We start from the raw sequence: 50,133 nt of genomic DNA on the forward strand, positions 1-50,133 counted from the left end.
GAAACACAAAAAAAGTAAGGGACTTTTTTTCTTTTTTTAACTTCAATGTGGGTCATTGCAATTTTTGTTTTGGGGATCTTTGCATTTTTGTTTGCCGAAAGTTATACATGGTTATTTATGAATACTGAACTAATATTTCCATTTGAGTATGTAAAAAAAGCAGGCAATCTAGCATTGATGCTAGGCCCAATGCTAGGTGTAATAACCTACTTTATGTATACTAAAAAAGATAGCTAACCTCACTCCTCAGCCAACTGAAAGTTACAGGTAACTTATTAAATAATGGGTATGGACCTGTCAAATCAGAAATTATAGGTGAAGTTATCGGTGGAGGAGTTGGTTCTACAGCTGAAAATGCCACAGAGAAAACGATAAAAGATTTAAAAGGAAATAAATAAAATGAAAAGAAAACTATTTATTTCCTTTATCCAAGCTGTAATTGTTCTGCCTGTTTTTTCAATTTTATTATGTATGCTTGGGGTTCCTATAGGAATCCTAATAGCTTTTTTAAAGAGAGTACATTTTCATTTGATTCTCTGAATATAAAATCTATTTATGAATCATTGATTTATGCAGTAAAAGTAGGAGGTGCAATAGGTTTGGTTTTAGGGGCTGGACTTTTGATCGCTAATGTCATCATTCCTATTGTCACAGGTAAATTTGATAATAAAAATAATAGCTCTGAAGACTAGCTATGAAAAAGTAATTTTAGTTTGAGTTGTTGTTGAGAATAACTATTTGAGTGCCAAACAAATCACATCTTGGGTTGATAAGTATGATAATGCAGCCACCGATGAGGACAAAAAGAAACTAATCGTAATGGCTGAAAACTTGGATAAAGAACAGTTACAAAAAGCGTTAGATACAAAAATTTCTAAAGATTACTTAGAGCAACAAAAGAATGAACTCACTGAGTTATTAAACTCAGATAATTGTAATTTGAATTGTCGCTATATAGCACAAACAAGCATCAATCAATTGACACCAATCATCGATAACTATAGTGATTTAGAAAGAACAAATAAAATACCAAGAGCTGCAATAGCGACAATTACATTAGGTTTGCCAATGATGAGTAAAGCGGTTAGTCCTTATGTATCGAGTTGGTTAGGAAGCGCTTCTGTCGCTAACCGTGTGATAGGTGTTACAACCACAGGTACAGCGAACTTAGGGATGCAGGGATATAATATTTATAAAGACCCCGATAAGACTGATTTTAGTTACACAAATTTCGGAACATCATTATTAACTGGGGGGATCACACCTGGAATGGGGTATTGGGGAACAGTAACAACCAATACAACAGGTGCTGGAGTATCAAGTTTAATTGATGGGAAGTCACCTTGGGCTTCGATGGGCGGAGCATTCATTGGTTCATCGGTAGGTTATGGTGTTGGTCTAGGGACTACAAACGTTTTAAATAACAAAATGAACCCATGGTCAAGTGGTCTCAAAGAAAAGTACCTAGTAGAAATGCCGTCTATATCCGCTCCTCCTGCCATATCACCGACACCAGCTATTGCGGGAAGCACATTCGGATCGGCTGGATCAGAATTTATAGGCAATGAAATAACTGAAATATTAAAACCATTGACGACAAAGGATGAAAATGAAAGCAATTAATTATTTTTTAATTATATCAATATGCTATTCATTTGGCGCTTTTGTTATGTTTTTATTACTTAAGCTTATTGTTGAAGTAATTAGATATATAAAATTAAATGTTTTTGTTATAGATATTTCTGTTATTAAGGAGTTGCTAATTTTAGGTGTAACTTTAGGAGTGTTTACTAGCTGCGTACACCTATTTATTGGTTACTGGCATCATAAGCGATCTAAGTGATGTTTAAACGTGCCCTTATAAAAAATCGTTCAATAGATCCCTATTGTATGTAGGGATCCATTTAGTTGCTTTAACTCTTTAACTCCCTCTCAGCCAACCGGATAGTCAACTGTCCGGTTTGGCGAGTGAGGGTGAAGTGACTGCCCACCTCAAACCCCAGTTCCTTCAGCCACTTACCGCTAATGGTCAGTTGGGGGCTGGGGTTAGGGTTACCGCGGTTCGGCAAGTAACCCACTGCATACTGTCTGGTTTTGACCACTTCGCTTTTGGTTATCAACTCTCGCGATTCTATCTACTTTTGGTGGCAGTATTAGCCAAGCGGGCGGTTCACTGCGTCTCAATGCCAGCAAAACCGAAATGCACAGTGATTATCAATCGGTGGATAAACAAACGGGCATTAATGCGGGCAAAGGCGGCTTTGATATCAAAGTGGGCAAGCATACGCAACTCGATGGTACCGTGATTAGCAGCACAGCAGACGCGAATAAAAATACATTGGATACGGGCACTCTGGGTTTTGGGGATATCAAAAACAAAGCCGATTATCAGGTGGATAGTCAAAGTGGTGGCTTTAGCACCGGTGGTGCGTCAGTGGGTGACCAATTTGTCACCAACGCGGCAGGCTCCTTGCTGACGAATGTAAACAACAAGGGCAAAGACAGCAACACCATGTGTACGGAAAGCGAGATAACCGTAATTACACCCTTACTACTATTATAAGCTTGATATAGGGAGAATTAAGTTGGATTAGGCAATTAGGAACTAGGTTGACTTATCTTGAATAAAAACTGGTGTCCCCTGCAGGAATCGAACCTGCAACTAGCCCTTAGGAGGGGCTCGTTATATCCATTTAACTAAGGGGACATTGAGATGGCGCGGGTGAGCGTTTGGCATTTTACTGTCCACCTCCCATCGAATCAAGCTGTTACAACCAATTTCTCTATTTTTATCTTTCTTCGACATTTCTTTGTTGGGTTTTTAATCATTTCCGTCGTAATGAAAAAATAATTTCAGATAAGTCTATCTCTATGTTAATTCGCTAATTAATGCCATATACCGTTGTAATCGTTGTTTTCAAGGCGATCAAGTTATACTTCTTATGATAAGTTGATAATTAAATAGGTTATAATTATGCGAATAAGGTAATTAAACCACTCAAAACGTTTAACACGTTTTTCTATTTGCTTCTATGATAAGGCGATTAGCAATAACGATAAAAACACCATGGCAAGGTGGACTAAAGGATGGAGAGAATGATGAAGTTTCGCATGAGTAGCGTTCTTCTCGCGGGAGTTTTAATGGTTGGGTGCGCTAGCGTTGACCCAGAAACGCAGCAGCGTTCAGACCCGTTAGAAGGCTTTAACCGAGCAATGTTTAACTTTAACTATAATGTCTTAGACCCCTATGTCTTAAGACCTGTAGCGGTTGCTTGGAATGATTATGTGCCAATGCCTGCCCGAAACGGACTCAGTAACTTTCTTGGCAATCTAGAAGAACCCGCTAGCATGCTAAACAGTTTTTTGCGTGGGGAAGTGGAGCAAGGGTTCAAACACTTTAACCGCTTCTTCTTAAACTCCGTATTTGGTATCGGTGGTTTAATCGATGTTGCCGGTATGGCAAATCCTCAATTGGTGAAAGAGGAACCTAAACGTTTTGGTAATACATTAGGCTACTATGATGTCGGTTATGGTCCTTATGTTGTATTACCGGGTTATGGTAGTGCGACATTGCGTGAACAGGGCGGTGACCTTGCTGACGATCTCTACCCAATGCTGAGTTATTTAACGTTCTGGATGTCGGCAGGTAAATGGGCATTAGAAGGTATTGAAACTCGTGCAAGATTGCTCGATTCTGATGGATTGCTGAAAAGCTCTTCCGATCCTTACTTAATGTTCCGCGAAGCTTACTTCCAACGTAATGATTTCTTATCTAAAGGGGGAACGCTGCAACCAGCAGATAACCCAAATGCGGCGGTCATTGAAGGGGAGTTGGATTCGATTGACTAATTGGTTGATCGATTGATTCGGTGGGGTTTATCACTCTCTATGTTTTTTGGACATCAGAGAGTGATAAAGATACTGCTAGTCATTGTCCTGTTTTCCTCGTTGGATGACTGTGTCAATCACGGCACTGACGACTAACACGCTAACAAAGCTGATAGTAAATAATGTTCCCATAACTTCCTCCTACGTTTTCTTCATGGTTTTCCTCAAACGATCGCTTAGTGAGCAATTTTACTGTTTCTTCATGTCAAAAAAATGAAGGTCAGCATCGCATTTAAAAATGAATGGGTGAATAAATATGACTGGAATCAGTACATGAATAAGCCGCAGGAATGTTTTTAACAATAAAATAACATCGGGCTATAATTAATATATAAATCTGTACAAAAAAAAGTCAAGAAAAATTTGGTTTGAGGATGATTTTTCTGCGAAGGGCAGAAAAAGAAAGTCGAGCAGAGGAAGAAATAGAAGAGGGAGATATCAGGGGAGCGAGCTCCCCTGATAGGAGAAAACTGATTAGAAGGTATAGTTAAAGTTAACGCCGTATAACCATGCAGAGCCTTCAGATTTGAAACGAACTTCGGAAGTAGGATCTTTTTCGATCAATCTTTCATTAATATTGACCTTTTTACCGTACATATAAGCAATACCTAAGTCCACAGAGGCATCTTTGTTAAATGCATAAGTGGTACCTGCGGTGAGCCAGTAACGGTCTTGGTCAGGAATAGAAATTGAACGGTATTTAGATGGCACTGGGCTTTCATCGTAAGCAATACCGGTACGGAATGTCCAGTTATCATCGTAGAAGTAGGTGGTACCTAATGCTAAGCGCCATGCATCATCAAAGTTTTCTGGTTTATGGAATAGCTCTTTGCCATCACTTTTTCTATAGGCAGTTAAGTCTTTGAAAGTACTCCAACCTGTATAAGAAACACTGTAGTGCAGTGCCCATTTCGGATCGACTTTATGGTAACCGGAGAATTCCCAAACATCAGGTAGGTTTAAATCTAAAGTTCCCTTAACAGTCTTACCCCCCGTAGGGTTAAGCGCTTGAATTTGTGATGGTTTAAGGTTTGGGATCCCGTTAGAATATTTACCATCTTCAAATTTCACTTTCACTTTTGAACGGTAGGTAAAACTTAAACGGTTATCTTGATTGATTTCATACAGAAGCCCCGCGTTCCATCCGTAACCCCAATCATCACCTTTTAATTTAGCGGCATCTGTGCTTGGTGTAATTCCCAAACCAACAAAATCTATAGCTTTCTCGCCCATGTGACGTGTAATTTCAGCATCGGCATAAACGGCATTCGCACCTAAACCAAAACTGAAGTTGTCGTTGATACGATAGGCGCCGCTTAAATTTAAGTTAACGGTTTTTAAATCTGTTTTACCGCCAACTAAGCCCGCTGCATAATCTTTATGGAAGTCAGTCGCGAGGCCAAAGTTAGTGGTCATGGAAGTACCAACTGCCCATTTATCATTGATTGGAAAGATAAAGTGAGCGTTAGGTACTACGGCATTAGGGGCGATGTTATTGGCAGTATACTTATCGTCATCACGCCCTTTGATATCTACGGTTGGGTCAATATAAACCGCACCAATTGACATGGTTGGTCGATCAAATAACATCATTGCAGCTGGGTTGCGGCTGCCTTCACTTGCGTTGTCGCCGACGGCTCCTGCGCCTGAAAATGCACGTCCTAAGGCTGAGGTTGAATATTCATTCAGCAAAAAACCAGCTGCGCTTGCATTGGAAGAGATAACAGCCACTGCGATTGCTAAAGCTGATCGAGCAAATAGGTTTTTCTGGTTCATGACCAAAACCCTCTAGTAGTTTTATTTAAATAAGCGACTTCTATCGCAAGAAGCGCTGAATTGTAGGGTCGCTTGCCGCAATGACAAATCAGACCAGTTCACTGAGTATAGGTCTGACCACTGGGTATGTTGCAAGGTTGTTTTGTTTTTGTGCGATTTTTATTTTCGAAAATGCGATGCAATTAACAAAATGGCAACATTCGAATGAGCTTAACGAGTAAGAAATGCTCATATAAGGAACTAGATCAAACTTATGTTGGATTATTAGCAATTAAATTTGATATCACTAGTGTTTGGCACTTTTTCAGCGTTATGATACTTACTTAACAGTTTGTTCATTGGGAGAATAAAATGACTGATGCAATTAAACGTTGTAGCGCGGATGAAACGGCTGCATGCTGCTGTGTAGATGTCGGTACTGTACTGGAAAATAAGGATTGCACCGCATCGTATCAGCAAGTTTTCGCCACTCAGCAAGACGCTGAAGCGATGTTGAAAACACTCACTGAAAAAGCGAAATCAGTAGAGTCAGAACCGTGCGAAATTACTCACTCAATCATCCCTGTTGCAGGTGGTGTGGAGTTATCCGCGAACTTTACATTTAGCTGTGAAGCAGAAAGCTTGATTTTCCAATTAGGCTTGCGTTAATCAAACGTTTGAATTCCTTCTCAAAGCCCATTGACTCTATTATTTCGCGTATGCGTCATTTTTAGAAGTGAATGGGTTTTTTCTGACTAAAAACCCACCAAATTTCCTGCCATTATGGTCAATTGATTGTAACTTGTGTGTGAGCTCGCATTTTTTATCGACACTGATTGATAAATGTGACGAATATGTTAACTATTTACACAGGTCAGACCTCTTATTTTAATCACAACAACTCTACTTTATTTTCCTTTTAGCAGGAGCGACCATGAATCAACTCTCTCACCATGGCGATAATCGGCATTCAGTAAAAGAAAGAATTGCCATTGTTAGCGGATTACGTTTGCCTTTTGCTAAGCAATCTACGGCTTATCTCAATATTCCCGCTGTGGATTTAGGCAAAACTGTCGTTGCAGAACTACTTCATCGTAGTGATATCGATCCATCGATTATTGAACAACTGGTGTTTGGTCAAGTTGTTCAAATGCCGGAAGCGCCCAATATTGCGAGAGAAATTGTCTTGGGCACAGGAATGAGTGTTTCGACAGATGCCTACAGTGTATCTCGCGCCTGCGCTACCAGCTTCCAAGCTATTGTGAATGTGGCACAAAGTATGATGGTGGGTGATATTTCTGTGGGTATTGCGGGGGGAGCAGACTCCTCTTCTGTTTTACCCATTGGTGTCTCGAAGAAGCTCGTTGCAACATTATTAGCATTAAGTAAAGCGAAGTCATTCGGGCAAAAATTATCGCTGATTAGCAAATTGCGCTTGAAAGATTTAGCGCCGGTCGCGCCGGGTGTAGCGGAATACTCAACGGGGTTGCGCATGGGGGATACTGCGGAACAGATGGCAAAAAGCTACCATATTAGCCGTGAGCAACAAGATGAATTAGCACATCGCTCTCATCTATTGGCGGCGAAAGCATGGAAAAGTGGCGTACTGGATGACGAAGTGATGACGGCGTATATGCCGCCTTATAAGCAAGCTTTCTCTCGCGATAATAACGTGCGTGAAAATTCGGTTCTGACGTCTTACGCGAAGCTCAGACCCGCCTTTGACAGAAAACACGGTAGTGTTACTGCTGCGAACAGTACACCACTTACGGATGGTGCGGCAGCCGTGTTGATGATGACTGAATCTCGTGCGAAAGCACTGGGTTACACTCCATTAGGTTATATTAAAAGCTACGCATTCTCGGCGATTGATGTCTGGGAAGATATGTTATTGGGACCGTCTTATGCGACGCCGATTGCGTTAAAAAAGGCGGGACTGACTTTGCAAGATCTTACCTTGATTGATATGCATGAAGCTTTTGCTGCTCAAACGCTCTCTAATATTCAAATGTTTGCGAGTCAACAATTTGCCCAAGAAAAACTCGGTCTATCGAAAGCGATAGGGGAAATTGATATGGACAAGTTTAATGTGTTAGGTGGTTCAATTGCGTATGGGCATCCGTTTGCTGCGACAGGGGCAAGAATGGTCACTCAAACATTGAACGAGCTACGTAGACGTGGCGGCGGTTTTGGGTTAACAACAGCCTGTGCGGCAGGTGGGCTCGGAGTGGCAATGATTTTGGAGGCAGAATAATGACGCAACATTCGACGGTAGTCACGGAGCCAGCATTTACGTTAAAGATAGTTAATGGCAATGTTGGTGTGATTTATATTGATGTTCCTAATGAAAAAGTGAATACCTTGAAAGCTGAATTTGCACAGCAATTTCATGCTATTTTACAGCAAGCTCAATCCACTTCAGGTCTGAAAGGCTTGGTGATTACGTCAGGAAAAAAAGACAATTTTATCGCCGGTGCAGACATCAGCATGATTGCCAATTGCACTAGCAAAGAGCAGGCGAGTGAATTGTCGAAACAAGGGCATACACTGTTCGACAAAATTGAAAATTATCCGCTGCCAATTATTGCCGCTATTCATGGCGCATGCCTTGGTGGCGGCTTGGAGCTAGCGCTGGCTTGCCATGCGCGTGTTTGCTCTGATGATGATAAAACCAAATTGGGTCTCCCTGAAGTACAGCTGGGTCTACTTCCTGGGTCGGGAGGAACACAGCGTTTACCTCGCTTAATTGGTATCCCTAATGCGCTGGATATTATGCTGACAGGGCGCCAACTGAAAGGCAAACAGGCATTAAAAATGCGGTTAGTGGATGATGTGGTTCCTTTGTCGATTTTATTGGATACCGCTGTGGAACTAGCGCAAAAAGGCGGTGTGAAACGTAAGCCTCTACCTTGGCAGCAGCGTTTACTCAGTAGTAAATTACTGCGCAATAAAGTATTTGCTAGCGCGAAAGAAAAAACGGTCAAGAAAACCCAAGGGCATTATCCTGCACCAGAGAAAATTATTCAGGTTGTTAAAGCGGGGATGAACCATGGATTAAAAGTCGGTTTTGCCGAAGAAGCCAAAGCTTTTGGTGAACTGGCAATGACACCAGAATCAGCCGCTTTACGTAGCCTATTTTTTGCCTCTACAGCACTTAAAAATGAAACAGGTGCAGAAGCTAAACCTAAAACGATTAAGCAAGTTGGCGTATTGGGTGGCGGCTTAATGGGGGGCGGGATTGCTTATGTGAGCGCTGTATTTGGTAAATACCCCGTGCGTATTAAAGACATTTCAGACAAAGGCATTTCTCAAGCGTTGCGTTACAGCTGGGATTTGCTCTCCCAGCGTGTCAGTAAAAGGCGCTTATCTGTGCGGGAGCGAGATGCCATTATGGCGAGAATCTCTGGTACGCTCACTTATCAAGGGTTAGAAACTGCAGATATCGTGGTGGAGGCGGTTTTTGAGGATCTGGCGCTGAAACGTAAAATGGTGCAAGAAACAGCAAAAATGTCGGAAGGGAAAGCGATATTTGCATCGAATACATCGTCGTTGCCTATTCATCGCATTGCAGAAGGTAGCCCACACCCCGAGAAGGTGATTGGACTGCACTATTTTAGCCCAGTTGATAAAATGCCGCTGGTGGAAGTGATCCCGCATCAGCAAACCGATGCAGCCACAGTAGCGACAACTATTGCGTTTGCTAAGCGCCAAGGCAAAACCGCGATAGTGGTCGGAGATGATGCTGGCTTCTATGTAAACCGAATTTTAGCGCCGTATTTATGTGAAGCTGCACAGTGCCTTGTTGAAGGAAATGCCATCGACCACATCGATAAAGCATTAGTGAAATTTGGTTTCCCAGTGGGACCTTTCCATCTGTTAGATGAAGTGGGTATTGATGTGGGAACTAAAATTCTCCCTATTTTGGTTGAGCGGTTTGGTCATCGTTTTAAAGCGCCAGATGTGCTTGATAAAGTGATTAATGACGATCGTAAAGGCAAGAAAAATGGACGTGGGTTTTATGTTTATGGGCAAACTGGGGGCAAGCTTACTTTCTGGAAAAAATCCACAAAACGCCAAGTTGACCACGGTATTTATTCACTGATTAGCATTCATCCCTCAACGACGACAAGCCAAACAGACATTGCCCAGCGCTGTGTCATGCTGATGCTGAATGAAGCCGCTCGTTGTTTAGAAGAAAACATTATTCGTAGTGCCCGTGATGGGGATATTGGCGCAGTATTCGGTATTGGCTTCCCGCCATTTTTTGGTGGACCTTTCCGTTATATGGATAGCCTTGGGGTCGGCAAAGTCGTCGAAATACTGCAACAGCTGACCGAAAAACACGGTGATAAATTTACGCCGTGTAAATTACTGGTGGATATGGCACAGTCTAATCGTCAGTTTTATCCCGCGGATGATCATGAAAAAAATGCATTATCATCGGAAGAGAATAGCAGCACTAATTAAATTATAATTGCCTTTTAATCAACCTGATACCGCATTTAAATGCTGTGGTTATCAGGTTTTTTTATGGCTGAATAACGAAAAATGTCAGTAAAAAACAATGTAAATCATTTTATTTGCAACGGGTTTGTTGCAGAATCTCTTCTCACCCCAACTGATGGTTATCTTTAACTATAATTATCTAAATGAAAAGACCCATATTCTCATGTGGAATAGCGGCACAGATGGTGGATTATGCAAGTTTATATTATGCGTCATGGTGATGCTGTGATACAGGCAGCGAGTGACTCGGCAAGACCATTAACCCAGAAAGGGAAAGATGATTCCATACTCATGGCGAAGTGGTTGCAAGCGCGTCATCCGTTAATTGATACGGTATTAGTGAGCCCATATTTACGGGCAGAGCAAACGTGGCAAGTGATGCGCGATGAACTGTCTTTACCCTCGCAAGTACAGGTTATGGATGGTTTAACGCCTGGCGGAAATGCAGAGTGGGTTGCTGCGCAAATTCGGGATTATGCATTTAGTGGCGCCAAAGCGGTTTTAGTCGTTTCTCATCTTCCACTCGTGGGTTATTTGGTGTCGGAATTGTGCCCTCAAGAAGCACCACCTATGTTTACAACCTCGACTATTGCGTGCGTTGAGGTGAATACTGAGCAGATGAAATGTCATTTAGAATGGATGCTCAGTCCATCGCAGATCTCATTGATCCAATCCTAAGTTTGAGCATCATGGTGATGAAACAGTCCGTAAATGAGTGCTTAACGGCGAGCACTCTCCGTTGTTTCAATTAATAATAACAGCGAGGCATTACCTCCCCACTCTTTAGGGGCTTGGTGAAAGGCAACAATATCAGGATGTTGGGCTAGCCATAAGGGTGTTTGCTGTTTCAAAATATGCTTACCATGCCCATGCATGATACAAGCACAATGCACATTTTCCCGTTTACATGCTGCTATCAATGCACCAATTTCTTGTTTTGCTTCCATTTGGGTGAGCCCGTGAAGGTCAAGAAATAGCTCTGGTACATAGTCCCCACGACGTAATTTTTTTAATTCATAGGGGTTGGAGTCCGGTCGTAAGAAGCGAGTCGGACCGTCATTATCTAGCTGTGGTTGAAATTCATCAGAAAAATAAAATGAAGCATCTACTTGTTCTTGTTGAACTTTTTTACGGGATGGCTGAGTGACTTTTTCACGAATAGGGGCATGCACTATTTGGTCTTGGTGAATTTTTTTGGCACCCCGAATCGCTTCTTTAAATAGATTAATGTCGCCGTCTTCTAAGGCAAATTTCTTTTTATTCATGGTTAATAAATCATTCTTTTGAGATGGGTAAAACTGCCAGTAGTGTAACCCATTTTTTGCATGAACGGTTATCATAGAATATTTTTAGCGCTACGTAACAAATTTATAACTTTTGCACGTCTATCCATTGACAATAGATAGATAAGTAGTCTAATTGTATATACATATATATACCTTTGTATCCCTACCTTTCATATGTGAAGCCTAATTGGGTTTCTGTTGCCATAGGATGATTTATGTTATTTAAAGCACATGCGAATGATGTGATCTGGCGTAACGGTCGGATTGCGACAATGAATACCGAATTGGGCACGGCATACGGCTTACTGGAAAATCACGATTTGATCATTCGTGGTGAACAAATTATCGCGATCCATCCTAGCGACCACGTGGAAGCTAATGGCTGCGATATTATTGATGTTAAAGGTCGTTTAATCACGCCTGGGTTAATTGATTGCCACACTCATTTAGTTTTTGGTGGTAACCGTGCGGCAGAATGGGAACAGCGGATGAATGGTGTTTCCTATGAAACAATTAGTGCGCAGGGTGGTGGGATCAATTCGACGGTACGCTCGACACGGGCAATGAGCGAAGAGGCATTATTTGATGTGTCTAAACCGCGCCTTGAAGCGCTGATCCGTGAAGGTGTCACGACAGTTGAGATGAAGTCGGGTTATGGACTCGATCTGGCAAGCGAAGAAAAGCAATTGTTAGTTGCAAAGCGATTATTTGCAGCTTATCCGATAGAGGTTAGCTCAACGTTACTTTCTGCTCATACCGTTCCGCCTGAATATAAGGGCAGAGCCGACGAGTATATTGACCTTATATGCAACGAAATCATGCCGCAATTATGGAAGAAAGGCTTATTTGATGCCGTAGACGTATTCTGTGAAAGTGTTGGCTTTTCTCTTAAGCAAAGTGAAAAACTATTTTTGGCTGCTCAAAAATTGGGAATTCCAGTGAAAGGGCACGTTGAGCAACTCTCTAATTTAGGGGGAAGTGAACTTGTCGCACAGTTTAAAGGTTTGTCCGTTGACCATATTGAATACTTAGATCTTAACGGTATACAGGCTCTGAAACGCAGTGGTACGGTCGCTGTGCTACTACCTGGCGCTTTCTATTTCTTGCGTGAAACCAAGTTACCCCCCATTGACTTATTAAGTGAACACCAAGTCCCTATCGCCATTTCCACTGACTTTAATCCGGGCACTAGCCCGTTTGCCTCACTGCGTATGGTGATGAATATGGCTGCGGTCTTGTTTAGATTAACACCGGAAGAGATTTGGGCAGGCGTGACGCGCCACGCCGCAAAAGCATTAGGTCGCGAGGATGCTATAGGGCAGCTAAGCGCCGGTTATCAGGCAAACTTTGTGGTATGGAATGCACACGATCCGGTTGAAATGATTTATGAGCAAGGGAGTAATCCATTACATCAGCGTGTTTACCAAGGAAAAGTGACCCATCAAAATTAACCGTTCAATTAATTTAAAATAGAAAAAGTGTTTTCGTTTTTCAGGTTATAATCATATTTATTCATAAAGTTCTGATTGCTGCCTCGGTTTGTTATCGCCACGATAGGCAGCGATTGTTTGATTAATTTTCAATGTTGACTACTCACACTCATTACTTATTTGGAAATAAACGTGACAGCCGAAAAAAAACCGAAGCTGAAAACTCCTGTTCCATTGTATTTGCAAGTTAAGCAGTCAATTATTGAAAAAATACAAGCAGGAGAATGGCAAGCGAACGACCGTGTACCGTCGGAAGCGGAGTTAGTCGTACAGTTTGATTGTAGCCGCATGACGGCGAACCGAGCCCTGCGGGAATTAACTGCGGAGGGCTTATTGGTGCGTCTTCAAGGTGTTGGCACGTTTGTTGCCGAGCCGAAAGGGCAATCTGCTTTGTTCGAAATTCATAGTATTGAGAATGAAATCCTCGCAAGGAATCATCAATACAGTTGTAAAATTACTAAATTAGAGCAAGTTCTTGCCTCCGTAACGCTGGCAAAAGAATTAAATATTCCCCCAGAAACCCCCGTCTATCATTCTGTGATGGTTCATTTGGAAAACGATATTCCGGTACAAATCGAAGACCGTTTTGTGAATGCTTTGGCTGCCCCTGATTACCTTGAACAAGATTTTATGACCATCACGCCTCATGATTATTTATCTCGTGTTGCGCCATTGACTCAAGGCGAGCACATCGTTGAGGCGGTAGAAGCCGATGACCGAAGTGCACGGCTTTTGCAGGTTCACGTGGGTGCATCATGCTTGCAAATTACCCGCCGAACATGGTCACAAAGTCATATCGTGACCAGTACCAAGCTATTATTCCCTGGTCACCGATATAAACTTAAAGGCAGCTTTTCTTCCTAATGGTAGGCACAAAATGCATCGTGCTGCCATGTCGACATTCGCACAGCCACAAGTAGCTGTGCGAACCTCAAACTCCCGCCACAAATGTAAAATAACTGTGAAATAAATGTGATCTGGTAGGCAGATTTAGAATGAAAAAACACCAGTAAAATCAAAGGGTGTTTTTCTATATAATTGTTATTAATAAATTATTTTCATCTTCGATGTTCGTTATCGCCATCTCAATTGTTAAAAAATAAATTGATTGTACATGTATATACAACTATATCTATAGGGAGACGCTATAAGTCAAACACGCATCTAAGTGAGGGTATATTCGTGATAAAGTTAAATAACAAATATCGTAATATTGAAATTCGAGCACCTCGTGGAACCACCTTGACGGCTAAAAATTGGCTGACAGAAGCACCACTGCGCATGTTGATGAACAACCTCGATCCTGACGTGGCAGAAAATCCCCCAGAATTAGTGGTTTATGGTGGGATTGGTCGCGCAGCCCGTAACTGGCAATGTTATGACCAAATTGTTGAATCCCTAAAGCAGCTAGAGAGCGATGAAACTTTACTCGTGCAATCGGGTAAACCCGTTGGCGTATTTAAAACTCACGAAAATGCGCCTCGCGTACTCATTGCTAACTCTAACCTTGTACCTCATTGGGCGAATTGGGAACATTTTAATGAACTCGATGCGAAAGGTTTAGCAATGTACGGTCAAATGACGGCGGGAAGCTGGATTTATATTGGCAGCCAAGGGATTGTCCAAGGCACATATGAAACCTTCGTTGAAGCTGGCCGCCAACATTATAACGGTGATTTAACCGGGCGTTGGGTGTTAACGGCAGGTTTAGGTGGAATGGGTGGCGCACAACCATTAGCGGCAACATTAGCCGGTGCTTGTTCGTTAAATATTGAGTGCCAGCAAAGCCGCATCGATTTCCGCTTAAGAACCCACTATGTGGATGAACAAGCGACAGATTTAGATGATGCGTTAGCACGCATCAAGAAATACACCTCAGAAGGCAAAGCCGTTTCTATCGCATTATGTGCCAATGCCGCCGAGGTCTTGCCTGAGCTTGTCCGTCGTGGTGTTAAGCCCGATATGGTGACTGACCAAACGAGTGCCCATGATCCACTTAATGGCTATCTACCCATTGGCATGAGCTGGGAACAATATCGCGAGAAGAGCATACAAGACCCTCAAGGCACCGCGTTGGCAGCGAAGAAATCCATGGCAGAACATGTGAAAGCGATGCTGGCATTTCAAGCACAAGGTATTCCGACATTCGACTACGGTAATAATATTCGCCAAATGGCATTAGAAATGGGCGTTGAAAATGCGTTCGATTTCCCTGGGTTTGTGCCTGCGTATATTCGACCTCTATTTTGCCGTGGTGTGGGTCCCTTCCGTTGGGTTGCACTCTCAGGTGACCCTGAAGATATCTATAAAACCGATGCAAAAGTGAAAGAGTTACTGCCTGATGATAAACATCTGCATCGCTGGCTGGACATGGCTCGTGAGCGTATTAGTTTCCAAGGTTTGCCAGCGCGTATTTGCTGGGTTGGCTTAGGAGATCGTGCCAAATTAGGTTTAGCGTTCAATGAAATGGTGAGAAGTGGTGAGGTATCTGCTCCGATTGTCATTGGGCGCGATCACTTGGATTCGGGGTCGGTAGCAAGCCCGAACCGAGAAACAGAAGCGATGAAAGATGGTTCAGATGCCGTGTCTGATTGGCCATTACTTAATGCATTACTCAATACTGCCAGCGGAGCAACGTGGGTGTCATTACACCACGGTGGCGGCGTTGGAATGGGCTTCTCTCAACATTCTGGTGTGGTGATTGTGTGTGATGGTACCGATGCTGCCGCAGAGCGAATTGCGCGTGTATTACATAATGATCCTGCAACTGGCGTGATGCGCCATGCGGATGCAGGTTATGACATCGCTATCGAATGTGCGAAAGAGAAAAACTTAAACTTACCTATGCTAAAAACACGTTAGGAGTGCCATTGATGACTAAATTAACGATCCATCCAGGGAAAATGACACTCGATGAATTACGCGTTGTCTTCCAAAAATCCGTTACCGTAGCATTAGATAAACATGCACACAGCGCCATTGAAAAAAGTGTCGCGACGGTCAATAAAATTATTGCTGAAGATAAAACAGCATACGGTATTAATACTGGGTTTGGTTTACTCGCTAACACCCGTATTGCCAGCAAAGATCTGCAATCTTTACAACGCTCTATTGTAATGTCCCATGCGGCGGGAGTGGGCGAACCACTGGATGATGATCTGGTTCGCTTGATTATGGTGCTCAAAATCAACAGTCTTGCTCGCGGTTTTTCAGGTATTCGCTTGGAAGTGATTGAGGCATTAATTGCGTTAGTTAACGCGCAAGTGTATCCGTTCATTCCTGCAAAAGGTTCTGTAGGTGCATCTGGCGACTTAGCACCATTGGCACATATGAGCTTAATTCTGATTGGTGAAGGTAAAGCACGTGTTGATGGACAATGGTTACCGGCGAAAAAAGCGTTAGAAAAAGCGGGCTTGAAGCCATTAACACTGGAAGCTAAAGAAGGTTTAGCACTCCTGAACGGAACTCAAACCTCGACAGCATTTGCATTAAAAGGTCTATTTGCTGCTGAAAATTTATTGTTATCGGGTATTGTGTGTGGCGCATTAAGTGTCGAAGCCACATTAGGTTCACGTAAGCCATTTGATGCACGAGTCCAAGAAGTTCGTGGTCAAAAAGGTCAAATTGATGTGGCAGCATTATTCCGTGATGTTCTGTCGCCAACCAGTGAGCTGTCACAATCCCATGCGAACTGCTCGAAAGTTCAAGACCCCTATTCATTACGTTGCCAACCGCAGGTGATGGGCGCATGTTTAACGCAAATTCGCCAAGCCGCTGAGGTGATTTTAATTGAATCAAACGCAGTTTCCGATAACCCTCTGGTATTTACGGATAACGGCGACATCATTTCTGGCGGTAACTTCCATGCTGAACCAGTCGCGATGGCAGCGGATAATATCGCGTTGGCGTTAGCGGAAATTGGTGCGTTGTCAGAGCGTCGTATTGCTATGTTGATGGACACGCATATGTCCCAACTCCCGCCATTCTTGGTCAACAATGGGGGGGTAAACTCCGGCTTTATGATTGCGCAGGTAACGGCAGCCGCATTAGCAAGTGAAAACAAAGCGTTAGCACATCCATCTAGTGTGGATAGCTTACCAACTTCTGCAAACCAAGAAGATCACGTTTCGATGGCACCAGCAGCCGGTCGTCGTTTGTGGGAAATGGCGAAAAACGTTACGGGAATTTTAGCCATCGAGTGGCTATCTGCGTGTCAGGGAATGGATTTCCGCGATGGCTTAAAATCGAGTGAAAAACTGGAGAAAGCCCGTAAAACCTTGCGTGATAAAGTCGCGTATTACGATAAAGACCGTTATTTCGCGCCGGATATCGAGGCAGCTATCTCGCTTATTGATCAACATAAACTTGCCACGTTGTTTGCAGCAAACTCGGTTTTTCATTCATAAAAACCTGTAGTTCATATACCGATAGTTCCTATAAGTAAGTGTTTTAAAAGCAGCCGACTATGTATCGGCTGCGAATTCTCTTCGAAACGACTGATAAAAACGAAGGACACAACATGCAAAGCACATCACAACTTGCGCGTGGACTTTCTGCGCGCCACATCCGATTTATGGCCCTCGGTTCAGCAATAGGAACGGGGTTGTTTTATGGTTCAGCAAAAGCGATACAAACAGCGGGTCCGGCGGTCCTGCTTGCCTATATTATCGGCGGTGCCGCTGTTTTTATGGTTATGCGCGCCCTTGGTGAAATGGCAGTACGTAGCCCACTTGCGGGGTCATTTTCTCAATATGCGAGCCACTATTTAGGTGCGAGAGCTGGTTTTTTCACGGGGTGGACATATGTATTTGAAATGCTGATCGTCTGCTTGGCGGATGTGACCGCATTTGGGGTTTATATGAAGTTATGGTTCCCCGATGTCGCACAGTGGATTTGGGTACTGAGTATTATCTGTTTTATTGGTGCGATTAACTTATGTCACGTTAAAACCTTCGGTGAAATGGAATTTTGGCTATCGATTGTCAAGGTTGCGGCGATTGTCGCCATGATTGTCGGTGGCGCTGCCATTATGATGTTTGGTTTTGGTCAAGCTTCTGAACATGCCGTTGGGGTATCAAACCTGTTTGATAATGGCGGGTTTATGCCAAATGGAATAGGCGGGGTCATCGCCTCATTTGCGGTAGTAATGTTTGCCTTTGGCGGGATTGAAGTGATTGGAATTACGGCTAGCGAAGCCAAAAATCCTGATGTGACGATCCCAAGAGCGATTAATGCGGTGCCTGTACGTATTTTACTTTTTTATGTACTGACATTGTTTGTCCTCATGTGTATCTACCCGTGGAATCAAATTGGTCAAAACGGTAGCCCGTTTGTTCAAATATTTGATAGCTTAGGCATTTCAGCGGCGGCGAATATTTTGAACGTGGTGGTGATCACTGCTGCAATTTCCGCGATTAACAGTGATATTTTTGGTGCAGGTCGAATGATGTATGGTATGGCTCATGAAGGGCAGGCACCAAAATCATTTACTAAGTTAACGAAAAATGGGGTGCCTTGGATGACCGTATTGGTCATGGTGTTGGTACTGTTTATCGGCGTGGTACTGAATTACATGATCCCTGAAGATGTATTCTTAGTTATCGCATCGATTGCGACCTTTGCAACGATTTGGGTTTGGTTGATGATTTTGTTGGCTCAGTTTGCGATGCGTCGTAAGATGACGCCGGAACAAGTCCAGCAATTGAAATTCCCTGTGCCAATGTGGCCTGTTGCGCCCATCCTCGCGATCGCCTTTATGTTATTTATTTTTGGTGTCTTAGGGTATTTCGAAAGTACTCGAATTGCGCTGTATGTCGGTATTGGTTGGTTAATATTGTTGACGATTGCCTACGCTGTTTGGGTAAAAAAACCAGAAAAAGAAGTAAAAGAAGTCGAAGAGTTAGCGTAAAACATACAATATAGTGCATCGTACAGTGCCCTTGATGAAAGTCAGGGGCACAGCTATTTGGGCACCTAAATAGGCAAACAAGTGCTCATCTGTGTATTTTCTTACATTAATCTGCTGATTTGTCTCTCACTTCATGGCAAACTTTAGCCATTCAAATTTTCCTTTTTAATAGACAGGTAGGAGAAACCCTTCTTGGAAAAGATCTTCGTTGATGAAGCCGTCGCAGAACTTCATACCATTCAAGACATTTTACGTTGGACCATGAGCCGCTTTAACGCTGCAAATATTTACTATGGTCACGGCACAGATAACCCATGGGATGAAGCCTTACAGTTAGTATTGCCAAGCCTGTATTTACCGATGGATTTACCGGATGAGCTACTGACTTCGCGCCTGACGCCAACGGAGCGCCATCGTATTATTGAGCGCGTATTACGTCGCATCAATGAGCGTATTCCAGTTGCCTACTTGACTAACAGCTCATGGTTCTGTGGTCATGAATTTTATGTGGATGAGCGTGTGTTGATCCCGCGTTCGCCAATTGGTGAACTGATTAACAATCATTTTGTGGGTTTATTATCTGACGAACCGCAAACGATCCTCGATTTGTGTACAGGAAGTGGTTGTATTGCTATTGCTTGCGCGTACGAATTCCCTGAAGCAGAAGTGGATGCAGTGGACATCTCAACGGATGTATTGGCGGTGACTGAGCAAAATATTGCGAATCATGGCTTAGAGCATCGAGTGATCCCAATTCGTTCAGATTTGTTCAGAGATATGCCTGAAGTTAAATATGATTTGATTGTCACGAATCCACCGTATGTGGATGCAGAAGACATGGACGATCTACCACAAGAGTTCCGTGTCGAACCTGAGTTAGCACTGGCTGCGGGTAGTGATGGTCTGAAATTAGTCCGTCGTATCCTAGCGAATGCACCTCGCTTCTTAAATGAAGACGGAATTTTAGTGTGTGAAGTGGGTAACAGTATGGTGCATCTGATTGAACAATATCCAGATATTCCATTTATCTGGTTAGATTTCGAATTTGGTGGTGATGGCGTGTTTATGTTAACCCGTGAGCAGTTGGTTGAACATCACGAATACTTCGCATTATACATTGATTAATAAAGAGTTGCGTTACTCGAGATAATCAAATAAAACATAATAATTACGCACAACATCATATTTTTTAACAAAATAAGAATCGCAAGCAAATAGGAAACAGGGAATGGCTGGAAATTCAATTGGGCAACTGTTTCGTGTGACCACGTTTGGAGAGTCGCACGGACTCGCGTTAGGCTGTATCGTTGACGGTGTTCCACCGGGATTGGCACTAACTGAAGCGGATTTACAAATCGATTTAGATCGCCGCCGTCCAGGCACTTCTCGCTATACCACGGCGCGACGTGAACCTGACCAAGTAAAAATTCTGTCTGGGGTTTTCAATGGTGTGACAACGGGCACAAGCATTGGACTATTAATTGAAAACACGGATCAACGCTCTCAAGATTACGGCGCGATTAAAGATGTGTTTCGTCCAGGACATGCTGATTACACCTACGAGCAAAAGTATGGCATGCGCGATTACCGAGGTGGTGGACGTTCATCTGCACGTGAAACTGCGATGCGCGTTGCGGCTGGGGCAATTGCTAAAAAATATCTGCAAGAAAAATTTGGTATACAAATTCGCGCTTGTCTAACGCAAATGGGCAGCGTGGAGTGTGAAATTAAAGATTGGTCGATTGTCGAAGAAAACCCATTTTTCTGCCCAGATCCAAGTAAATTAGATGCCCTTGATGAGCTGCTTCGTGGCTTGAAAAAAGAAGGGGACTCTATTGGTGCGAAAGTCACCGTTGTCGCTGAAAATGTGCCTGCGGGGTTAGGTGAGCCAGTTTTTGATCGTTTAGATGCTGATATTGCCCATGCCTTGATGAGTATTAATGCGGTAAAAGGGGTGGAAATTGGTGATGGTTTTGGCGTTGTCAGTTTAAAAGGCAGCGAAAACCGTGATGAGATCACGCGCCATGGTTTTACATCTAATCATGCGGGTGGCATTTTAGGTGGGATCAGTAGCAGCCAACCTATTATTGCGCATATCGCCATGAAACCAACCTCAAGCATTACGGTTTCAGGGAAAACCTTGGATCGCCATGGTGAAGAAGTCGAGATGATCACGAAAGGTCGCCATGATCCATGCGTCGGTATTCGTGCAGTGCCAATTGCGGAAGCCATGATGGCGATTGTGCTAATGGATCACTTCTTGCGCCACCGTGGACAGTGTGCGGATGTTGTGCCAACAATGGCGCCATTTGAGTAATTACCGGTATTTTTAGTGGATATCCGTCGGGGTATCCACTGTGTTTTAAAGGTTAGGATGAAACCTCGATTATAATCCATCCGGGCTGTGATATTTATTGTCTATCAATGAGGCAGTAAATAGATAACAAATCTACATCGTGATAGTTCACTTATCTGGAATGTAAAATGGATTGGCTTACCGCCGTTGCGCCTGAAGTTTACGCTCTGTTGTTCTTTGTCGCTCTACTTGCCGGTTTTATCGATTCTATTGCAGGAGGCGGTGGCTTACTGACTATCCCCGCGTTACTGTCTGTAGGAATTACCCCGGTTGAAACGTTGGCAACCAATAAGTTACAAGCGATTGGCGGCTCTTTCTCAGCCACGCTCTATTTTGCTCGGCGTAAAGCGATCAATTTACGAGAGCAAATTTTCCCAGTCATTATGACCATGATTGGGGCGATGATCGGGGCGATTTTAATCCAATCTATCGATACTGCTTTTTTGAAACAGCTTTTACCGGTGATGGTCATCTGTGTTGGGCTCTATTTTTTACTGACGCCTTCCTTAGGAGTACAAGATAGACCTCAGCGTGTCAGTATGCCGATTTTCGGTGTGGCGGCAGGGATGGGGATTGGTTTTTATGATGGCGCATTTGGTCCGGGTACGGGGTCATTTTTAGCGCTAGCCTATGTTCTGTTATTAGGGTATAACCTCGCCAAAGCAACAGCACATGCGAAATTGTTAAATTTTGCCTCCAATTTTGGATCTTTGATCTTTTTTATTATCGGAGGTCATGTTCTTTGGGTGCTTGGTTTTGTTATGCTTGCCGGTCAAATGGTTGGCGCGAGACTGGGTGCGCGTTTAGTGTTAACCAAAGGACAAAAACTTATCAGGCCGATGATCGTCGTGATTTCATTACTCATGAGCATCAAGCTGTTAAATGACAGCCACGGTGACGACATTAGAGCTTGGTTTCTCACATTATTTTAAGATGATTTAAGCGTTCCATGACCCAACATCACTATCAGCAACTTATTGATATTTTTGAACAATGTTTCGGCAAAGAGTACAACACCAAGTTGGTAAAAGGGGATGACGAGCCTATCTATTTACCCGCAGATGACACCACGCCATATCACCAAATCGTATTTGCTCACGGTTTTTTCACGAGCGCACTTCATGAGATTTCTCACTGGTGCATCGCTGGGGAAGCCCGTCGTCAGCAGGTAGATTATGGTTACTGGTATTGCCCAGATGGTCGCGATGAGAAAACCCAATGTGATTTTGAGGTTGTTGAAATCAAACCTCAGGCATTTGATTGGTTTTTCTGTGTTGCAGCAGGTATTCCTTTCAATGTGAGTTGTGACAACTTGGAAGGGGATTTTGAACCTGACCGTATCGCATTTATGCGTAAAGTCCATGGGCAAGTGATGGAGTACCTCGAAAAAGGTATCCCAGAAAGACCGCTACGCTTTATTAATGCGTTACAATCGTTTTACAATACACCTCCACTTTCTGCGGAACTGTTTCCTTATCCGGAAGATATTTTCGCCTAATAGAATCACCCACTACAGTAAGGATTAAGCATGCTTGCGGATTTTGAAACACGCATACTGACGAAAATTGATGATATGGTTGAACACGCCAGCGATGATGAGCTGTTTGCTGGTGGTTATTTGCGTGGTCACTTAACCCTTGCTGTCGCCGAGTTAGAAGAAGAGAATGAATCCAGTGTTGATGCGCTGTACCAGCGTGTTGAGCTGAGTATCCAAAATGCCATCAAAGCAGGTGAATTAACACCACCAGACCAAGTTTTAGTGCTGGGTATGTGGAAAACTCTGCTGGATACTGTGCGTTAGTTTTATGGATCCCATTGATTGCATGTATTCCATTCGATTAGCAACCCATGAAGATGCTCAATTTTTACCTGCGGTGGAAGAATCTGCAGGACAAACCTTCGCGGGGCATCCTAAGTTTGATTGGATAGCTCAAGGTGAGGTTCAGCCGGTAGAAAATCACGTTGAATGTATCCGTAAAGGCTTAGAATGGCTAGTCGTTGACAGCCATGATCAACCTGTTGGCTTTATTATGGTAGAACACTTAACAGGTAATCTGCATATTGTGGAGCTTTCGGTACAGCAATCAGCGCAAGGGAAAGGCTTAGGTAAACGGCTTATCACGCAGGTTATTGATTTCGCTAAATCCCAGCAAGTGAGTCATGTCACACTGACCACATTCCGAGATATTCCGTGGAATGCACCTTACTATCAGCGTTTAGGCTTTTCTATTATGGCGGCATCTCAGTTAACACCTGAGCTAGACGCGATTTTACAACAGGAAGTCGATGCAGGGTTTCAAGCAGCAGATCGCTGCGCTATGCAATTGAGCGTCAATTAAATATTAGGGCTTCCAAGTAGAAGCCCTCTTTTCGTTTATGCTTCTTTCGTGGTGATTGGACGTCCTGCCAGTAATTTTCTTACCCAGAAACGATTTGGATGCAGTGCTGCTAGCACGTCATCATCTGCGGGTATGGGCTCTCCAAACATGTGTGCCGCTAAAATTTCAGCGCAAAGAGGTGCAGTGGAAAGCCCTCGAGCACCTAACGCCCCAAATACAAACAGATTTGGATACGCTGGCGAGGATGAAATAGGTTGTTCCCGACGTACTTGGCTAGGTAAATCGGCATAAAGTTGTATCAATGCATTAAAGTCAGGCACATTTCCCAGAAGCGGCATATGGTCGCGGATCACACAGCGTATTCCTTGGCGTGATTGCTGGTCGGTGATATCCACTTGTGCCGTCCAATCGGCATCCGGAAGGCTAGTGAGTAATTTTTGCAGGTTTTCTTGCTGCTCTGCCTCTGAATATTCAAGATCCAAATTATCGCGTTGGTAGCTAGCGCCTAAACAGTGATGTTGATTTGTCACATCCTCGGGGGTCATATAGCCTTCAAAACACAATACAGTTTTTAATTGTCGCAGTGTTGGGTTAGTTGGAATGTGGCTGACTTGCCCACGAACAGGGGTGATAGGCAGATTTTTCGTTTGTTCAAATTGGCTTAATAAGTGACCGTTGGCAATGACGACAGTCTGATGATGTGTTTTTTGCTGGTTATCAAACGTGAGTTCCCAGCCATCCTCGGCATGCTGTAAGTCAGTAACTTGCTGCCCAAAATGAATATTCATGCCTTGCTGAGTTAGATTTTTCGCTAAGCTTTCACACAACTGAGCTGGGCATAGCCAACCGCCCGTTGGATAATAGATCCCGCGATGGTTTACATCTACACCGCTGAGTTCACTTAGCTGTTGCCGGTCTTTACCCACTGCAAACTCTTCTGGCCATTCAATTTGCAGCATATTATCGATTTTTTGGGTGGCTTTAGGGCTATACGCCATTTGGCTCACCCCGCACCATTGCCCATTGAAAGGCAGCCCTTGCGCGTGGAGTTGTTGATAAAAGCGGGTAGCAAATGGAAATCCACTCACAAAAAAACGCTCCAAGGCGTTATCGTTCCCTGTCAGTAAAGGGTAAACCGCACCTTGACGATTGCCAGAGGCATTTTGGGCAACCTGTTGATCTTTACAATAAATTGTTACGTTAGCGCCTCTGCTTTTGAGTGCACGAGCCAAGGTGAGGCTGGCGAGCCCACCCCCAATAATTGCAATATCATCGGTGCGGGTGGCGGGTTGACGAGCAAACCAAGGTGCCGTCAGGCTTGTCAGGTTGTTTTCTAAGAGGCCAGTCAACATTTCACGTTTCAGACCAAACCCTTTCACTTTTTTGATGGTAAAGCCCGCTTGCTGGAGTCCGCGTTTAACAAATCCGGCCACTGTAAAGGTAGCAAATGTCCCACCTTGACGAGCAAATTTTGCCATTGCAGCGAACAACTGTTCGCTCCACATTTGTGGATTTTTTGAGGGTGCAAAACCATCTAAAAACCATGCATCTATCTTATTGTTTAAATTATCATTAAGTACGGATATTTGCGTATTTACATCACCAATCCATAAATCGAGGGTGATTGCGCCATTTTCTAAAATAAGTCGATGATTACCAGGAAGGGCAGATGGCCACTGTTCACATAATTGTTGTGAAAGGCTAGCAAGCTCTGGCCAACAGCGATGTGCAGCAATTAAATCGGCTTTTGATAGCGGGTATTTCTCGAAGCTAATAAAGTGGAGCCGCTGTAATGTTGCATTGGAATTTTCACGTTTAAATTGATGAAAAGCTTGCCATAAAGCGAGAAAATTCAAGCCAGTACCAAATCCAGTCTCCGCAATCACACAAGTTTCATCTTGATGTGTTAGAAATCGTTGTGGGAAATGATTTCCCTGCAAAAACACATGGCGGCTTTCTTCCAACCCATTTTGGTTAGAAAAATAAATGTCTTCAAACTGTTCTGAGATCGGAGTGCCTTCCTCATTCCAACTGAGGTGAGCGGTTTGTACAGCTGTCTTTTTCACGTTTAGGTCCGTCATTGCAAAATCATGCCTGAATTCTAACGCCGATATGAATGTAAGGCTACCGTCACATAAAAGCCTTATTTGTGTCACAGAGAAAAAAATACAAATATTTACCCTGATCGGACTTGTTCAGCGTACAAGTGTAAGCTAAAGTGACACCTGTAATCCCGTAATCATATAATTATAGACATGAGGTAACGAATGAAGCGTGCAGTCATAACTGGCCTAGGTATTGTTTCCAGCATTGGTAATAACCAGGAAGAAGTACTGGCTTCTCTGAAGGAAGGTCGTTCCGGGATCACTTTCTCAGAAGAATTTAAAGAGGCAGGGCTACGTAGCCATGTCTGGGGTAATGTAAAGCTGGATACTGAAGGTTTGATTGACCGTAAAGTCCGCCGTTTCATGAGTGATTGCTCTGTCTATGCTTACCTGTCAATGGAACAGGCGATTAAAGATTCAGGCTTAGCGGAAGACCAAGTGTCTAACCTGCGTACGGGTGTTGTTGTCGGTTCTGGTGGCGGTTCCCCACGTAACCAAGTTGCGGGTTCTGACGGCATGCGTGCAAAAGGTCTGCGTGGTGTGGGTCCTTACATGGTAACCCGTGCGATGGCTTCCGGTATTTCTGCTTGCTTAGCAACACCATTCAAAATCAAAGGTGTTAACTACTCAATCAGCTCTGCATGTTCAACTTCTGCACACTGTATCGGTCACGCAGTTGAACTGATTCAACTGGGCAAACAAGATGTCGTATTTGCGGGTGGTGGTGAAGAGCTAAGCTGGGAAATGACCTGTGAATTCGATGCAATGGGCGCACTGTCTACCAAGTACAACGAAACGCCATCAAAAGCATCCAGAACGTATGACCAAGACCGTGATGGTTTCGTCATTGCTGGCGGCGGCGGTATTGTCGTTGTTGAAGAGTTAGAGCACGCATTAGCACGTGGCGCGCATATTTATGCGGAAGTGGTTGGCTATGGCGCAACCTCTGACGGTGCTGACATGGTGGCTCCATCTGGTGAAGGTGCAGTGCGTTGTATGCAAATGGCAATGCACGGTGTTGATAAAATCGATTATATCAACACACACGGGACTTCAACGCCAGTCGGTGATACTAAAGAGTTAGAAGCTATCCAAGAAGTGTTTGGTCATGATTGCCCTGCACTTTCTGCGACTAAAGCGATGACCGGTCACTCTTTAGGTGCAGCAGGTGTTCAAGAAGCCATTTATAGCTTGCTGATGTTAGAGCACGGCTTTATTGCACCAAGCATTAACGTTGAAAATTTAGATGAAAAAGCGAAAGGCTTGAACATCATCACTAAACCAACTGAGCAAGCACTGAACACAGTGATGTCTAACAGCTTCGGTTTCGGTGGTACCAACGCAACCTTAGTGATGAGCAAATACAAAGCGTAAGTTTCATTTACTGAAATGCACGAAATAGAAAGCGAGGGCTAAGGCTCTCGCTTTTTTTATGAATTTTGATAGATAGCGAAATAGGGTAACACGGATTAATCGGAGTTTTCGCCATAAAGCTCGCCTTCGTCTTTCAATTGTTCGACGATAATTCTTCTAAGCCACTCTAATGCCTTATTGGCATCACTGCGTTGATGCCAGACCATTTGAAAGTCCAAATCAGTGGAGGCGTAAATATTGTAAATTTGCCAGTAAGGTACGGTGACTGCAATACGGCGTTGTTGATGACTTAATTGCAGTTGATGATCAATTTCATTCGCATCAAAAGGCTTCATACTCACTAAAATATGGGGATGCGATAGCCAATTCGCGAAATCCATCTTACCTTGCGGGTGTTGTTGTACCAATCCAAGCGGCAAGTAATGCCCTATTAGCGCGGCAATTAGGTCATCCATTATGGGCGAGTGCAACATCTCTGGTCATCAGCTTAATTGTATTAATTCCACTCTTAATTATTTTTAAAGTACCTAAGCCTCATTTCAGTACTGAGCTATTTAATCAACCAATCTGGATTTGGTTTGGTGGTATTGCTGGGATGCTTTATTTCACTTCGGCTTTAATTTTAGTACCTAACATTGGCAGTACGACATTTTTTGTTTTGGTTATTGCGGGACAATTAATTATTTCTGCATTTATTGAGCAATTTGGCTGGTTTGGAATGAATCAAAGTTCGATTCCAATTGGAAAAGTGGTGGGGATTGGTTTAGTTATTCTTGGTGTTCTATGCGTGCAATTTTCACGGAAGTAATTGAGGTTAGCTTAAAAAACACCAGCACATCATCTATCCCAAAGCAGAGAACTATTGAGTTCGTTTTTATGATGATTTATCAGAGTTATTCGCGAGAATCAAATCATTAAAATGCGTATAAATACACGATAAATAATTCAATCATAAAGCTAGGTGGATAAAATGGCGTATTGGACGGCAAAAAGTGTTCCTGAATTAAAAGGACTAGAGCGAAAAGAACAGGGACGCCTGTTTCGTCAATGTTTGAAAGAAGGCAAAAAGCGTATGGGCGCTAAATATTGGAAGCTTACGGGACTCGCGGTTTTACTTTCTGCCGTATTAGCCTTTATGTTGTTTTTCTTTGGTTTCTTTTCAGGCGGTTTTCTTGGCGGAGCGCTGTTAGGGGCGATGATCGGTGCATTATTTGTGTTTATCGTGCAGACTCCTACCATTGATGTGGGGCGTGAATGGCTACGCGAGCAGGGTTATCCAAAGCCGGAAAATGAATGATTAGAAAAGAAAACCGCGAAAGCGGTTTTTTATTAATTATATATCAGTCAATTATGCTTAAGTAATTGACTGATAAAAACTGTGTTTACATGTACCAAAGAGCGTATTTGGACGAAATGAATGTAAGCATTATAAACTAAACTCTCTGATTAATTCATAAAGCTTTATCGCACCTTTGTTTGACTGTGTGAGCTCAATTTTGTGCATTTTCTTTTGCTGGCTAAGGATTGTGATCGTTTTATTAAAAGAACCTTTTATGCTGACATGTTTGATATCGGCATAGTTAATAATAAAGCTTTCATATAATCTACCTAGTGAACAACACACATACTCAGATGTTAAAATGACGCCATGATCACCACTGCCAAACAGTGTTTCATTGTAATAAAATAGAATGTCATTTTTATTAATATGTTGATTAGGAAATTTGGCGTTAGCACATTGAACAAAATTATTGATTTTTTTGTCATCAAAATCATCATAGCGATAAAAATTATGGTCAGTGTTAGTTTGGTAAGTATTATCTAGCAAAAATTCATGATCTTTAATAGGTAAGGCTTCCGCTATTAATTCTGATTCACTCTGATCAATTTTAGGTGCAACTTGTCCTAATACTGATGCCGCTACAGCGCCAGCACCGGGAAGAACATGTGTTGTAGTTGTTGCGATATTGCGAGTGACTTCTCGCGTATAAGCGCTAACCAACGTTTCGCCTCTCATATGTGCTGAGACGTTTTGTGTCACTGTCGTTGGCGTTAATGTTGTATTGACCGTAATTCTAAACGCGGCTTTTATCGACATTGCAATCATCATAATTAACAACATAATTAATGGACCAGAAATCCATAAAATCGAGAACCTAAAAAGGTAATCTTTTGTTGTCATTGGATAATTTTTCATTCTGAAATAATAAACCGCAGAAATAATAATATACGTGGCAGCGCAAGCTATTCTTTCAGGTAGATCATTATCATGGCGGTAAGGAGATCGGTTTACGTCTAAAATGAACGGTATGAGTAAACTTGCTACAAGTAAAATACTGATGATGGCATCTGGAACTAAACCTTTAATACTGCCAACAGCTTTAGCAATGTTATATATAATCCAAAGTACTAAGATTATTGGACCGACAATAGGAATGATCATGGCTACAGCTGTAATGATGATCCCTATCACAATCCCTGAAAGTATCTCGGAAAAATGCCCTTCAGAATATAAGTAATGAATAAAGAAACAAAAAGAACTGAAAATAACAAGAGGGATAATAAATAGGGTTAAAGCAGGAAAAAGAATACAAGGTATACCAATGATCATTAATAATATAAAAATGAAGTTTGGAGCTCCTTGATTTGGTTGTTCACATCTTAGTTCAGTTGACACTTTTTTTCCTTGTGAATAATAAATATGAAGGGCGCATTATATTGATTATTATTTTTAATAAAAGAAGTAATCAATATAGGTTTCGAGATTTAGAGTTAAATATACAGAATAGTGAGATAAGAAAGTTTAGTTTAAAAGAAAATAGCGCTAGAAATAGAGAAAGCAGATTTAATTGAACGATAAAGTTAATATTTAAAAAAAAGCCCCATGTTCATGGGGCGAAATCTGACAGTCATAACGTACAGTTGGAATTATGCTTGAGCAGTATGGTGACGGCGCTTGCGGATTAATTTAATGATAGGTGGTAGCACCAGAACCAGTATCGCTAAAATTAATAAACTTTTCGAAATAGTGCTGCTCCACAGAATATTGAAATCGCCATTACTGATAGACAGTGAGCGGCGCAAGTTTTGCTCGAGCATCTCACCTAAAACGAACCCGAGGATCAGCGGGGAAAGAGGGAAATTCATCTTCCGCAATATATACCCGAATACCCCAAGTCCCATCATCAGGAGTAGGTCAAATGTGGTGCTGTGTACGGCATAAACCCCGACCGCAGAGACACAGGCAATCGCCGGAACTAAAAACCACAATGGCACTGTGAGCATACGTGTAAACAAGCCGATCAGCGGAATGTTCATGACCAACAACACCACGTTGGCAATCAGCAGTGCAGCAATCAGCCCCCATACGATATGCGGTTGTTCAGTGAACATCCCCGGACCCGGTGTAATGTTGTACAGCGTTAGTGCACCCATCATGACAGCCGTCGTGCCGGAGCCTGGAACCCCAAGCGTTAGCATGGGAATAAACGAACCACAGGCTGAAGCATTGTTCGCTGCTTCAGGGGCCGCGACGCCACGAACATCCCCTTCACCGAACGTACCCTTATCACCGGCAATCTTTTTCTCTGTCATATAGGTAATGGCGCTGGCGATAGTTGCTCCTGCACCCGGCAAAATGCCCACAAAGAAGCCAATAAATGACGAGCGTAATGTCGGACCCGCACAAGCTTTTGCTTCTTTTTTACTGAATAGCATTCGACCGGTTTTGCGGATCAAGCCTTGCCCCGTAGCGGTTCCTTCGAGCATTAACAGAATTTCACTGACGGAGAACAGACCGATGACCACGACGATAAATTGGACGCCATCGGATAAGTTGACACTATCAAATGTAAAACGGTATTCCCCAGAGTTGGCATCGACACCCACCGTGGCTAGCGCCAATCCAATCAAGGCGGCGAGTAGCGACTTGACGGGGTTTTGGCTCATCATGCTGCCTAAACACGCGATAGCAAATACCATCAACGCGAAATATTCAGCGGGACCAAATGCGAGAGACCATTGTGCCAATAAAGGTGCAAATAAAATGATCCCAACAATCGCAATCGTGGAACCGATAAATGAACTGACGGCTGAAATAGACAGCGCAATGCCGCCTTTGCCTTCTTTTGCCATCGGGTAACCATCTAATGTGGTCATAATTGCCGCGGCATCACCGGGTACATTCAATAATATTGCAGAAATGCGCCCACCATATTCACAACCTAAATAGACGGTTGCCAATAAAATTAGCGCAGATTCTGCGGGGAGCTTTAGGGCAAACGCTAACGGTAATAGGATGGCAACACCATTGATAGGACCGAGACCCGGTAACATGCCGACAATCGTACCGATAAAACAGCCAATCAACCCAATCATAATATTTTGAGGGATCAGCGCCACCTCAAAGCCTTGAGATAAATACATCCACGTTTCCATACTTTTCTCCTTAGCTAAAAAGTTCGCCGATTGGCAATGTGACATCAAGTAACTTGTCGAAGGCATAGAAGAGCAAAATGCCAAGAATCGGACCTGAAATCAGGGCGGCAATCGGTGTTGCGCCAAATAACAAGGCGACACTGATGGTTAGTAATGTGGTTGCTAATGGGAAACCTAACCATTCAAATGCCCATGCATAAATCACTAATGAAATGATTAACAAGATTAAACGGCGTAAAACATACGGTTTTGGCCATTCAACCGCCTCTTGGCGACCGAATAAGAGTGCAAGAGCGCATAAGGTCATTAAGGACAGTATGGCTATCGGGAAAGGGCGGGGACCCAGTGGTTCGTAAGTAAACTCACTTTGGATACCCCAGCCGATATACAACCCGATCCCACACAGTATCAGCCAGACTATGGCAAATATGCGTTGGCTCATGGAATGACTCCGTTATTTCGCTAATCCGAAGGAACGGGCTTGCTCACGATAATTTTCAACTTCTTTTTTCACGTAAGCGTCCAATTCTGGTCCTGTTAAGTTGTATTCAAACAGACCGCGTAGGTCGCGTTGTTTTTTAAATTCGTCGGTTTGTTGGAGTTTTTGGAAGGCTTCAACCCATTGGTTGTAATCTGCATCAGAGACTTTAGGTCCCATGAAGAACCCACGAATAATCGGCCAAACGATGTCATAACCTTGCTCTTTGGCGGTTGGGATATTGGCTAAACCGTCAGGCAAGCGTTTATCCGCGTATACAGCCAGAATGCGAATTTTTCCATCACTGATATACGGGGTCATTTCACTGATATCTCCAGAGATGACCTGAACATGGTTGCCTAAGAGTGCCGTTAACGTTTCACCGCCACCTTCGAAGGCCACATAGCGCATTTTGCGAGGGTCGAGGTCGATAGCTTTAGCAAGCAGCGCCGTTTTCATCCAATCTTGGCTGCCAATTGAGCCACCTGCGCCGAAAACAATACTGTTGGGGTCTTTTTTGAAGGCGTCCATCAGCTCCCCGAGAGTTTTATAAGGGGAGTCAACGCGTACGGCAATCATGCCATAGTCACTGCCCACACTGGCTAGCCAGCGTACGTCATTCTCGTTGTAGCGACCAAATTTACCTTGGGCGAGGTTTAAGAGTGAGCCACCAGAGAATGCCACGATAGTTCCCGGTTCAGCAGGGCGCTGAGCGACGATAGCATTGTAGGCGACGGCACCGATCCCACCCGGCATATACGTGACTCGCATTGGTTTTTCGATCTCTTTAGTTTCTAGCATAGAGACTTGCACCAGCTTACATGTTAAATCAAAACCACCACCAGGTTTGGCAGGGGCAATACATTCTGTTCTTTCAGGCAAAGCCATTGCTTGGTTAATGCCAACTAAAAAAATCGTTGCTGCTAAGGTGCTGATTGTGAACTTCTTCATGCTTTATTCCTCACTAGACAATAATTAAGTTACTTGGTTGTTGTCAGTTATGTCGTTATTGGTGTGATTGTAGACAATGTGTGTTCGCCACTCATCATTGAACGGTGAACCTTTCATTTACCTTTCATTAACAAATAAAATTATTTTTATGTGATACATATCAGATTGTTTTATATTCTCGCTTCTTAATTATGTTAATTTAATGTTAATTTCTATTGGTGGCAGCAAGTTAACGAAGGATTGTTGTGATAGCTTCGGTAAAAATTGCGTTTAACACTTTTCATTCAATCGATAGAGTGCCAACTTATACGCATAAATAATCATAATGAGTGGGCGACTGATGAGAATGTTATTGGTTGAGGACCATGATGAATTGTCATTGTGGTTACAGAAAGCCCTAGCAGCATCTGGCTTTGCTGTGGATATTGCGAGTGATGGTTATATTGCGGATCAGCTATTACAGACTGAAAATTATTCGTTAGTCGTATTAGATGTTTCATTACCAAGAATGAATGGCTTAGACGTGTTAGCTCAGATGCGTAAGCGTCACCAAGAAACACCGGTGCTGCTACTGACAGCGAATTCTGATGTTGCTGATCGTGTAAAAGGGCTGAATGCGGGGGCGGATGATTATCTTACCAAACCTTTTGATATTGCTGAGTTAGAAGCCAGAATTCGTGCGTTATTACGCCGTAGCCATGGAAATATTAATGAATCCCAATGTTTTGGTGATCTTTGTTTTCACGAAGAAGGCTACTTTTCACTGAAAATGGAGCCATTAGGCTTAACACCGCGGGAATATGCGGTATTGAACACACTTTTTCATCGCAGAGGGCGACCTGTTTCAAAAACACAATTATTTGAGCAGGTATTTTCACTGTCAGATGAAGCCAATTTACAAAGTATTGAGCTCTATGTTCACCGAGTTCGCAAAAAGCTTGCGGGTTCAGATGTGAATATCAATACGTTACGCGGATTGGGATACCGATTAGAGCAGTGTAGTGTATGAAATTAGTCTCTCATCCACGCTCTCTCTTTCATCAGTTACTGCTTTTTTTCGGTATCCCCCTCATTTTATTGGGCAGTTTTTCGGTTTATACCCACTATTACAGTGCTAAGAATGCGGCAAATTTAGCCTATGACCGAACGTTGCTTGCATCAGCCAGAACGGTTGCGGAACGCTTACAGGTCGTTGATGAACATCTCTCAGTGAATGTTCCCTATGTAGTGCTTGATAGCTTTGAGCTTAACAACAATGACCGCCTGTTTTATCAAGTGATCGCTCCTCATGGGGAAACGATCTCGGGCTATGATGATTTACCGCCAATCCCGCCTTATTGGATGCGCTCCCAACATTACACCGCTCTTGTCTACTTTTACGATGCCGAATATCGGGGTCTACCCATTCGTGTCGCGACATTTTTCCAACCGATCAATGAAGGTGGAATACAAGGCATGGTGGAGATCCGCGTCGCCGAAACTGTTTATGCGCGGCAAGATTTCGCCAACCAACTGCTTATTTCTGCACTGATGAGCCAAGGTACTGTCGTTGTTGTGACACTGATATTGGCGTATTTACTCTTACGTAAATTATTAACTCCACTGAAGAAACTCTCTAATTTGATGTTAGGGCGCGCGGCGAATGATCTCACCCCGATTCCCAATGTACTGCCATGGTCTGAGTTATCGCCATTAGTGGATGCACTGAATCGCTATGTGGAACGGTTAAAGCGGATGTTAAAACGCCAAGAACGCTTTAGTGCGGATGCATCTCATCAATTAAAAACCCCATTAACGGTATTAAAAACCCAAGTTTCTGTGGCTCTTAATAGTGAGGATGAACACCAAAAGCAGCAAAGCTTGCAAGCCATTAACAAAACATTAGATAACACCATCGTTTTGACTGATCGGCTTTTGCAACTTTCTCGTTTGAAAGAGCATGAAAAAGAGGCTATTAGGCTCTATCGTGCCGTTAATTTGGTCGATATTGTCCAACAAGTCTGCTTTACTCGTTTAGGGAAATCAGAAAGCAAGAAGATTGATTTAGGTTATGAAGGATTAGAACATTGTTGGGTTAAAGGCGATGCGATATTACTGGCGGAAATGTGTGCGAACTTGATTGATAATGCGATTAAATATACGCCAGAGAAAGGGGTGGTAACGGTGCGTATTGTCACCGATGAGACTCAGCAATCGATGGTAACGCTGGAAGTGGAAGATTCGGGACCCGGTATTGAGAATAAATATATTCACCGTTCATTAAAAGCTTTCAGGCGCTTAAATAATGCAAAAGGGCTGGAAGGTTCAGGACTAGGCTTGGCTCTTGTGAAAGATATCGCTAGCTACCACGGTTCAGAATTGCAGTTATTAAAAAGTGACCAGCTTGGCGGCTTGCTAGTGCGTATTACTTTGAAAGTGAGTCGGGCACCGAGGAAGACGTGAAAATGCCTTAAGTCGTTCATCGGGGACAGGGCGATGAAAAAATGCAAATAAACAAAACCCTATTAATTTTTAGAATTAATAGGGTTTTTTACGGTACTTACTTAATTGATATCACTTACTGACAAGTATCTTCTGCCAACGCCTTTTTCTTACGCGTGAATACTTGAGTAAGCGGTGTACGTAGCTGTTGGGCTAACATCACACCGAGTAACACGATGCCACCGCCGATGAGGTGATAACTTTTTAGTTCTTCACCTAACGTGAAGACAGCAATAATGGCGGTAAAAACGGGCGCAAGGTTCATAAAGATAGAGGTTGTATTGGCCCCTAAACGCAGTACACCTTGAATCCACATGGCTGGAGCAAGAATGGATGCCGCAATCCCAGCGAACAGGACTAACCCGATATTATCGCGGTTAAGACTGACATCGTCTGCCATTAAGAAGTTAGGAATTAATAGCAATACCCCAAAGAACACTTGTACATAGAGTGAATCCCAGCTGGAGAGTTGAATCGCCCAGCGTTTGGTTAATACGCCATACAAGGCATAAGCGGCTGACGCGACGATCATCAGTAACTCACCTTGACCCAACCCATTATCAAGTAATGAACTCGGATGCCCTTGACTGACTAACCAAGCCAGACCAAACAATGATAAAACGGAACCGACAACAATCCCAACTGTTGGGATCACGCGCAAAACAAAAATACTAATGACGACGGTCAGCAGTGGAATAAATGAGTTCATCACGCCCATAAATGTTGCACTGACCGTGTGCGCGGCGTAATAAGCCAGACTTTGATACAGCATCATTCCCAAAGCACCTAAAATAGCCAATTGCCACCAATGTTGCTTAACAATTTTGGCATGGCGTAATACCGAGCGCAGAACAAATGGAGTCATGACTAAAAAGGCCAATGCCCAGCGATAGAATGAGATAGCTGCAGGGTCAATAGCACTTGCGGCTGCTTTATTGACGATAGCATTGACAGACCATAACAACACCGCGACGAGCGGAAACAGGAAATATTTCATTAACAACGTTCTCCCTAAATCAGTCAGAGGAGTATACATCTGTCCGAAATATTATATATACTGATATTCAGACAATCGATAACGTTTTTCAGACAGCCGATGAATAATTTAAAGAATGATGTACTGCAAATTAATGAATGCAATATTATTGAGCCTGAATTCATTGCGTTGCGCCATGAGCAGATTAACCAACAAACTGAGTACAAATCCCACTCCCATACATTTGGTCAGTTACTGTATGTGGTCTGCGGAATTATGGAAATGGAAGTTGAAGGGAAGCATTATATGGCGCCCCCAGAATTTTGCATCTGGATCCCTGCGAATACTCAGCATGCGAGCTTTAATAAACAGAGCGTAAAGTTTCGTATCATTGATTTTGCTAAAGCCTATACCCCTAGGCTCGCCAATAAGGCGTGTGTTGTCCGATTAAGCCCGATTTTTCACACAATCATGACAGATATGTATCAACGGGGAATTGTACAACCTGAAACAGCACAAGATATTCGTTTGGGGGAGGTTCTGATAGACCAATTTGCGATTTCGCCATGCCAAGATACCTACTTACCGACCAGTAAAGATAAATTTCTGGCTCCTATTTTAAACGAATTGCAACAAGATCCTGCGGATAACACAACGCTAGCACAGTGGGCTAAACGGTTTTATACCTCGGAGCGCACATTATCTCGTCGTTGTCAGCAAGAGTTAGGCATGTCATTCAGCGAGTGGCGTCAGCGACTACGTTACTTACATGCAGTTGCTGGATTGGACAAAGGCAAGAGTGTGCATGAAGTGGCGCTCGATGTAGGGTATAGCTCCGCATCCGCATTTATCGCCATGTTCCAGCAAATTTCAGGGGTCACTCCTGACCGGTTTCGGATGAAAGAGCTGGCCCCATAGCTGCGGAAAAATCAATATACATAATCGTATTTGATATTAGCGTGGTAGTTGTACACGCTATCTTTCCCTCCGTGCTCATCTTTAATTAACGTAGTTATAGTTTGTTCTGCATCAGTGCATCTTCCGAACTTATTCCAGCTTTTACAGGTCGTCACCGTTGTTTCGGTGGTAAAAAATTCTTCAATGGTTTTTTTGGTTAACGGTCTGTCATCATCACCATAGGTAAACTCTTCGACGGTTGAATCAGATTGCATGCGAATTAAGCGATTTTTCGTATCATAATAGAAGGTTGTTTTCACACTATCATTTTCGAGCGTACTGACTCGGTTGGATTCAGATAATCGTCCTTTATCATCAGTTAAAAAATGTGTTACTGCTCTTGTTAGCATGCGCTCTTTATCGAGAGTCGTCGTATAAGAAGAGTCTTTGGCTTCGGTTATTTTCCCATTCTGGTCAGTGAAAAACTTCCCATTCATTTTTTGCTGTAAAATGGTTTTTTCAACATTATCTTGATTAATAACAGACAGCTTAAATGCGGACTTGTAGTCCCAACCGTGACCATTTTTTTTCATGCTCATATCAATGGATTTGACGGATACACTGTCGTGGATGCTGAATTTGACAACTTCATGACCAGTTAGCTCGATTAAGGCTCCACAATCATCAAACTTCGTTTGAACCGTGTTGTTGATGTAATCGTCTTGGCTGGTGATAAGTACATTCATCTCTTTTAATGAGTCATTAAAAGGGCGTTCTTGGGCAAAGACAAAATTATTGAAGTTATTGGTGGCGATGGTGTCCGCCGAGCAGTTTTGCTCGCCAGCATAGGCATAAAACGAGCACATTAGGGGTAGCGATAATAATACTTTTTTCACAATCAATATGCCTTTCAAAATAAATGCCTTCCTGAAAAATGAATAACGTTTAATGTAGTGCTGCTGATTAAACATGAAATCTATTAGATTAGGTAGTCAGACTCGTCTGTAACGTTGTTAAATCAAAGAGAAAATTTAAATAATGCTACCTGCGAGACTCTGGATTTCATGTTAAAACGCATTATCATGTAAATGATTCAGCACATCGACGATTTGGAGTATAGTGTGGCTGCCAAATCGGGCATGACTAAACATTTTATTGGGACGAATTTCGTGAAAATTTTGGTTGATGAAAACATGCCATATGCTCAAGCCTTATTTAGTGAGCTAGGCGAAGTTAAAGCAGTGCCAGGGCGTCCAGTGCCAGAACAAGAACTTAACGATGCAGATGCATTGATGGTACGCTCAATTACCAAAGTGAATAAATCCTTGCTGAGCAATACGCCAGTAAAATTCGTCGGCACGGCAACTGCAGGGTTTGACCATGTGGATACCCAGTGGCTTGCAGAAGCCAATATTGGATTTTCCTCTGCGCCGGGATGTAATGCGATTGCCGTCGTTGAGTATGTTTTTTCAGCACTCTTGATGCTAGCGGAACGCGATAATTTTGATTTACGCGATAAAACCGTAGGGATTATCGGTGTGGGAAATGTGGGTGGACGTCTGTATAAACGCTTGCAAGCATGGGGAGTCAAAACGGTATTGTGTGATCCGCCTCGTGCAGACAATGGTGACCAAGAAGCCTTTGTCTCATTCGATACCGTGTTAGAGCAGGCAGATATCTTAACCTTCCATACGCCGCTTAATATGGATGAAAAGTATTCAACATTCCATTTGATGGGCGCTTCTCAACTCGCCAATTTACGTGATGGCACTATTTTAGTGAATGCCAGCCGTGGCGAAGTAGTGGATAACCAAGCGTTATTACACTTACTTGAGCAAGGTAAACCATTGAGTGTAGTATTGGATGTTTGGGAGCCTGAGCCAGATTTAGATACTGAATTATTAGCGTATGTGGATATCGGTACGCCACATATTGCGGGCTATACCTTAGAAGGTAAAGCGCGTGGAACAACACAAGTGTTTGAAGCCTATTGTGAATTTTTGGGTAAACCTACCCACATTTCACTCGCATCATTGTTACCGAAGCCAGATATCGATTGCATTAATTTCAATGGTAAATTAACGCAAAGCCAACTCAAAAGATTAGTTCATCTCGTGTATGATGTGCGTCGTGATGATTCATCACTGCGCGCAGTCGCAGGTATTCCCGGTGAATTCGATAAATTACGCAAACATTACCAAGAGCGTCGCGAATGGTCATCGCTTACCGTTCAGTGTGATAGCGAACAAACAGCGCAATTGCTGAATGAGTTAGGCTTTAACGCAAAAATTTAATCACAATTTTTTAGGTGAAATGAGTGGCTTATTGGCGCTTGTTTCACTTTGATTTTTTAGAGGAAAAACCATGACAGAAGGTTGGAATATCGCATTACTTGGGGCAACAGGTGCAGTGGGTGAAGGCATTCTTTCCCTACTTCAAGAAAGAGAGTTTCCCGTTGGTGAGCTTTATTTACTAGCCAGTGAGCGTAGTGCAGGAGAGAGCATTCGCTTCAACGGTAAAAGTTATCAAGTGCAAAACGTGGCTGACTTTGATTGGTCGCAGGCACAGATCGCCTTTTTTGCAGCAGGTGAAGCTGCCACGGTGCAGTATGCTGAAGTCGCGGCGCAAGAAGGCTGTATCGTTATCGATAACAGCGGCGTTTTTGCATTAGAGCCGGATGTACCTTTAGTGGTGCCAGGCGTTAACCCGCAAGTTTTAGCCGATTATCGCAATCGTAATATTATTTCTGTCGCAGATAGCTATGTTAGTCAGTTATTAACGTCAATTAAACCATTGGTTGAAGCGGCAGGATTAGGGCGTATCACCCTGACTAACATGCTGTCTATGTCAGCTTACGGCAAGGCTGCGGTGGATGAATTGGCTGGTCAGAGCGCGCGTTTACTCAATGGTATTCCCGCTGAAGAGGGACGCTTTAGTAAGCAGCTGGCATTTAACATGTTGCCATTATTAGCGGATGCTGAAGGCAGTGTTGTACATGAGCGCCGTTTAGTTGAGCAGGTACGTAAAGTGCTGCAAGACGACGGTTTACCTGTGGCGGTGAGTTTTATTCAATCACCTGTTTTCTACGGTAATGCACAAGTTGTGCATTTAGAAACGTTACGCCCAGTCAGCGCAGAAGAAGCGAGTGAAGAGTTTGAACGTTTTGATGATATTCAGGTCTCAGAAGAGGGTGATTATCCAACTCAAGTGACTGATGCATCAGGCAATGACTTTTTAAGCATAGGTTGTATTCGTAATGACTATGGTATGCCGGAAGTTTTACAGTTCTGGTCAGTCGCGGATAACGTACGTTTTGGCGGTGCACTGATGGCGGTTGAGACAGCAGAAAAACTGGCTCAGGAGCTGTACTACTGATGTCGGAATCCCCAAAACTGCATCGTATTGCTCTCGGGATTGAATATAACGGCAGTCGTTATTACGGTTGGCAACGTCAGCAAGAAGTGCAAAGTGTACAGGGCTGCCTTGAAGCTGCGCTATCGAAAATTGCGGCTGAGCCAATCAGTGTTAATTGCGCCGGACGTACGGATGCAGGCGTTCACGCGACTGGGCAAGTTGTGCATTTTGAAACTTCTGCCATTCGTAAAGAGGCCGCATGGACGATGGGCACGAATACCTATCTTCCGGATGATATTGCGGTTCGTTGGTGTAAGCCAGTGGATAATGAATTTCATGCGCGTTTTAGTGCAACTGCGCGCCGATACCGCTATGTTATTTTTAATCATCGTTATCGTCCTGCCATTTTATCGAATGGCGTAACGCATTTTCATTTTCCCCTTGATGAGAAGCGTATGCACCAAGCGGCACAAGCTCTACTGGGTGAGCGTGATTTTACCTCATTCAGAGCAGTCCAATGCCAGTCCAAAACTCCTTGGCGTAATGTGATGCACGTTAATGTGACGCGTCACGGAAACTATGTAGTTGTGGACATTAAAGCTAACGCGTTTGTGCACCATATGGTGAGAAACATTGTTGGCAGTTTGTTGGAGATTGGTTGCGGAAATCAAGATATTGATTGGATGGCACATCTTCTGGAATTAAAAGATAGAACGAAAGCAGCGGCAACAGCCAAAGCGGAAGGACTGTATTTAGTGAGCGTGGATTATCCTGAAAAATTTGACCTGCCACAGAATGTGATGGGACCACTATTTCTTGCAGATGATCTACTATAAATGTCGTTAATATAAATCTCCACATGAGGAACCCCATGGAGTTTATCAGTTTTATCATTGATTTTATTTTGCATATTGATGTGCATCTTGCGGAATTGGTCGCCCAATATGGTGTTTGGGTCTACGGTATTTTATTCCTGATTTTATTCTGCGAGACGGGGTTGGTGGTGACGCCTTTCCTCCCAGGGGATTCATTATTATTTGTTGCGGGTGCAATAGCAGCATTGCCAAGTAATGATTTAAACGTACACGTCATGGTACTGTTGATGATTATTGCGGCAATTATTGGTGATGCAGTGAACTACACCATCGGTCGTATCTTTGGTGAAAAGCTATTTCAAAATCCAAACTCAAAAATTTTCCGTCGTAGCTATTTAGATAAAACCCATGAGTTTTATGAAAAACACGGTGGAAAAGCGATTATCTTGGCGCGTTTTGTCCCAATCGTGAGAACTTTCGCGCCTTTCGTTGCGGGTATGGGAAAAATGTCTTACCGTCATTTTGCCTTTTATAATGTGACAGGTGCGTTATTATGGGTGTTACTCTTTACCTATGCAGGGTATTTATTCGGTGATTTGCCGATAGTACAAAAGAATTTGAAATTACTGATAGTCGCGATTATCTTTATTTCAATTCTACCGGGTGTCATTGAAATTATTCGCCACCGTCGTGCTGCTGCAAAAGAAAAAAATGCAGTAGCAAAAGAAAACAGTGCGGCGACGCAAAAAAACGATAACCAATAATCGGTTTGAAAAAAGTTTTTATCTACAGTGAGATATCATTGTGGTTTAATGGCAAAAAATAACATACTGATAGATACTCCTTATATCACCATCCCTGATATTCAGTGATTGGTATTACTTGGAGTCTTGTCAGAGTGCAATCAGACGAAAAGGTCCATTAATGAGCTGGATTGAGAAAATTTTAAAAAAAGGTACTTCAACCCCATCCCATAAAGCAAACATTCCTGAAGGTGTTTGGACTAAATGTGATAGCTGTGGGCAAGTACTTTATGGCGCTGAGCTTGAGCGTAACTTACAAGTGTGTCCGAAATGTGACCACCATATGCGTATTCATGCTCGTCAACGCCTTGAATCCTTCCTTGATGAAAACTCAACAACGGAATTAGGTAGCGAATTAGAGCCAAAGGATGTGCTCAAATTCCGTGATTCTAAAAAATACAAAGATAGAATTAGCGCAGCACAAAAACAAACGGGCGAAAAAGACGCTATCGTTGTTATGAAAGGGACACTCAAAGAGATGCCTATCGTTGCCGCAGCGTTTGAATTCTCCTTTATGGGTGGTTCAATGGCATCGGTAGTGGGAGCACGTTTTGTCCGTGCTGTAGAACAGGCTCTGGAAGATAACTGTCCATTAGTGTGTTTCTCTGCAAGTGGCGGCGCACGTATGCAAGAAGCGCTGTTATCGTTGATGCAAATGGCAAAAACCAGTGCGGCATTGGCAAAAATGCAAGAGCGCGGCTTGCCGTATATTTCTGTACTGACCGACCCAACTATGGGTGGTGTTTCTGCAAGTTTAGCCATGTTAGGTGATATCAACGTTGCTGAACCTAAAGCCTTGATCGGTTTTGCAGGACCTCGCGTTATTGAGCAAACAGTACGTGAAAAATTACCTCAAGGTTTCCAACGCAGTGAGTTCTTGTTGGAAAAAGGGGCAATTGACATGATCGTACGTCGCCAAGATATGCGTGACCGTCTGGCTGATGTATTAGCGATGTTAACGAATAAACCAAGTCCGAATACTGCGCCAACACTGGTTGTTGAAGTTGTTGATGTGGAAATTGATCTTGCTGACGCTGTTGATGGAACAGAAAACGCAAAAGGGTCTAAACATAAAAAAGATGATGAGTAATCTAATCATTCCTACAGCCAAGTCTCCTTTGGAGGCTTGGCTTTCTTATCTCACCGACCTACATAGCCAAAATATCGATATGGGGTTGGAGCGAGTAGGGCAAGCTGCCCGTCAAATGAATTTAACCCAACCTGCTCCGCGCGTCATTACCGTTACTGGAACCAATGGGAAAGGTACAACATGCCATACCCTTGAAGCTATTTTAATGGCGGCGGGCTTGAAAGTAGGTGTGTATAGTTCTCCCCATTTAGTTCGCTACACTGAACGTGTTCGTATCCAAGGTAAAGAACTGACTGAAAATGCGTTCTGCCAAGCGTTTGCAACCATTGAAGCGCAGCGTGGAAATATTTCGTTAACCTACTTTGAATATGGCACCTTAGCTGCACTACAATTATTTAAGCAAGCTGAGTTGGATATTGTGATCCTCGAGGTGGGCCTAGGTGGTCGTCTTGATGCTACGAATGTGGTGGACGCGGATATCGCAGCTATCACCAGTATTGCTCTCGATCATACAGATTGGCTAGGCTCTGACCGCGAACATATTGGTCATGAGAAAGCGGGTATTTTCCGTCAAGGTCACTATGGTGTAGTGGGTGAACCTGACATGCCTGACGCCATTGGTGCTTATGCTGACAAAATCGGCACAATGTTATTTCGGCGTGGCAAAGATTGGCATTATCAAGAGTATGCAGATCATTGGTCATGGGAAAGCCCACAGCGTTCATGGGAAGATTTACCCTTACCGAATGTGCCATTAGCCAATGCGGCAACGGCAATGGGGGTGATCAGCTGCTTGATGGAGATTGACCCTGTATTAGCGCAGAAAATAACCAACAAAGCGATTCACCAAGGCTTAAGTACCGCTCAGTTACCAGGGCGTTTCCAAATCATTGGTGAAAACCCGTTAATGATTTTAGATGTGGCGCATAATCCGCACGCTGCAGGTTACTTAGTTTCCAAACTCGCACAATTACCGAGGCGAGAAGGTCGTCGAATTCGTGCGGTAGTAGGCATGCTAGGGGATAAAGATATTCAAGGTACATTAACCTGTTTATCCCAACAAGTTACAGATTGGTATCTTGCGCCGCTAAGAGAATTTCGTGGTGCGGATGTGACTGAACTTAGCAAACATATTGATGGTGCTCACGAATTTGATTCAGTGGAAGCCGCTTGGCGACAAGCCTGCGTGGATGCGAAACCACAAGATGTGATTGTCGTGTGTGGATCATTCCATACAGTAGCACACGTCATGATGCTATTAGAGAAAACAGAAGGATAAAGTCAGTGGCTAGTAAATTCCAGAATCGTCTTGCTGGCGCCATTGTATTAGTCGCTGCGGGGGTCATTGTGCTGCCCGGGCTACTGGATGGCGATAAGAAATACAATGAAAATGAATTTGCAGCCATTCCGATTATTCCCAAACCGGGTGATGAAGAAGATATTGAGTCGATTGCACCGATTACACACAGTGCATCAACGGCTTCTTCAGAAGGAACTTCTGAAGCGATGTTATCGGAAGCTATCACCGAGCAAAAGCAAAGTGAACAGCCGCCAGTAGCCGCAAACAGTGCAAATCAAAGTGTGACAAATCAAAATAATGGCGCTCAAAATGGGAGCGCGATTCCGACAAATGTTGCACCTGAAAAACCGCGAGTGGAGCCAAAGCCGGAACCTAAACCTGAGCCTAAACCAAAAGTAGAGTCAAAACCTGAACCAAAACCTGAACCTAAGCCGGAGCCTAAGCAAGAACCTCAAGGCAAAGCGTATGTGGTACAAGTTATCGCGCTAAATAATGCGAGTAAGGTTGAGGAAATAGTGGCTAAACTGAGATTGTCGGGGTATCAGGTTTATACGGTGCCAGCAAAACCGGTGAACAATAAATTAACCCGTATTTATGTAGGCCCTGAGGCATCAAGGCAGAAACTTGAATCTGCATTACCTGAACTTAATGCGATAACAGGTACAAAAGGGATTATTCAAGCTTTTAAGCCTTAAAATGACATTGGATTATCCCTAAAAAATAAGGGTATTTAGTAACTTACTGCGGCGATTATGATTTTTTCTTTTCGCCGCTGATTTTTTTAAATTCAATGAAAAATGGTTACGCAAACGTTTTCGTTTTCTGTTAGAATGCATTCGCCGCTGACGTGAATGCGAATTTTGGAATGAAATATGGTCTGGATTGATTACACAATTATCGCCATTATTGGCTTCTCGGCACTGGTAAGCCTGATTCGTGGATTTGTACGTGAGGCATTATCGTTAATCACATGGGGTTGTGCGTTCTTCGTTGCAAGTACGTTTTATCCTTACTTGGCGAGCTATTTTACGAACTTTGAGGATATTTTGGTTCGTAACGGTATTGCCATTGCGGCATTATTCATTGCAACCCTGATTGTAGGTGCGGTAGTGAATTATGTGATCAGCTCACTGGTACAAAAAACCGGATTATCGGGTACAGATCGTGTACTGGGGATTTGCTTCGGTGCGTTGCGTGGGGTATTAATTGTATCGGCGCTATTGTTCTTTCTCGATACATTTACTCCGCTTCCTCAAAGTGAGGATTGGCATCGTTCACAGCTTATTCCACAGTTCAGTCATATTATTAGGTGGTTCTTTGACTACCTGCAAAATGCGTCAAGTTTCCTACCGGAGAATATTTCTCCGTCTGGCTGATGAGGAAAGACTAAATGTGCGGTATTGTCGGTATCGCCGGTGTTTCACCGGTAAACCAATCAATTTATGATGCGTTGACGGTGCTACAGCATCGTGGGCAAGATGCAGCGGGTATTGCGACCATCGATGGTAAAAACAATATCCGTTTGCGTAAAGCAAATGGTTTAGTAAAAGATGTCTTTGAAACTCGCCATATGTTGCGACTTCAAGGTTCAATGGGCATAGGACATGTACGTTATCCTACAGCGGGTAGCTCAAGTGCATCTGAAGCTCAGCCTTTTTACGTTAACTCTCCTTTTGGTATCACCCTTGCACATAATGGTAACCTGACAAATGCTCACGAACTGACTCGTAGCCTATTTGAAACAGCGCGTCGCCATGTGAATACCACCTCAGACTCCGAAATTCTGCTAAATGTATTAGCGCATGAATTAGATAAGTTTGACCATTTTCCTCTCGAACCTGACAACATTTTTAGTGCCGTCGCGTCAATGCACAAAAAAATCCGTGGTGCTTATGCCTGTGTGGCATTGATTATTGGTCACGGGATGGTGGCATTTCGTGACCCATATGGCATTCGTCCATTAGTTCTCGGTCGCCGTATTTTGGCAACTGGCGAACACGAATATATGGTGGCATCTGAAAGTGTGGCATTAGACACGTTAGGTTTTGAATTCCTTCGTGATGTCGCACCCGGTGAAGCCGTGTATGTCACTGAAGATGGTAAATTATTTACTCGCCAATGTGCAGAGAATCCACAACTGACGCCGTGTATTTTTGAATATGTTTATTTTGCTCGCCAAGATTCCTTTATTGATAAAATCTCGGTGTATAACGCAAGATTGCGCATGGGGCAAAAGTTGGGGGCTAAAATTGCACGAGAGTGGGAAGATCTGCATATTGATGTCGTGATCCCAATCCCAGAAACCTCTTGCGATATCGCCTTGGAAATCGCACACATCCTAGATAAACCCTACCGTCAAGGGTTTGTGAAAAACCGTTATGTTGGGCGCACGTTTATCATGCCAGGGCAGCAAGAACGTCGTAAATCAGTACGGCGTAAGCTGAATGCAAACCGTGCTGAGTTCCGTGATAAAAACGTTCTGCTGGTGGATGATTCGATTGTGCGCGGGACCACATCTGAGCAAATAGTGGAATTAGCCCGCGAAGCTGGTGCGAAGAATGTGTATTTTGCTTCCGCTGCGCCAGAAGTACGTTTCCCGAACGTATACGGCATCGACATGCCAAATGCGAATGAACTGATTGCACACGGTCGTGAAGTCGATGAAATTCGAAAATTGATTGGTGCAGATGGCTTAATCTTCCAAGATCTCAGCGACCTCGTGGACGCAGTTCGTGAAGAAAACCCAGAAATTAATGAATTTGAATGTTCCGTATTTGACGGCATTTACGTGACGAAAGATATTGACCAAAGTTATTTAAATTATCTGGAAAATCTGCGTAAGGACGATGAGTTAAAGTTGAAAGATCAGAGTGATGTTGAGGATTTAGAGATATACAACGAAGGCTAAATTTTCGGGGAGCCTCGTCATACTTCACGCTGTAGCGTTGTTGGCTGTATTAGCTAACCCTAGTCACATACCTGTGTATGCTCCTAGGGATTAGCTAACTTGCCGCCTAGCTACAGCATGAATTATTTAGAGGATTAAATCTAAAACTAAGCTGAAAATGAAGTTAGTCTGAATTACCTTTCACTCATGTTTCCTTCATTCCTTTATTTATACCCACTTATTCCGTGAGTAAAGTTTTGCTCTGTATTTTTACTATACTGACCTCTACACCTTGCCTCTCCCTCACTTCTTCACGATATTTGGTATATAATGCAGGAAATTACGTGAATTGGGGTTGAGCATGAAAAAACTTATCATTGGGTTAACGGGAGCGAGTGGGGCAATCTACGGTATTCGATTGCTGGAAGTGCTTAAACCTGTGAAAGATGTGGAAACCCACCTAGTGATGAGTGCGGCAGCACGTCAAACTCTCGCGCTGGAGACCGATTTCAGTGTGAAAGATGTTCAACAACTTGCTGACCATGTTTATGATAGCCGCGATATCGCCGCTGCAATCTCCTCAGGCTCATTTCGCACTGCGGGTATGGTAATAATGCCTTGTACTATGAAAACGCTTTCAGGCATCGTACACAGTTATACAGACACATTAGTAACCCGTGCGGCAGACGTCGTATTAAAAGAAGGGAAAAAACTGGTGTTAGGGGTACGGGAAACGCCACTGCATTTAGGGCATTTAAAATTGCTCGTTCAAGCCGCAGAAATAGGTGCCGTGATTATGCCCCCAATGCCTGCGTTTTATCATCAGCCTCAATCTATTCAAGATATTGTCGACCAAACCGTGAATCGCGTACTTGACCAGTTTGATATTCAGCTCGACCATGATTTATTCACCCGTTGGCAGGGCGCTAAATAATCACGGTGTTGGTGTTAATAAATCTTCCAAAGCAATTCTCAGTTCAATAAATTCAAATGCAAAGCCAGCCTCTTCTAAGCGTTTTGGAATGGCTTGCTGTCCCCCTAATAATAAAGTGGCAGATTCACCAAGCACGCCTCTTACGGCGAAAGCGGGCGTGCGCACGAAAGAAGGGCGATTGAGTACATCTCCCATCATGGCAGCAAATTGGTCGTTATGGACAGGATAAGGCGACGTCATATTAAACGGACCTGATAAATCCGGTGTTTCCATTAAAAACAAAATCGCTTTTACCATATCGTTAATGTGGATCCACGGCATATATTGCTTTCCATGACCAATCGGTCCACCTGCCCCCATTTTGAAAATAGGCAGAATTTTGGCGAGTAGACCACCTTTAGGGGATAAAACTAATCCAGTACGCAATAGGCAAACGCGCGTTTTGCTTGATTGGGCTTCGAGGGCAATGGCTTCCCAGCGTGCAGCTAACTGATGGGTAAATTCGTCATGGGGTTGGTCTGATTCAGTCACTACAGACTGACCTTGATCGCCGTAATAGCCAACAGCAGATCCAGAAAGAAATACATTCGGTGGGGTTTCACTGGCTTTAATCAAATCCGTTAACTGTTGGGTTATTTTCCAGCGACTTTCACAGAGGATTTGTTTTTGTGCGGTCGTCCAGCGTTTTTCTGCGATGGGTTCACCGGCAAGGTTGATGACTGCATCAAATTCGTTGAGATTTTTTCTATCGCTGAGGGTTGTCCAGCATTCAACCGCTTTACAAAATAGACTGTATACTTTTTGTGGTGAGCGACTTAATACCGTGACCTGATGTGAATGCATCACTAACGCTTGAACCAGTTGGGTACCAATTAACCCTGTTCCGCCTGTTATTAGTATTCTCATTTTTATCCCCTCTATTTAAAGCGTTATAACGCTCTAAATAATTCGATTTTTACCATCTAGTTTGAGTTAACTATAGCATTTGCAAATAAGAATTGTTGGGTTTCAGTTAACGGTTCAAAAAAAAGAATTTTGTGCTATATCTTAAAGGGATGTGTTGATTTTTATGAGGGAGACAAAGCACAAATTTGCTTAGGATCCCTTGCAACGTATAAGTGAAAAGAATACCTTGTATCAAAGTATTTCGTTGGGCAAGTTAAATAAGGTTTTCAGGATGGAACAACAGACCGAATTCGTCGAGTGGGTGGATATTGTTGACGAAGATAATAATGTGATAGCTCAAGCAACCCGTCGCCAAATGCGGGCTGAAAATTTACGTCATCGCGCAACGTATATCGTGGTACATGACGGTATGGGTAAAATTTTGGTGCAAAGAAGAACTGACATTAAAGATTTTTACCCTGGACTTTTGGATGCAACCGCTGGGGGCGTAGTGATGCAAGATGAAAATATTCTTGAATCAGCTAAGCGCGAAGCTGAAGAGGAGCTGGGCATTGCGGGTGTTCCTTTTGCGGAACATGGTACCTTCTATTATGAAAACGAAATCTGCCGAGTATGGGGTGGGCTGTTTAGTTGTGTGAGTCATGGTCCTTTCGCATTACAAGAAAGCGAAGTGGTTGAGGTGAGCTGGCTAACGCCAAAAGAGATTACAGCACGTTGCGATGAATTCACGCCTGATTCACTTAAAGCACTGTCATTATGGTTAACGCGCAATAATGAAGCGGATAAAGCGATTAGCTGTTCCAGCCCAGAGTAAGCT

At 43.3% G+C, this 50,133-nt stretch carries 47 protein-coding genes and 1 tRNA gene; 35 read left to right on the forward strand and 13 right to left on the reverse strand.

What is annotated here, in order from left to right; genetic code table 11:
* Nucleotides 1-738 precede the first annotated feature (738 nt).
* A complete protein-coding gene (locus PSF16_RS05610; protein WP_272688938.1) occupies nucleotides 739-1,623 on the forward strand; it encodes a hypothetical protein in 885 nt (294 codons plus the stop codon).
* A gap of 290 nt (nucleotides 1,624-1,913) precedes the next feature.
* On the opposite strand, the gene PSF16_RS05615 is transcribed toward PSF16_RS05610, so the two are convergent.
* Complete coding sequence (locus PSF16_RS05615) at nucleotides 1,914-2,102, reverse strand: SymE family type I addiction module toxin (RefSeq protein ID WP_336313813.1); 189 nt, start codon at nucleotides 2,100-2,102, stop codon at nucleotides 1,914-1,916.
* A 98-nt stretch (nucleotides 2,103-2,200) separates the two neighbouring features.
* Between PSF16_RS05615 and PSF16_RS05620 the strand changes: the two genes are divergently transcribed.
* Nucleotides 2,201-2,563: a hypothetical protein gene (locus tag PSF16_RS05620; protein ID WP_336313812.1), complete on the forward strand. Its 363-nt coding sequence runs from the start codon at nucleotides 2,201-2,203 to the stop codon at nucleotides 2,561-2,563.
* A gap of 69 nt (nucleotides 2,564-2,632) precedes the next feature.
* Here PSF16_RS05620 and PSF16_RS05625 read toward each other — a convergent pair.
* Nucleotides 2,633-2,707, reverse strand: a tRNA-Arg gene (locus PSF16_RS05625).
* Nucleotides 2,708-3,099: 392 nt separating this feature from the next.
* Here PSF16_RS05625 and mlaA point away from each other — a divergent pair.
* Nucleotides 3,100-3,849 (forward strand): phospholipid-binding lipoprotein MlaA, encoded by a 750-nt coding sequence (gene mlaA / locus PSF16_RS05630; RefSeq protein WP_272688953.1) that lies wholly within the window; start codon nucleotides 3,100-3,102, stop codon nucleotides 3,847-3,849.
* 513 nt (nucleotides 3,850-4,362) lie between these two features.
* On the opposite strand, the gene fadL is transcribed toward mlaA, so the two are convergent.
* A complete protein-coding gene (gene fadL / locus PSF16_RS05635; protein WP_272688939.1) occupies nucleotides 4,363-5,664 on the reverse strand; it encodes a long-chain fatty acid transporter FadL in 1,302 nt (433 codons plus the stop codon).
* A gap of 351 nt (nucleotides 5,665-6,015) precedes the next feature.
* Here fadL and PSF16_RS05640 point away from each other — a divergent pair, with 351 nt between their 5' ends.
* The 4 genes from PSF16_RS05640 to sixA all read left to right on the forward strand — a co-directional run bounded on the left by PSF16_RS05640 (nucleotide 6,016) and on the right by sixA (nucleotide 10,827).
* Complete coding sequence (locus tag PSF16_RS05640) at nucleotides 6,016-6,312, forward strand: YfcZ/YiiS family protein (RefSeq protein WP_272688940.1); 297 nt, start codon at nucleotides 6,016-6,018, stop codon at nucleotides 6,310-6,312.
* Nucleotides 6,313-6,577: 265 nt separating this feature from the next.
* Entirely contained in the window at nucleotides 6,578-7,897 is a 1,320-nt protein-coding gene (fadI, locus tag PSF16_RS05645; protein ID WP_272688941.1) for an acetyl-CoA C-acyltransferase FadI, read from the forward strand.
* On the forward strand, nucleotides 7,897-10,110 hold the full coding sequence (fadJ, locus tag PSF16_RS05650) for a fatty acid oxidation complex subunit alpha FadJ (RefSeq protein ID WP_272688942.1): 2,214 nt from the start codon (nucleotides 7,897-7,899) through the stop codon (nucleotides 10,108-10,110). The genes fadI and fadJ overlap by 1 nt, the downstream gene beginning before the upstream one ends.
* A gap of 231 nt (nucleotides 10,111-10,341) precedes the next feature.
* On the forward strand, nucleotides 10,342-10,827 hold the full coding sequence (sixA, locus tag PSF16_RS05655) for a phosphohistidine phosphatase SixA (RefSeq protein ID WP_006661333.1): 486 nt from the start codon (nucleotides 10,342-10,344) through the stop codon (nucleotides 10,825-10,827).
* Between the two features lie 41 nt (nucleotides 10,828-10,868).
* Here sixA and smrB read toward each other — a convergent pair whose 3' ends face one another.
* Nucleotides 10,869-11,414: an endonuclease SmrB gene (smrB, locus tag PSF16_RS05660; protein WP_006661334.1), complete on the reverse strand. Its 546-nt coding sequence runs from the start codon at nucleotides 11,412-11,414 to the stop codon at nucleotides 10,869-10,871.
* A gap of 236 nt (nucleotides 11,415-11,650) precedes the next feature.
* Between smrB and hutI the strand changes: the two genes are divergently transcribed.
* The 11 genes from hutI (at nucleotide 11,651) to PSF16_RS05715 (ending at nucleotide 23,528) form a co-directional block, all read left to right on the forward strand.
* Complete coding sequence (gene hutI / locus PSF16_RS05665) at nucleotides 11,651-12,886, forward strand: imidazolonepropionase (protein ID WP_272688943.1); 1,236 nt, start codon at nucleotides 11,651-11,653, stop codon at nucleotides 12,884-12,886.
* Nucleotides 12,887-13,057: 171 nt separating this feature from the next.
* Complete coding sequence (gene hutC / locus PSF16_RS05670; protein ID WP_006660233.1) at nucleotides 13,058-13,789, forward strand: histidine utilization repressor; 732 nt, start codon at nucleotides 13,058-13,060, stop codon at nucleotides 13,787-13,789.
* Between the two features lie 318 nt (nucleotides 13,790-14,107).
* On the forward strand, nucleotides 14,108-15,787 hold the full coding sequence (hutU, locus tag PSF16_RS05675; protein ID WP_272688944.1) for a urocanate hydratase: 1,680 nt from the start codon (nucleotides 14,108-14,110) through the stop codon (nucleotides 15,785-15,787).
* An 11-nt stretch (nucleotides 15,788-15,798) separates the two neighbouring features.
* Entirely contained in the window at nucleotides 15,799-17,331 is a 1,533-nt protein-coding gene (gene hutH / locus PSF16_RS05680) for a histidine ammonia-lyase (RefSeq protein WP_006660235.1), read from the forward strand.
* 113 nt (nucleotides 17,332-17,444) lie between these two features.
* Nucleotides 17,445-18,833, forward strand: coding sequence for an amino acid permease (locus tag PSF16_RS05685; RefSeq protein ID WP_154631352.1), 1,389 nt, complete (start codon nucleotides 17,445-17,447; stop codon nucleotides 18,831-18,833).
* Between the two features lie 192 nt (nucleotides 18,834-19,025).
* Complete coding sequence (prmB, locus tag PSF16_RS05690) at nucleotides 19,026-19,958, forward strand: 50S ribosomal protein L3 N(5)-glutamine methyltransferase (protein ID WP_272688945.1); 933 nt, start codon at nucleotides 19,026-19,028, stop codon at nucleotides 19,956-19,958.
* Nucleotides 19,959-20,061: 103 nt separating this feature from the next.
* Nucleotides 20,062-21,150 (forward strand): chorismate synthase, encoded by a 1,089-nt coding sequence (gene aroC / locus PSF16_RS05695; RefSeq protein ID WP_006661338.1) that lies wholly within the window; start codon nucleotides 20,062-20,064, stop codon nucleotides 21,148-21,150.
* Between the two features lie 167 nt (nucleotides 21,151-21,317).
* A complete protein-coding gene (locus PSF16_RS05700; RefSeq protein ID WP_272688946.1) occupies nucleotides 21,318-22,121 on the forward strand; it encodes a TSUP family transporter in 804 nt (267 codons plus the stop codon).
* Nucleotides 22,122-22,138: 17 nt separating this feature from the next.
* On the forward strand, nucleotides 22,139-22,687 hold the full coding sequence (locus PSF16_RS05705; RefSeq protein ID WP_006660240.1) for an elongation factor P hydroxylase: 549 nt from the start codon (nucleotides 22,139-22,141) through the stop codon (nucleotides 22,685-22,687).
* A 30-nt stretch (nucleotides 22,688-22,717) separates the two neighbouring features.
* The gene (locus PSF16_RS05710; protein WP_006660241.1) at nucleotides 22,718-22,990 is read left to right on the forward strand and encodes a YfcL family protein; all 273 of its coding nucleotides are present in this window, start codon (nucleotides 22,718-22,720) and stop codon (nucleotides 22,988-22,990) included.
* A 4-nt stretch (nucleotides 22,991-22,994) separates the two neighbouring features.
* Nucleotides 22,995-23,528, forward strand: coding sequence for a GNAT family N-acetyltransferase (locus tag PSF16_RS05715; RefSeq protein ID WP_272688947.1), 534 nt, complete (start codon nucleotides 22,995-22,997; stop codon nucleotides 23,526-23,528).
* Nucleotides 23,529-23,563: 35 nt separating this feature from the next.
* Here the strand turns inward: PSF16_RS05715 and mnmC are convergent, their stop codons facing one another.
* Entirely contained in the window at nucleotides 23,564-25,594 is a 2,031-nt protein-coding gene (mnmC, locus tag PSF16_RS05720) for a bifunctional tRNA (5-methylaminomethyl-2-thiouridine)(34)-methyltransferase MnmD/FAD-dependent 5-carboxymethylaminomethyl-2-thiouridine(34) oxidoreductase MnmC (protein ID WP_272688948.1), read from the reverse strand.
* Between the two features lie 201 nt (nucleotides 25,595-25,795).
* Between mnmC and fabB the strand changes: the two genes are divergently transcribed.
* On the forward strand, nucleotides 25,796-27,007 hold the full coding sequence (fabB, locus tag PSF16_RS05725) for a beta-ketoacyl-ACP synthase I (RefSeq protein ID WP_006660244.1): 1,212 nt from the start codon (nucleotides 25,796-25,798) through the stop codon (nucleotides 27,005-27,007).
* 95 nt (nucleotides 27,008-27,102) lie between these two features.
* Here fabB and PSF16_RS05730 read toward each other — a convergent pair whose 3' ends face one another.
* Entirely contained in the window at nucleotides 27,103-27,462 is a 360-nt protein-coding gene (locus PSF16_RS05730) for a LysR family transcriptional regulator (protein WP_272688949.1), read from the reverse strand.
* Here PSF16_RS05730 and PSF16_RS05735 point away from each other — a divergent pair.
* On the forward strand, nucleotides 27,414-27,815 hold the full coding sequence (locus PSF16_RS05735; RefSeq protein ID WP_272688954.1) for a DMT family transporter: 402 nt from the start codon (nucleotides 27,414-27,416) through the stop codon (nucleotides 27,813-27,815). The two genes, PSF16_RS05730 and PSF16_RS05735, sit on opposite strands and share 49 nt — an antisense overlap.
* Nucleotides 27,816-27,977: 162 nt before the next feature.
* Nucleotides 27,978-28,304: a hypothetical protein gene (locus PSF16_RS05740; protein WP_006660246.1), complete on the forward strand. Its 327-nt coding sequence runs from the start codon at nucleotides 27,978-27,980 to the stop codon at nucleotides 28,302-28,304.
* A 129-nt stretch (nucleotides 28,305-28,433) separates the two neighbouring features.
* Here PSF16_RS05740 and PSF16_RS05745 read toward each other — a convergent pair whose 3' ends face one another.
* From PSF16_RS05745 to PSF16_RS05760, 4 genes are all read right to left on the reverse strand, one after another.
* On the reverse strand, nucleotides 28,434-29,684 hold the full coding sequence (locus PSF16_RS05745; RefSeq protein WP_036975378.1) for a hypothetical protein: 1,251 nt from the start codon (nucleotides 29,682-29,684) through the stop codon (nucleotides 28,434-28,436).
* Between the two features lie 251 nt (nucleotides 29,685-29,935).
* Nucleotides 29,936-31,444, reverse strand: coding sequence for a tripartite tricarboxylate transporter permease (locus tag PSF16_RS05750; protein WP_036966166.1), 1,509 nt, complete (start codon nucleotides 31,442-31,444; stop codon nucleotides 29,936-29,938).
* A 10-nt stretch (nucleotides 31,445-31,454) separates the two neighbouring features.
* Entirely contained in the window at nucleotides 31,455-31,886 is a 432-nt protein-coding gene (locus PSF16_RS05755) for a tripartite tricarboxylate transporter TctB family protein (RefSeq protein ID WP_036966163.1), read from the reverse strand.
* Nucleotides 31,887-31,898: 12 nt separating this feature from the next.
* Nucleotides 31,899-32,873: a Bug family tripartite tricarboxylate transporter substrate binding protein gene (locus PSF16_RS05760; RefSeq protein WP_272688950.1), complete on the reverse strand. Its 975-nt coding sequence runs from the start codon at nucleotides 32,871-32,873 to the stop codon at nucleotides 31,899-31,901.
* Nucleotides 32,874-33,213: 340 nt separating this feature from the next.
* Here PSF16_RS05760 and tctD point away from each other — a divergent pair, with 340 nt between their 5' ends.
* Together tctD and PSF16_RS05770 are read left to right on the forward strand one after the other, a co-directional pair.
* Complete coding sequence (tctD, locus tag PSF16_RS05765) at nucleotides 33,214-33,882, forward strand: transcriptional regulator TctD (RefSeq protein ID WP_006661346.1); 669 nt, start codon at nucleotides 33,214-33,216, stop codon at nucleotides 33,880-33,882.
* Nucleotides 33,879-35,315 (forward strand): sensor histidine kinase, encoded by a 1,437-nt coding sequence (locus PSF16_RS05770; protein WP_006661347.1) that lies wholly within the window; start codon nucleotides 33,879-33,881, stop codon nucleotides 35,313-35,315. The genes tctD and PSF16_RS05770 overlap by 4 nt, the downstream gene beginning before the upstream one ends.
* Nucleotides 35,316-35,430: 115 nt before the next feature.
* Here PSF16_RS05770 and PSF16_RS05775 read toward each other — a convergent pair whose 3' ends face one another.
* On the reverse strand, nucleotides 35,431-36,351 hold the full coding sequence (locus PSF16_RS05775) for a DMT family transporter (protein WP_006661348.1): 921 nt from the start codon (nucleotides 36,349-36,351) through the stop codon (nucleotides 35,431-35,433).
* Between the two features lie 99 nt (nucleotides 36,352-36,450).
* Between PSF16_RS05775 and PSF16_RS05780 the strand changes: the two genes are divergently transcribed.
* On the forward strand, nucleotides 36,451-37,248 hold the full coding sequence (locus PSF16_RS05780) for an AraC family transcriptional regulator (protein ID WP_006660255.1): 798 nt from the start codon (nucleotides 36,451-36,453) through the stop codon (nucleotides 37,246-37,248).
* 11 nt (nucleotides 37,249-37,259) lie between these two features.
* Here PSF16_RS05780 and PSF16_RS05785 read toward each other — a convergent pair whose 3' ends face one another.
* On the reverse strand, nucleotides 37,260-38,123 hold the full coding sequence (locus PSF16_RS05785) for a hypothetical protein (RefSeq protein ID WP_230489321.1): 864 nt from the start codon (nucleotides 38,121-38,123) through the stop codon (nucleotides 37,260-37,262).
* A gap of 273 nt (nucleotides 38,124-38,396) precedes the next feature.
* Between PSF16_RS05785 and pdxB the strand changes: the two genes are divergently transcribed.
* The 10 genes from pdxB (at nucleotide 38,397) to PSF16_RS05835 (ending at nucleotide 48,410) form a co-directional block, all read left to right on the forward strand.
* On the forward strand, nucleotides 38,397-39,521 hold the full coding sequence (gene pdxB / locus PSF16_RS05790; RefSeq protein WP_272688955.1) for a 4-phosphoerythronate dehydrogenase PdxB: 1,125 nt from the start codon (nucleotides 38,397-38,399) through the stop codon (nucleotides 39,519-39,521).
* A gap of 70 nt (nucleotides 39,522-39,591) precedes the next feature.
* Entirely contained in the window at nucleotides 39,592-40,602 is a 1,011-nt protein-coding gene (locus PSF16_RS05795) for an aspartate-semialdehyde dehydrogenase (RefSeq protein WP_006660258.1), read from the forward strand.
* Nucleotides 40,602-41,417, forward strand: a complete 816-nt coding sequence (gene truA, locus PSF16_RS05800; protein WP_272688951.1) for a tRNA pseudouridine(38-40) synthase TruA — start codon at nucleotides 40,602-40,604, stop codon at nucleotides 41,415-41,417. Before PSF16_RS05795 ends, truA begins: the two co-directional genes overlap by 1 nt.
* Before the next feature lie 35 nt (nucleotides 41,418-41,452).
* Entirely contained in the window at nucleotides 41,453-42,160 is a 708-nt protein-coding gene (locus tag PSF16_RS05805) for a DedA family protein (RefSeq protein ID WP_006661352.1), read from the forward strand.
* A 160-nt stretch (nucleotides 42,161-42,320) separates the two neighbouring features.
* Nucleotides 42,321-43,289 carry an acetyl-CoA carboxylase, carboxyltransferase subunit beta gene (gene accD / locus PSF16_RS05810; RefSeq protein WP_006660261.1) on the forward strand — a complete coding sequence of 323 codons (969 nt, stop codon included), beginning with the start codon at nucleotides 42,321-42,323 and terminating at the stop codon, nucleotides 43,287-43,289.
* A complete protein-coding gene (folC, locus tag PSF16_RS05815) occupies nucleotides 43,279-44,568 on the forward strand; it encodes a bifunctional tetrahydrofolate synthase/dihydrofolate synthase (RefSeq protein WP_036966151.1) in 1,290 nt (429 codons plus the stop codon). The genes accD and folC overlap by 11 nt, the downstream gene beginning before the upstream one ends.
* Nucleotides 44,569-44,573: 5 nt before the next feature.
* Entirely contained in the window at nucleotides 44,574-45,284 is a 711-nt protein-coding gene (dedD, locus tag PSF16_RS05820; RefSeq protein WP_006661354.1) for a cell division protein DedD, read from the forward strand.
* 177 nt (nucleotides 45,285-45,461) lie between these two features.
* Nucleotides 45,462-45,965, forward strand: a complete 504-nt coding sequence (cvpA, locus tag PSF16_RS05825; RefSeq protein WP_006660265.1) for a colicin V production protein — start codon at nucleotides 45,462-45,464, stop codon at nucleotides 45,963-45,965.
* Between the two features lie 14 nt (nucleotides 45,966-45,979).
* The gene (purF, locus tag PSF16_RS05830; RefSeq protein ID WP_006660266.1) at nucleotides 45,980-47,497 is read left to right on the forward strand and encodes an amidophosphoribosyltransferase; all 1,518 of its coding nucleotides are present in this window, start codon (nucleotides 45,980-45,982) and stop codon (nucleotides 47,495-47,497) included.
* 340 nt (nucleotides 47,498-47,837) lie between these two features.
* Complete coding sequence (locus PSF16_RS05835) at nucleotides 47,838-48,410, forward strand: UbiX family flavin prenyltransferase (protein ID WP_006660267.1); 573 nt, start codon at nucleotides 47,838-47,840, stop codon at nucleotides 48,408-48,410.
* Here PSF16_RS05835 and PSF16_RS05840 read toward each other — a convergent pair whose 3' ends face one another.
* Complete coding sequence (locus PSF16_RS05840) at nucleotides 48,411-49,316, reverse strand: TIGR01777 family oxidoreductase (protein WP_006660268.1); 906 nt, start codon at nucleotides 49,314-49,316, stop codon at nucleotides 48,411-48,413.
* 271 nt (nucleotides 49,317-49,587) lie between these two features.
* Here PSF16_RS05840 and yfcD point away from each other — a divergent pair, with 271 nt between their 5' ends.
* Nucleotides 49,588-50,130, forward strand: a complete 543-nt coding sequence (gene yfcD, locus PSF16_RS05845) for an NUDIX hydrolase YfcD (RefSeq protein WP_006660269.1) — start codon at nucleotides 49,588-49,590, stop codon at nucleotides 50,128-50,130.
* The last annotated feature ends 3 nt before the right edge of the window (nucleotides 50,131-50,133 follow it).

It is taken from the genome of Providencia sp. PROV033 (assembly GCF_028484855.1).
Classification (GTDB): domain Bacteria; phylum Pseudomonadota; class Gammaproteobacteria; order Enterobacterales; family Enterobacteriaceae; genus Providencia; species Providencia alcalifaciens.

Coding starts and splice junctions, on each gene's coding strand:
- PSF16_RS05835 (WP_006660267.1), top strand. CDS start 47,838: ATGAAAAAACTTATCATTGGGTTAACGGGAGCGAGTGGGGCAATCTAC.
- folC (WP_036966151.1), top strand. CDS start 43,279: ATGATGAGTAATCTAATCATTCCTACAGCCAAGTCTCCTTTGGAGGCT.
- PSF16_RS05750 (WP_036966166.1), bottom strand. CDS start 31,444: ATGGAAACGTGGATGTATTTATCTCAAGGCTTTGAGGTGGCGCTGATC.
- purF (WP_006660266.1), top strand. CDS start 45,980: ATGTGCGGTATTGTCGGTATCGCCGGTGTTTCACCGGTAAACCAATCA.
- smrB (WP_006661334.1), bottom strand. CDS start 11,414: ATGAATAAAAAGAAATTTGCCTTAGAAGACGGCGACATTAATCTATTT.
- PSF16_RS05705 (WP_006660240.1), top strand. CDS start 22,139: ATGACCCAACATCACTATCAGCAACTTATTGATATTTTTGAACAATGT.
- cvpA (WP_006660265.1), top strand. CDS start 45,462: ATGGTCTGGATTGATTACACAATTATCGCCATTATTGGCTTCTCGGCA.
- aroC (WP_006661338.1), top strand. CDS start 20,062: ATGGCTGGAAATTCAATTGGGCAACTGTTTCGTGTGACCACGTTTGGA.
- PSF16_RS05795 (WP_006660258.1), top strand. CDS start 39,592: ATGACAGAAGGTTGGAATATCGCATTACTTGGGGCAACAGGTGCAGTG.
- PSF16_RS05780 (WP_006660255.1), top strand. CDS start 36,451: ATGAATAATTTAAAGAATGATGTACTGCAAATTAATGAATGCAATATT.
- PSF16_RS05775 (WP_006661348.1), bottom strand. CDS start 36,351: ATGAAATATTTCCTGTTTCCGCTCGTCGCGGTGTTGTTATGGTCTGTC.
- PSF16_RS05640 (WP_272688940.1), top strand. CDS start 6,016: ATGACTGATGCAATTAAACGTTGTAGCGCGGATGAAACGGCTGCATGC.
- PSF16_RS05685 (WP_154631352.1), top strand. CDS start 17,445: ATGCAAAGCACATCACAACTTGCGCGTGGACTTTCTGCGCGCCACATC.
- hutH (WP_006660235.1), top strand. CDS start 15,799: ATGACTAAATTAACGATCCATCCAGGGAAAATGACACTCGATGAATTA.
- mlaA (WP_272688953.1), top strand. CDS start 3,100: ATGAAGTTTCGCATGAGTAGCGTTCTTCTCGCGGGAGTTTTAATGGTT.
- hutI (WP_272688943.1), top strand. CDS start 11,651: ATGTTATTTAAAGCACATGCGAATGATGTGATCTGGCGTAACGGTCGG.
- truA (WP_272688951.1), top strand. CDS start 40,602: ATGTCGGAATCCCCAAAACTGCATCGTATTGCTCTCGGGATTGAATAT.
- yfcD (WP_006660269.1), top strand. CDS start 49,588: ATGGAACAACAGACCGAATTCGTCGAGTGGGTGGATATTGTTGACGAA.
- fadJ (WP_272688942.1), top strand. CDS start 7,897: ATGACGCAACATTCGACGGTAGTCACGGAGCCAGCATTTACGTTAAAG.
- accD (WP_006660261.1), top strand. CDS start 42,321: ATGAGCTGGATTGAGAAAATTTTAAAAAAAGGTACTTCAACCCCATCC.
- fadI (WP_272688941.1), top strand. CDS start 6,578: ATGAATCAACTCTCTCACCATGGCGATAATCGGCATTCAGTAAAAGAA.
- tctD (WP_006661346.1), top strand. CDS start 33,214: ATGAGAATGTTATTGGTTGAGGACCATGATGAATTGTCATTGTGGTTA.
- sixA (WP_006661333.1), top strand. CDS start 10,342: ATGCAAGTTTATATTATGCGTCATGGTGATGCTGTGATACAGGCAGCG.
- PSF16_RS05770 (WP_006661347.1), top strand. CDS start 33,879: ATGAAATTAGTCTCTCATCCACGCTCTCTCTTTCATCAGTTACTGCTT.
- PSF16_RS05755 (WP_036966163.1), bottom strand. CDS start 31,886: ATGAGCCAACGCATATTTGCCATAGTCTGGCTGATACTGTGTGGGATC.
- PSF16_RS05710 (WP_006660241.1), top strand. CDS start 22,718: ATGCTTGCGGATTTTGAAACACGCATACTGACGAAAATTGATGATATG.
- PSF16_RS05730 (WP_272688949.1), bottom strand. CDS start 27,462: ATGGATGACCTAATTGCCGCGCTAATAGGGCATTACTTGCCGCTTGGA.
- PSF16_RS05715 (WP_272688947.1), top strand. CDS start 22,995: ATGGATCCCATTGATTGCATGTATTCCATTCGATTAGCAACCCATGAA.
- PSF16_RS05620 (WP_336313812.1), top strand. CDS start 2,201: ATGCACAGTGATTATCAATCGGTGGATAAACAAACGGGCATTAATGCG.
- PSF16_RS05805 (WP_006661352.1), top strand. CDS start 41,453: ATGGAGTTTATCAGTTTTATCATTGATTTTATTTTGCATATTGATGTG.
- fadL (WP_272688939.1), bottom strand. CDS start 5,664: ATGAACCAGAAAAACCTATTTGCTCGATCAGCTTTAGCAATCGCAGTG.
- PSF16_RS05840 (WP_006660268.1), bottom strand. CDS start 49,316: ATGAGAATACTAATAACAGGCGGAACAGGGTTAATTGGTACCCAACTG.
- PSF16_RS05740 (WP_006660246.1), top strand. CDS start 27,978: ATGGCGTATTGGACGGCAAAAAGTGTTCCTGAATTAAAAGGACTAGAG.
- PSF16_RS05700 (WP_272688946.1), top strand. CDS start 21,318: ATGGATTGGCTTACCGCCGTTGCGCCTGAAGTTTACGCTCTGTTGTTC.
- PSF16_RS05760 (WP_272688950.1), bottom strand. CDS start 32,873: ATGAAGAAGTTCACAATCAGCACCTTAGCAGCAACGATTTTTTTAGTT.
- fabB (WP_006660244.1), top strand. CDS start 25,796: ATGAAGCGTGCAGTCATAACTGGCCTAGGTATTGTTTCCAGCATTGGT.